The organism is Pseudomonas sp. SJZ078, from assembly GCF_007828255.1.
Classification (GTDB): domain Bacteria; phylum Pseudomonadota; class Gammaproteobacteria; order Pseudomonadales; family Pseudomonadaceae; genus Aquipseudomonas.
In genome coordinates this window covers 1-56,829 of the sequence record NZ_VIUG01000025.1, presented here as the reverse complement: position 1 = coordinate 56,829, position 56,829 = coordinate 1, and the positions used below count along the sequence as shown (strand labels likewise).

The 56,829-nt window shown below is 61.2% G+C and carries 52 protein-coding genes, 4 tRNA genes and 2 pseudogenes (1 of these 58 only partly in view); 23 read left to right on the top strand and 35 right to left on the bottom strand.

Features of this window, described 5'->3' with window-relative positions; translation table 11 throughout:
* The 3 genes from FBY02_RS20180 to FBY02_RS20170 form a co-directional block, all read left to right on the top strand.
* Positions 1-225, top strand: the 3' portion of a protein-coding gene (locus FBY02_RS20180) for a DUF1780 domain-containing protein (RefSeq protein WP_003185538.1). The gene continues 402 nt to the left of window position 1, outside the view; 225 of the gene's 627 nt are visible here — the last part of the coding sequence; its start codon lies off the left edge, out of view; the stop codon is at positions 223-225.
* Between the two features lie 101 nt (positions 226-326).
* On the top strand, positions 327-500 hold the full coding sequence (locus tag FBY02_RS20175) for a DUF3094 domain-containing protein (RefSeq protein ID WP_003185543.1): 174 nt from the start codon (positions 327-329) through the stop codon (positions 498-500).
* Between the two features lie 81 nt (positions 501-581).
* Complete coding sequence (locus tag FBY02_RS20170; RefSeq protein ID WP_144929960.1) at positions 582-1,880, top strand: NAD(P)/FAD-dependent oxidoreductase; 1,299 nt, start codon at positions 582-584, stop codon at positions 1,878-1,880.
* A 134-nt stretch (positions 1,881-2,014) separates the two neighbouring features.
* On the opposite strand, the gene FBY02_RS28840 is transcribed toward FBY02_RS20170, so the two are convergent.
* The 9 genes and pseudogenes from FBY02_RS28840 to rluD form a co-directional block, all read right to left on the bottom strand.
* Complete coding sequence (locus FBY02_RS28840; RefSeq protein ID WP_371921432.1) at positions 2,015-2,878, bottom strand: methyl-accepting chemotaxis protein; 864 nt, start codon at positions 2,876-2,878, stop codon at positions 2,015-2,017.
* A pseudogene (locus FBY02_RS28835) lies at positions 2,870-3,640 on the bottom strand (MCP four helix bundle domain-containing protein); the annotation flags it as partial. The pseudogene FBY02_RS28835 and the gene FBY02_RS28840, both read right to left, overlap by 9 nt.
* Positions 3,641-3,790: 150 nt before the next feature.
* Positions 3,791-3,867 (bottom strand) — tRNA-Pro (locus FBY02_RS20160).
* 94 nt (positions 3,868-3,961) lie between these two features.
* Positions 3,962-4,037 (bottom strand) — tRNA-Lys (locus FBY02_RS20155).
* Between the two features lie 5 nt (positions 4,038-4,042).
* A tRNA-Pro gene (locus FBY02_RS20150) sits at positions 4,043-4,119 on the bottom strand.
* Between the two features lie 7 nt (positions 4,120-4,126).
* Positions 4,127-4,202, bottom strand: a tRNA-Asn gene (locus FBY02_RS20145).
* A 310-nt stretch (positions 4,203-4,512) separates the two neighbouring features.
* The gene (gene clpB / locus FBY02_RS20140) at positions 4,513-7,077 is read right to left on the bottom strand and encodes an ATP-dependent chaperone ClpB (protein ID WP_144929958.1); all 2,565 of its coding nucleotides are present in this window, start codon (positions 7,075-7,077) and stop codon (positions 4,513-4,515) included.
* 130 nt (positions 7,078-7,207) lie between these two features.
* The gene (gene pgeF / locus FBY02_RS20135; protein ID WP_144929957.1) at positions 7,208-7,933 is read right to left on the bottom strand and encodes a peptidoglycan editing factor PgeF; all 726 of its coding nucleotides are present in this window, start codon (positions 7,931-7,933) and stop codon (positions 7,208-7,210) included.
* Positions 7,930-8,892, bottom strand: a complete 963-nt coding sequence (gene rluD / locus FBY02_RS20130; RefSeq protein ID WP_047698321.1) for a 23S rRNA pseudouridine(1911/1915/1917) synthase RluD — start codon at positions 8,890-8,892, stop codon at positions 7,930-7,932. The genes pgeF and rluD overlap by 4 nt, the downstream gene beginning before the upstream one ends.
* A gap of 150 nt (positions 8,893-9,042) precedes the next feature.
* Between rluD and FBY02_RS20125 the strand changes: the two genes are divergently transcribed.
* The 4 genes from FBY02_RS20125 (at position 9,043) to FBY02_RS20115 (ending at position 13,334) form a co-directional block, all read left to right on the top strand.
* Positions 9,043-10,056 (top strand): outer membrane protein assembly factor BamD, encoded by a 1,014-nt coding sequence (locus FBY02_RS20125; RefSeq protein ID WP_144929956.1) that lies wholly within the window; start codon positions 9,043-9,045, stop codon positions 10,054-10,056.
* Between the two features lie 125 nt (positions 10,057-10,181).
* The gene (locus tag FBY02_RS28465; RefSeq protein ID WP_081993193.1) at positions 10,182-10,415 is read left to right on the top strand and encodes a PP0621 family protein; all 234 of its coding nucleotides are present in this window, start codon (positions 10,182-10,184) and stop codon (positions 10,413-10,415) included.
* Positions 10,405-11,994: a nitrogen regulation protein NR(II) gene (locus FBY02_RS20120; RefSeq protein ID WP_178115384.1), complete on the top strand. Its 1,590-nt coding sequence runs from the start codon at positions 10,405-10,407 to the stop codon at positions 11,992-11,994. The genes FBY02_RS28465 and FBY02_RS20120 overlap by 11 nt, the downstream gene beginning before the upstream one ends.
* Positions 11,991-13,334, top strand: a complete 1,344-nt coding sequence (locus FBY02_RS20115) for a sigma-54 dependent transcriptional regulator (protein WP_144929954.1) — start codon at positions 11,991-11,993, stop codon at positions 13,332-13,334. Before FBY02_RS20120 ends, FBY02_RS20115 begins: the two co-directional genes overlap by 4 nt.
* Before the next feature lie 199 nt (positions 13,335-13,533).
* On the opposite strand, the pseudogene FBY02_RS28460 reads toward FBY02_RS20115, so the two are convergent.
* The 8 genes and pseudogenes from FBY02_RS28460 to FBY02_RS20070 form a co-directional block, all read right to left on the bottom strand.
* Positions 13,534-13,707, bottom strand: a pseudogene (locus FBY02_RS28460) (DUF6124 family protein); the annotation flags it as partial.
* Between the two features lie 487 nt (positions 13,708-14,194).
* Positions 14,195-15,295, bottom strand: coding sequence for a glycine oxidase ThiO (gene thiO / locus FBY02_RS20100; protein WP_144929952.1), 1,101 nt, complete (start codon positions 15,293-15,295; stop codon positions 14,195-14,197).
* 56 nt (positions 15,296-15,351) lie between these two features.
* Positions 15,352-15,753 carry a type IV pilin protein gene (locus FBY02_RS20095; protein ID WP_144929951.1) on the bottom strand — a complete coding sequence of 134 codons (402 nt, stop codon included), beginning with the start codon at positions 15,751-15,753 and terminating at the stop codon, positions 15,352-15,354.
* Positions 15,754-15,764: 11 nt separating this feature from the next.
* Positions 15,765-18,878: a pilus assembly protein gene (locus tag FBY02_RS20090; protein WP_144929950.1), complete on the bottom strand. Its 3,114-nt coding sequence runs from the start codon at positions 18,876-18,878 to the stop codon at positions 15,765-15,767.
* On the bottom strand, positions 18,865-19,344 hold the full coding sequence (locus tag FBY02_RS20085) for a PilX N-terminal domain-containing pilus assembly protein (protein ID WP_256662553.1): 480 nt from the start codon (positions 19,342-19,344) through the stop codon (positions 18,865-18,867). The genes FBY02_RS20090 and FBY02_RS20085 overlap by 14 nt, the downstream gene beginning before the upstream one ends.
* A 10-nt stretch (positions 19,345-19,354) precedes the next feature.
* Positions 19,355-20,068, bottom strand: a complete 714-nt coding sequence (locus FBY02_RS20080) for a PilW family protein (RefSeq protein WP_144929949.1) — start codon at positions 20,066-20,068, stop codon at positions 19,355-19,357.
* Positions 20,065-20,523, bottom strand: a complete 459-nt coding sequence (gene pilV, locus FBY02_RS20075; RefSeq protein ID WP_144929948.1) for a type IV pilus modification protein PilV — start codon at positions 20,521-20,523, stop codon at positions 20,065-20,067. Before pilV ends, FBY02_RS20080 begins: the two co-directional genes overlap by 4 nt.
* Positions 20,520-20,993, bottom strand: a complete 474-nt coding sequence (locus FBY02_RS20070) for a GspH/FimT family pseudopilin (RefSeq protein ID WP_144929947.1) — start codon at positions 20,991-20,993, stop codon at positions 20,520-20,522. The genes pilV and FBY02_RS20070 overlap by 4 nt, the downstream gene beginning before the upstream one ends.
* Positions 20,994-21,181: 188 nt before the next feature.
* Here FBY02_RS20070 and FBY02_RS20065 point away from each other — a divergent pair, with 188 nt between their 5' ends.
* Positions 21,182-21,697 carry a GspH/FimT family pseudopilin gene (locus FBY02_RS20065; protein ID WP_144929946.1) on the top strand — a complete coding sequence of 172 codons (516 nt, stop codon included), beginning with the start codon at positions 21,182-21,184 and terminating at the stop codon, positions 21,695-21,697.
* On the opposite strand, the gene ispH is transcribed toward FBY02_RS20065, so the two are convergent.
* The 6 genes from ispH to murJ form a co-directional block, all read right to left on the bottom strand.
* Entirely contained in the window at positions 21,674-22,621 is a 948-nt protein-coding gene (ispH, locus tag FBY02_RS20060; RefSeq protein WP_144929945.1) for a 4-hydroxy-3-methylbut-2-enyl diphosphate reductase, read from the bottom strand. The genes FBY02_RS20065 and ispH overlap by 24 nt on opposite strands.
* Positions 22,622-22,790: 169 nt before the next feature.
* Positions 22,791-23,228, bottom strand: coding sequence for an FKBP-type peptidyl-prolyl cis-trans isomerase (gene fkpB / locus FBY02_RS20055; protein ID WP_144929944.1), 438 nt, complete (start codon positions 23,226-23,228; stop codon positions 22,791-22,793).
* Positions 23,221-23,733 (bottom strand): signal peptidase II, encoded by a 513-nt coding sequence (lspA, locus tag FBY02_RS20050; protein WP_144929943.1) that lies wholly within the window; start codon positions 23,731-23,733, stop codon positions 23,221-23,223. Before lspA ends, fkpB begins: the two co-directional genes overlap by 8 nt.
* The gene (gene ileS / locus FBY02_RS20045) at positions 23,726-26,557 is read right to left on the bottom strand and encodes an isoleucine--tRNA ligase (RefSeq protein WP_144929942.1); all 2,832 of its coding nucleotides are present in this window, start codon (positions 26,555-26,557) and stop codon (positions 23,726-23,728) included. Before ileS ends, lspA begins: the two co-directional genes overlap by 8 nt.
* A gap of 13 nt (positions 26,558-26,570) precedes the next feature.
* Positions 26,571-27,509, bottom strand: a complete 939-nt coding sequence (ribF, locus tag FBY02_RS20040) for a bifunctional riboflavin kinase/FAD synthetase (RefSeq protein ID WP_178112061.1) — start codon at positions 27,507-27,509, stop codon at positions 26,571-26,573.
* 129 nt (positions 27,510-27,638) lie between these two features.
* Positions 27,639-29,177, bottom strand: coding sequence for a murein biosynthesis integral membrane protein MurJ (murJ, locus tag FBY02_RS20035; RefSeq protein ID WP_144929940.1), 1,539 nt, complete (start codon positions 29,175-29,177; stop codon positions 27,639-27,641).
* A 254-nt stretch (positions 29,178-29,431) separates the two neighbouring features.
* On the opposite strand from murJ, the gene rpsT reads away from it, so the two are divergent.
* Positions 29,432-29,710 (top strand): 30S ribosomal protein S20, encoded by a 279-nt coding sequence (rpsT, locus tag FBY02_RS20030; protein WP_144929939.1) that lies wholly within the window; start codon positions 29,432-29,434, stop codon positions 29,708-29,710.
* A 181-nt stretch (positions 29,711-29,891) separates the two neighbouring features.
* Here rpsT and FBY02_RS20025 read toward each other — a convergent pair whose 3' ends face one another.
* From FBY02_RS20025 to rplU, 5 genes are all read right to left on the bottom strand, one after another.
* On the bottom strand, positions 29,892-30,356 hold the full coding sequence (locus tag FBY02_RS20025) for a CreA family protein (RefSeq protein ID WP_030140286.1): 465 nt from the start codon (positions 30,354-30,356) through the stop codon (positions 29,892-29,894).
* A gap of 9 nt (positions 30,357-30,365) precedes the next feature.
* Positions 30,366-31,484, bottom strand: a complete 1,119-nt coding sequence (proB, locus tag FBY02_RS20020; protein WP_047702809.1) for a glutamate 5-kinase — start codon at positions 31,482-31,484, stop codon at positions 30,366-30,368.
* A 241-nt stretch (positions 31,485-31,725) separates the two neighbouring features.
* Positions 31,726-32,949, bottom strand: a complete 1,224-nt coding sequence (cgtA, locus tag FBY02_RS20015) for an Obg family GTPase CgtA (RefSeq protein ID WP_144929938.1) — start codon at positions 32,947-32,949, stop codon at positions 31,726-31,728.
* Between the two features lie 190 nt (positions 32,950-33,139).
* Positions 33,140-33,397, bottom strand: a complete 258-nt coding sequence (gene rpmA, locus FBY02_RS20010; RefSeq protein WP_007950960.1) for a 50S ribosomal protein L27 — start codon at positions 33,395-33,397, stop codon at positions 33,140-33,142.
* Positions 33,398-33,432: 35 nt separating this feature from the next.
* Positions 33,433-33,747: a 50S ribosomal protein L21 gene (rplU, locus tag FBY02_RS20005; protein WP_007950961.1), complete on the bottom strand. Its 315-nt coding sequence runs from the start codon at positions 33,745-33,747 to the stop codon at positions 33,433-33,435.
* A 239-nt stretch (positions 33,748-33,986) separates the two neighbouring features.
* On the opposite strand from rplU, the gene FBY02_RS20000 reads away from it, so the two are divergent.
* From FBY02_RS20000 to FBY02_RS19990, 3 genes are all read left to right on the top strand, one after another.
* Positions 33,987-34,955 (top strand): polyprenyl synthetase family protein, encoded by a 969-nt coding sequence (locus FBY02_RS20000; RefSeq protein ID WP_144929937.1) that lies wholly within the window; start codon positions 33,987-33,989, stop codon positions 34,953-34,955.
* Positions 34,956-35,088: 133 nt separating this feature from the next.
* On the top strand, positions 35,089-35,430 hold the full coding sequence (locus FBY02_RS19995; protein WP_055134792.1) for a zinc ribbon domain-containing protein YjdM: 342 nt from the start codon (positions 35,089-35,091) through the stop codon (positions 35,428-35,430).
* 203 nt (positions 35,431-35,633) lie between these two features.
* On the top strand, positions 35,634-35,891 hold the full coding sequence (locus FBY02_RS19990; RefSeq protein WP_072398589.1) for a hypothetical protein: 258 nt from the start codon (positions 35,634-35,636) through the stop codon (positions 35,889-35,891).
* 118 nt (positions 35,892-36,009) lie between these two features.
* Here FBY02_RS19990 and FBY02_RS19985 read toward each other — a convergent pair whose 3' ends face one another.
* The 3 genes from FBY02_RS19985 to FBY02_RS19975 form a co-directional block, all read right to left on the bottom strand.
* Entirely contained in the window at positions 36,010-36,627 is a 618-nt protein-coding gene (locus tag FBY02_RS19985) for an FKBP-type peptidyl-prolyl cis-trans isomerase (protein ID WP_041022757.1), read from the bottom strand.
* Between the two features lie 186 nt (positions 36,628-36,813).
* The gene (locus FBY02_RS19980; RefSeq protein WP_047702619.1) at positions 36,814-37,302 is read right to left on the bottom strand and encodes a TIGR00645 family protein; all 489 of its coding nucleotides are present in this window, start codon (positions 37,300-37,302) and stop codon (positions 36,814-36,816) included.
* Between the two features lie 124 nt (positions 37,303-37,426).
* Complete coding sequence (locus FBY02_RS19975) at positions 37,427-37,768, bottom strand: hypothetical protein (RefSeq protein WP_047702810.1); 342 nt, start codon at positions 37,766-37,768, stop codon at positions 37,427-37,429.
* Positions 37,769-37,822: 54 nt separating this feature from the next.
* On the opposite strand from FBY02_RS19975, the gene FBY02_RS28235 reads away from it, so the two are divergent.
* On the top strand, positions 37,823-38,026 hold the full coding sequence (locus FBY02_RS28235) for a hypothetical protein (RefSeq protein ID WP_178112063.1): 204 nt from the start codon (positions 37,823-37,825) through the stop codon (positions 38,024-38,026).
* 53 nt (positions 38,027-38,079) lie between these two features.
* Here FBY02_RS28235 and FBY02_RS19965 read toward each other — a convergent pair whose 3' ends face one another.
* Positions 38,080-40,518: a Lon protease family protein gene (locus FBY02_RS19965; protein WP_055128494.1), complete on the bottom strand. Its 2,439-nt coding sequence runs from the start codon at positions 40,516-40,518 to the stop codon at positions 38,080-38,082.
* Between the two features lie 294 nt (positions 40,519-40,812).
* Between FBY02_RS19965 and FBY02_RS19960 the strand changes: the two genes are divergently transcribed.
* The 4 genes from FBY02_RS19960 to FBY02_RS19945 all read left to right on the top strand — a co-directional run bounded on the left by FBY02_RS19960 (position 40,813) and on the right by FBY02_RS19945 (position 44,273).
* Positions 40,813-41,301: a DUF3015 domain-containing protein gene (locus FBY02_RS19960; RefSeq protein ID WP_024780764.1), complete on the top strand. Its 489-nt coding sequence runs from the start codon at positions 40,813-40,815 to the stop codon at positions 41,299-41,301.
* A gap of 87 nt (positions 41,302-41,388) precedes the next feature.
* On the top strand, positions 41,389-43,242 hold the full coding sequence (locus FBY02_RS19955; RefSeq protein ID WP_144929936.1) for a DUF4105 domain-containing protein: 1,854 nt from the start codon (positions 41,389-41,391) through the stop codon (positions 43,240-43,242).
* 112 nt (positions 43,243-43,354) lie between these two features.
* Positions 43,355-43,711 (top strand): hypothetical protein, encoded by a 357-nt coding sequence (locus FBY02_RS19950; RefSeq protein ID WP_144929935.1) that lies wholly within the window; start codon positions 43,355-43,357, stop codon positions 43,709-43,711.
* 70 nt (positions 43,712-43,781) lie between these two features.
* On the top strand, positions 43,782-44,273 hold the full coding sequence (locus tag FBY02_RS19945; protein WP_144929934.1) for a GreA/GreB family elongation factor: 492 nt from the start codon (positions 43,782-43,784) through the stop codon (positions 44,271-44,273).
* A 188-nt stretch (positions 44,274-44,461) separates the two neighbouring features.
* Here FBY02_RS19945 and ettA read toward each other — a convergent pair whose 3' ends face one another.
* Positions 44,462-46,126, bottom strand: coding sequence for an energy-dependent translational throttle protein EttA (gene ettA / locus FBY02_RS19940; RefSeq protein ID WP_144929933.1), 1,665 nt, complete (start codon positions 46,124-46,126; stop codon positions 44,462-44,464).
* Between the two features lie 272 nt (positions 46,127-46,398).
* Between ettA and FBY02_RS19935 the strand changes: the two genes are divergently transcribed.
* From FBY02_RS19935 to FBY02_RS19910, 6 genes are all read left to right on the top strand, one after another.
* A complete protein-coding gene (locus FBY02_RS19935; RefSeq protein WP_144929932.1) occupies positions 46,399-50,247 on the top strand; it encodes a bifunctional diguanylate cyclase/phosphodiesterase in 3,849 nt (1,282 codons plus the stop codon).
* 146 nt (positions 50,248-50,393) lie between these two features.
* Positions 50,394-51,647 carry a serine hydroxymethyltransferase gene (gene glyA, locus FBY02_RS19930; protein ID WP_144929931.1) on the top strand — a complete coding sequence of 418 codons (1,254 nt, stop codon included), beginning with the start codon at positions 50,394-50,396 and terminating at the stop codon, positions 51,645-51,647.
* A 232-nt stretch (positions 51,648-51,879) separates the two neighbouring features.
* The gene (locus FBY02_RS19925; protein WP_144929930.1) at positions 51,880-52,425 is read left to right on the top strand and encodes a hypothetical protein; all 546 of its coding nucleotides are present in this window, start codon (positions 51,880-51,882) and stop codon (positions 52,423-52,425) included.
* Positions 52,426-52,686: 261 nt separating this feature from the next.
* A complete protein-coding gene (locus FBY02_RS19920) occupies positions 52,687-54,000 on the top strand; it encodes a C4-dicarboxylate transporter DctA (RefSeq protein ID WP_144929929.1) in 1,314 nt (437 codons plus the stop codon).
* A 60-nt stretch (positions 54,001-54,060) separates the two neighbouring features.
* Complete coding sequence (locus tag FBY02_RS19915) at positions 54,061-54,762, top strand: FadR/GntR family transcriptional regulator (RefSeq protein ID WP_144929928.1); 702 nt, start codon at positions 54,061-54,063, stop codon at positions 54,760-54,762.
* A 22-nt stretch (positions 54,763-54,784) separates the two neighbouring features.
* Positions 54,785-55,495 carry a GntR family transcriptional regulator gene (locus FBY02_RS19910; RefSeq protein WP_144929927.1) on the top strand — a complete coding sequence of 237 codons (711 nt, stop codon included), beginning with the start codon at positions 54,785-54,787 and terminating at the stop codon, positions 55,493-55,495.
* Here the strand turns inward: FBY02_RS19910 and yjiA are convergent.
* Positions 55,487-56,455, bottom strand: coding sequence for a GTPase (yjiA, locus tag FBY02_RS19905; protein WP_144929926.1), 969 nt, complete (start codon positions 56,453-56,455; stop codon positions 55,487-55,489). The two genes, FBY02_RS19910 and yjiA, sit on opposite strands and share 9 nt — an antisense overlap.
* A 216-nt stretch (positions 56,456-56,671) precedes the next feature.
* Positions 56,672-56,829: YbdD/YjiX family protein (locus FBY02_RS19900; protein WP_144929925.1), on the bottom strand; the 158-nt coding region annotated here is incomplete at its 5' end.

Below are 56,829 nucleotides of genomic sequence, written 5' to 3'. Positions count from 1 at the left end.
CTGGGAGAGCTGGATATCATTGCCTTCGCCAGCCTGAAGCGCGAAGTGCTGGACCTCAACAGCCACTTCCCGCCGCCTACCGAATACTTGCGCCAGGGCTGGCGCTCGCTGTCGCTGGTGGGGCCGACCTTCGCCCGGGTGCTGTTCGCCCATCCCGATGCCCCGGACTTCCTGCGGGGCAACCTGGGGCGCAGCATCGTGTTCGATGTGGGGATCAGCCTGTGAATCGTCACCGCGTCCGACACCTGGCGGCTATGCTGTTCGCAGCCGCAGGCAATCCCCTGTAACGTACACACACTTCGCAACGTCTACCTGACGAGGCCTTTATGACCAGCCGCCTGAACCCTGACGACCAGAAGCATGTCGAAGAGTACCTGCAATTGTCCCAGCACCGAGTCGAGCGCCGGCCTTTCCGGCCGTGGATGCTCCTGGTGGTGGTGCTGGCCGTGACGATCGGCCTGGGCCTGTTGAGCCGACTGATCAGTTACCTGACGCTATGAGCTGCCTGCTATCGAGGGATACGACACTGGCGCTCGCGAGGGTAACGGCACCGATTTCCTTTAGCCTTGCGAGATATCCCCATGACTCATCGTATTGTCATCGTTGGCGGCGGCGCCGGCGGCCTGGAGTTGGCTACCCGTCTGGGTAAGACTCTGGGCAAGCGTGGCACGGCCAGTGTGATGCTGGTCGACGCGAACCTGACCCATATCTGGAAACCCCTGCTGCACGAAGTGGCGGCCGGCTCCCTGAACTCCTCCGAAGACGAACTCAACTACGTCGCCCAGGCGAAATGGAACCACTTCGAGTTCCAGCTCGGGCGCATGAGCGGCCTGGACCGCGAACGCAAAAGTATCCAGCTGGCTGCCACCTACGACGAAGCCGGCGTGGAACTGTTGCCGGCCCGCGTGCTGGGCTACGACACCCTGGTCATTGCCGTCGGCAGCACCACCAACGACTTCGGCACCGAGGGCGCGGCGCAGCATTGCCTGTTCCTCGATACCCGCAAACAGGCCGAGCGCTTCCACCAGCAACTGCTCAATCATTACCTGCGCGCCCACGCCGGCCAGGACGATGCCGTGGAGCGGATCAGCGTTGCCATCGTCGGTGCCGGTGCCACCGGCGTCGAACTGGCGGCCGAGCTGCATAACGCCGCCCATGAGCTGGCGGCCTATGGGCTGGACCGGATCAAGCCGGAAAACATGCACATCACCCTGATCGAAGCCGGGCCACGGGTGCTACCGGCCTTGCCGGAGCGTATCGGCGGGCCTGTGCACAAGACCCTGGAAAAACTCGGGGTCAATGTCATGACCAACGCCGCGGTCGGCCAGGTGACGGCCGACAGTCTGATCACCGTCGATGGCAAGGTGATCGATGCCAGCCTGAAAGTCTGGGCCGCCGGGATTCGCGCTCCGGACTTCCTCAAGGATATCGACGGGCTTGAAACCAACCGGATCAACCAGCTGCACGTATTGCCAACCCTGCAGACCACCCGCGACGAAAACATCTTCGCCTTCGGCGACTGCGCCGCCTGCCCGCAACCAGACAGCGACCGCAACGTACCGCCCCGCGCCCAGGCGGCGCACCAGCAGGCATCGCTGCTGGCCAAGTCCTTGAAGCTGCGGATCGAAGGCAAGGCGTTGCCGCATTACAAGTACACCGACTATGGCTCGCTGATCTCGCTGTCGAAGTTTTCTGCGGTGGGCAACCTGATGGGCAATCTCACCGGCAGCGTGATGCTCGAAGGCTGGCTGGCGCGAATGTTCTACGTATCGCTGTACCGCATGCACCAGATGGCGCTGTATGGGATGTTCCGTACGGCCATGTTGATGCTGGGCAGCAAGATCGGGCGCGGGACCGAGCCGCGGCTCAAGTTGCACTGAACCTGACACACCGCTATCGCGAGCAGGCTCGCTCCCACAGCGATCGCATTCCCCTGTGGATACTCAGTCCACAGGGGGAGCGAACCTGCTCGCGAAGACGGCAGTGCCATCAGCGCGGGTCTACAACCCCGCACTCAAACCTGAAACCGCTGCACCATCGTACGCAACGAGTTTGCCAGTTGCGACAGTTCATGGCTGGACGCACTGGTCTGGTCTGCGCCAGTGGCCGAGCGCACCGACAGATCACGGATGCTCACCAGGTTGCGATCAACCTCGCGGGCCACCTGGGCCTGCTCTTCGGCCGCGCTGGCGATCACCAGGTTGCGCTCGTGGATTTCACTGACCGACGCGGTGATGGTCTGCAACGCCTCCCCCGCCCGCTCGGCCATCGCCAGGGTGCTTGCGGCGCGCGTCGAGCTGGCCTGCATGGAATCCAGGGCCTGGGTGGCACCGTTGCGCATGCCCTGGACCATCTGTTCGATTTCCTGGGTCGATTGCTGCGTGCGATAAGCCAGCGCTCGCACCTCATCAGCCACCACTGCAAACCCTCGACCGCTTTCGCCGGCCCGGGCCGCTTCAATGGCCGCGTTGAGAGCCAGCAAATTGGTTTGCTCGGCAATGGCCCGGATCACGTCCAGGACCTTACCAATATCCTGCGACTGGTTGGCCAGGGACTGCACCAGCCCACCCGTCACCTGCACGTCGCTGGCGAGGGCGCCAATCGCCTCAACTGTGTCGCTGACCCGTTGTTGCCCAAGGGATGCCGACTCGCTGGACTGACGCGTGGCGTCGGAGGTGGAGACCGCGTTACGCGCCACTTCCTCCACGGCAGTGGTCATTTCGGTAACGGCCGTGGCGGCCTGTTCAATTTCGTTGTTCTGCTGCTGCAGGCTCTGGGTGCTGTCGAGGGTGACGGCGTTCAGCTCATCGGCTGCCGTTGCCAGCTGCGCCGCCGAACCGCTGATGCTCTGCAATGTATCGCGCAGGTTTTTCTGCATGGTCGCCAGGGCCTTGAGCAAACGGCTCACTTCGTCGTTACCATGGGTTTCGATTGGCCGGGTCAGGTCACCGTCAGCCACGCTTTCTGCGGCGCCCAGCGCCTCACCCAGGGGCTTGACGATACTGCGTGTCAGCAACATCGCCAGGGCCACCGTAGCCAGGGCGGCCAGCACGATGAAAAGACTGACGATCATGCGGGATTTGGCGTAGTGTTCCTGGGACTTCTGGCTCTCGATGGACACCTGTTTGGAAAACAGTTCTGCCAGATCGTTGAGCTGCTTGCCGGAGCCGTCCACGACGGTTTTCATATCCACCAGCAGCAGTTTGATCAACTCGTCGCGGCGCCCCTGTTCCGCGAGGATGAAGGATTGCGCGATACCCGCGCGGTAGGCAGCAAAAGTCTGCTTGAACTGATCGTAAAGCGCTTTGCCTTCAGGGGTCACGACAAGTTTTTCGTAACTGGCGATTTTTTCGCTCAGTTCCTTGTCACGGACGTCCATTTGCCCACGGTAGACCGAGGTGTTCTTAGGATCCTGGTCCAAGGCCATGCGCAGGGAAATGGTGCGAATGCGCAGCATCCATTCACGAATCTCGTCACCGCCACGAATGCTCGGTAGCCACTGGGTTTCCACCGCGACCTCACTGTCGCGAATGCTCGACATCTGCCCCAGCGCAAACATCCCGAGCAGTGCCACCAGCACGGCGATCAGGGCAAAACCCAGCGCCGCGCGAGGGGCGATATTCAGTTGACGAAGAAACATAACGGGCGCCCTTTCTTGTTATTGGCCTGAGATGGGGCCACGCCCCTGTCGGTGGGTTATCGGCAGGTTGTACGACAACTTAAGACTTACATCCGCTTTTCGCGCAGGCAAAAAAAATCCCCGTATCTTTCGATACGAGGACTCTTAATATGGTCGGGGTAAGGGGATTCGAACTCCTGACATCCTGCTCCCAAAGCAGGCGCGCTACCGGACTGCGCTATACCCCGGTAATAAAAAGGCGACCTTTTCAAGTCGCCTTCCTCGATCAGCGCTTTTGGCCTCTGATCTTAAGATTCGATTCCAGCGAACTGGTCTCAAAAATGGTGGGTCGTGTGGGATTCGAACCTACGACCAATTGGTTAAAAGCCAACTGCTCTACCAACTGAGCTAACGACCCAAATATGGTCGGGGTAAGGGGATTCGAACTCCTGACATCCTGCTCCCAAAGCAGGCGCGCTACCGGACTGCGCTATACCCCGATTGAAATGGCTCCGTGACCAGGACTCGAACCTGGGACCCAATGATTAACAGTCATTTGCTCTACCGACTGAGCTATCACGGAACTGATATTTCAAGTTGCAACCTTGAAGCTTGATTGAAGCCAGCTTCAACCTCTTCTACCCGTCAGCATCGCTGCGTTCGTGTGTCTGAGGCGCGCTATTCTACAATCTTAAAAACCTCTGTCAACCCCTTAAATTGCTTTCAAGACAATGATTTGCAACTTATTTTGGATTCCTTCTCAGGGAGAAGTGACCCTTGGGGGTGACTGACTGCGGGGCGCACTTTACAAGCCTTTTCCTTTGAGTTCAACGGCCTGATGAAAAAAATGGCCTCGCAATGCGAGGCCATTCGGTCAACGACGATGCAGCCTGTCAGTTGAAAACGATTTCGTCGTTCTCCACCGTTCCGGTTACGGTTTCACCCGGCATGAAGCGACCAGACAGGATCAACTGCGCCAACGGGTTTTCGATCCAGCGCTGGATCGCCCGTTTCAACGGCCGCGCCCCATAGACCGGGTCGTAACCCACGGCAATCAACTTATCCAGGGCCTCGTCGCTCAGTTGCAACTTCAACTCGCGCTCGGTAAGGCGGCTGCGCAGGCGCCCCAGCTGGATCTCGGTGATGCCGGCAATCTGATCGCGGGCCAGGGGCTCGAAGATCACCACTTCGTCGACCCGGTTGATGAACTCGGGCCGGAAATGGGTAGAGATCGCGTCCATCACCGCAGCCCGTTGCGCCTCGCGATCCCCCACCAGTTCCTGGATCTGCGCCGACCCCAGGTTAGAGGTCATCACGATCACGGTGTTGCGGAAATCCACCGTGCGCCCATGGCTGTCGGTCAGACGTCCATCTTCCAGCACCTGCAGCAGGATGTTGAACACATCCGGATGGGCCTTCTCGACCTCATCGAGCAGGATCACCGAGTATGGCTTGCGGCGCACGGCTTCGGTCAGGTAACCGCCCTCTTCATAGCCGACATAACCTGGCGGTGCGCCGATCAGCCGAGCCACGGAGTGCTTCTCCATGAACTCGGACATGTCGATGCGCACCATCGCCTCCTCGGTGTCGAAGAGGAACTCGGCCAGCGCCTTGCACAGCTCGGTTTTACCGACACCGGTCGGGCCGAGGAACATGAACGAACCACTCGGCCGGTTCGGGTCCGACAACCCGGCACGGGACCGACGCACCGCATTGGCGACCGCCACGACCGCTTCTTCCTGGCCGATCACACGCTGATGCAGCAGGCTTTCCATCTTCAGCAACTTGTCGCGTTCGCCTTCGAGCATCTTCGACACCGGAATACCGGTCCACTTGGAGACCACTTCAGCGATTTCTTCCTCAGTGACCTTGCTGCGCAGCAACTGGTTTTCACTCTTGCCGTGCTGGTCGACCATCTGCAGGCTGCGCTCCAGGTCCGGGATCACCCCATACTGCAGCTCGGCCATGCGGTTGAGGTCGCCCTTGCGCCGGGCCGCTTCCAGTTCCTGGCGAGACTGTTCGATCTTTTGCTGGATCTGCGCCGAACCCTGGACTTCGGCCTTTTCCGAATTCCAGATTTCCTCGAGATCGGAATACTCGCGCTCGTGACGAACGATTTCTTCCTGCAATTTCTCCAAGCGCTTCTTCGCCGCTTCGTCGCTTTCCTTCTTCAGGGCCTGGGATTCGACCTTGAGCTGGATCAGGCGCCGCTCCAGGCGATCCAGCACTTCCGGCTTGGAGTCGATTTCCATGCGGATGCGGCTGGCCGCCTCGTCGATCAGGTCGATGGCCTTGTCCGGCAACTGACGATCGGTGATATAGCGGTGGCTGAGCTTGGCTGCCGCGATGATCGCGCCGTCAGTGATCGCCACTTTGTGGTGGACTTCATAGCGTTCCTTGAGGCCACGCAGGATGGCGATGGTGTCCTCCTCGCTCGGCTCGTCGACCAGCACTTTCTGGAAGCGCCGCTCGAGGGCCGCGTCCTTTTCTATGTACTGGCGGTACTCGTTGAGCGTAGTCGCGCCGACGCAATGCAACTCGCCACGGGCCAGCGCGGGCTTGAGCATGTTGCCGGCGTCCATCGAGCCTTCGCCCTTGCCGGCACCGACCATGGTGTGCAATTCGTCGATGAACAGAATGATCTGCCCTTCCTGCTTCGACAGCTCATTGAGCAGAGCCTTGAGCCGCTCTTCGAATTCGCCTCGATACTTGGCACCGGCGATCAGCGCCCCCATGTCCAGAGACAACAAGCGCTTGCCCTTGAGGCCGTCCGGCACTTCACCGTTGATGATCCGTTGGGCTAGGCCCTCGGCGATGGCGGTCTTGCCCACGCCAGGCTCACCGATCAAAACCGGGTTGTTCTTGGTGCGACGTTGCAGCACCTGGATCGTGCGACGGATCTCGTCGTCGCGGCCAATCACCGGGTCGAGCTTGCCTTCCTCGGCACGCTTGGTCAGGTCAACGGTGTATTTGTCCAGCGCCTGACGGGATTCTTCGTGGTTGGCATCGTTGACGGCCTCGCCACCACGCAGGTTATTGATGGCATTCTCCAGGGCTTTTTTGCTCACGCCCTGGCCGAGCAGCAGCTTGCCCAGTTTGCTGTTCTCGTCCATGGCGGCGAGCAGCACCAGTTCGCTGGAAATGAACTGGTCGCCCTTCTGCTGGGCCAGGCGGTCGGCCTGGTTAAGCAGCCGCGCCAGATCCTGGGACATGTTCACGTCGCCAGTCGGGTTCTGGATCTTGGGCAACTGGTCGAGTTCTTTCGTCAGCTCTTTTCGCAAGCTGTTGACGTCGAAGCCCACCTGCATCAGCAGAGGCTTGATGGAGCCGCCCTGCTGTTCGAGCATGGCCTGCATCAGATGCGCCGGTTCGATACCCGGATGATCCAGGCCGACGGCCAGGGACTGGGCGTCGGACAGCGCCAATTGCAATTTGCTGGTTAAACGGTCAATACGCATAAGGTCACCTTCCTTTTGAGCAGGCCGGACCGAAAAACATCCTGAATGAAGAAACCTGCCAGATACCGTTATAGATGTGGACGATTCTGGAAGATTCAAGCAGTGCGCTATTGATGCAGATCAGACAAGTCTAGCGTTCGATCCAGACCAGGGAGGCGAAGCGACCGGTGCGCGGGCTGCGACGGTAGGAAAAGAAGCGAGGATCGGTCACGGTGCACAGCCCGCCGCCATAGACCGCCGAGACACCCCGCGCGGCCAGCCGCAGGCGCGCCAGCGCATAGATGTCGGCCAGGAACTTGCCGGCGTTGTGGCTCGGCACAAAGGCTTGTACCGCCTGGGGCAGGTGCGCGATGAATGCTTCACGCACTTCCGGCCCGACTTCGAAGGCCTGTGGGCCGATGGCCGGGCCGAGCCAGGCGAGAATCTCATCCGCGGGCGTTGCGAGGCTGTCGAGGGTGGCTTCCAGCACGCCGTTCGCCAGCCCGCGCCAGCCGGCATGGGCGGCCGCGACACGAGTACCGGCGCGATTACAGAACAGCACGGGCAGGCAGTCTGCCGTCATCGCCGTGCAGGCGATACCCGGCGTGGCGGTCCAGCTGGCATCGGCGGTCGCTACCTGGGTCGGGTCGGCCTCGACCACGGCAATCCCATGGACCTGCCGCAGCCAGGCCGGACGGATGGCGAATCGATCGGTGAGACGACGCCGATTTTCGGTGACGGCCCCTGGGTCGTCATCGACATGGTCGCCGAGGTTGAGGCTGTCGAACGGCTCCACGCTGACGCCGCCCGCACGGGTGGTGACGCAGGCCTTGACCCGGGCCGGCGCGGGCCAGTCGGGTATCAGCCAGTCACTCATCCGACGAACGCCTCGCGGTCCTGCTTGAGCAATGTCAGCAGCCAGACGAAGTCATCCGGCAACGGCGACTCCCAGCTCATGCGCTTACCGGTGGTCGGATGATCCAGTTCCAGGAAACGCGCATGCAGCGCCTGACGCGGGAAGTGTTTCAGGGATTCGACCATGGTCACGCTGGCGGCCGGCGGAATGCGGAAGCGACCGCCGTAGGCCGGATCGCCCACCAACGGGAAGTTGATGTGGGCCATGTGCACGCGGATCTGGTGGGTACGACCGGTTTCCAACTTGACCCGCACATGGGTATGGGAGCGGAAGCGTTCAAGCACGCGGTAGTGACTGACCGCAGGCTTACCGCCTTCCATCACCGCCATGCGCTGGCGTTGCTGACCGTGACGACCGATGGGCGCGTTGATCTTGCCGCCAGCGGTCACTACGCCGATCACGATGCATTCATAGATGCGGCTGACACTGCGGCTTTGCAGTTGTGCGACCAACTGGGTCTGCGCCTGGATGGTCTTGGCCACCACCATCAGACCGGTGGTGTCCTTGTCGAGACGGTGCACGATACCGGCCCGGGGCACATTGACGATATCCGGCACGTGGTGCAGCAGGGCATTGAGCAGGGTGCCGTCGGCGTGGCCGGCGGCTGGATGCACCACCAGGCCCGCCGGCTTGTTGATCACCAGAATGTCGTCATCTTCATAGACGATGTCCAGGGCAATGTCCTGGGCAACCCATTCGCCCTGGGCCTCCTGTTCGGCGGTCAGCTCGAGGATGGCACCGCCATGGACGATGTCGCGCGGACGGATGACCGCCCCATCCACCGTCAGGCGGCCGTCCTTGATCCAGGCGGAAAGGCGCGAGCGCGAATGCTCGGTGAAGAGTTGGGCGGCGACTTGATCGAGGCGTTGGCCGCCCAAATCGGACGGCACCTCTGCGCGAAGTTCTATTTTATCGGACATGCTCGGACTGGGCGTCGGCACAGCCTTTGGTTTCGGCTGCGCGCTTGTGGTTAAATACGGCGTCTTTTGCCCCGAGGCTTTCAACGGGGCGCTCATCATAACAGGACGGCCCCGCCCAAGACAGCGGCCGTCATAGGGACGCAAGCCGCCATGCAAGTGAAACACCTGCTGCTGATCGCCATCCTCGCATTGACTGCTGCTTGCTCGTCGAAGGAAGTCGTAGACGAAAACCTGAGCGAAGTCGAACTGTACCAACAGGCGCAGAAGGACTTGGACAACAACAGCTACACCAGCGCCACTGCCAAACTCAAGGCCCTGGAGTCGCGGTACCCGTTCGGTCGCTACGCCGATCAGGCCCAGCTGGAGCTGATCTACGCCAACTACAAGAACGCCGAGCCGGAAGCGGCGAAATCCGCTGCCGAACGCTTCATTCGCCTGCATCCACAGCATCCGAACGTCGATTACGCCTACTACCTCAAGGGCCTGACCTCCTTCGACCAGGACGTTGGCCTGCTGGCGCGCTTCCTGCCGCTGGACATGACCAAGCGTGACCCGGGCGCCGCGCGCGACTCCTACAACGAGTTCGCCCAGCTGACCAGCCGCTTCCCCAACAGCCGCTACTCGCCGGACGCCAAGCAGCGCATGATCTACCTGCGCAACCTGCTGGCCTCCTACGAAATCCACGTGGCCGACTATTACCTGACCCGCCAGGCCTACGTCGCCGCCGCCAACCGTGGCCGCTACGTGGTGGAAAACTTCCAGGAAACCCCTTCGGTGGGTGACGGCCTGGCGGTGATGACCGAGGCGTACCAACGCCTGCACCTGGACGAACTGGCGGCCAGCAGCCTGGAAACCCTGAAACTGAACTACCCGGACCACCCTACCCTGGTCGACGGCCAGTTCACCCCACGCGTGGCAGAAGCCGACAACCGTTCATGGCTGAGCAAGGCGACCCTGGGCCTGATCGAGTCCCGTCCACCGCTGCCGCCGGGTGAAACGCGCGCCAACCAGGACGTACAGCGTCAGTTCCAGGATACCAAGGAAGCCATTCCGAACGAGCTCAAGCCCAAGGATGAGAATGGCGATGTGATCGAAGAGCCGGAGTCCGAGAGCTCCAGCGACCGATCCTGGTTCAGCTACATGACCTTCGGCCTGTTCGACTGAGTACAGGGCCTCAAAAGAAAGGGAGACCCGACGGTCTCCCTTTTTCATGCCTGGATCCTATTGAACTGTGCGCCGCTCCAGTCCTTGGCTAAACTGGCTCATCTCTCGCCAGAAAGCCGCCCATCATGCTTCGTCTAATAATCTTGTTCGCTGTAGTTGCCTCCGCCATATGGATCTTTCGCAACGTGAAGCCCAAGGCGTCCGCGGCAAAGTCCTCCCGGGAACAGGATGCGCCGCCCATGGTGCGTTGCGCCCATTGTGGCGTGCACCTGCCGCGTGACCGGGCACTTCCCCTCCAACAACAGTGGTACTGCAGCCAGGCTCATCTCGAGCAAGGCCCGGGCCCTCGTGACCACTGAGACTTCAAGCCCCCGCGTCAGACAGACGCAGCGCCTGCTGCGTCTCTATCACCTGTACCGCTTGAGCATCGGCATCACCCTGGTGCTGCTGATTTCCAGCAACATGGACAATCGCCTGCTGGCCTTCGCCAACAACGACCTGCTGCGCAGTGGCAGCTGGTTGTACCTGGTATTGAACATCCTGCTGGTGGTGTTCCTGGAAAACACCCGCCGCCCGGCCCGGCTGTTCGGCCTGGCGCTCACCGATGTGCTGCTGCTGTCGTGGCTGTTCTTCGTCGCTGGGGGAGCCCCCAGTGCCATCGGCAACCTGCTCATCGTCTCGGTGGCCATCGGCAATACGCTGTTGCGCGGCCGGATCGGCCTGTTGATCGCCGCCGTCGCCACGATCGGCATCGTCGGCTCGAGTTTCTTCCTTGGCCTGAACGACTCGAACCTTCCCGGCAGCTATTTGCAGGCCGGTACCCTGGGCGCCCTGTGCTTTGCCGCCGCGCTGCTGGTGCAGGGGCTGACCCGACGACTGGAAGCCAGCGAAACCCTGGCCGAACGGCGGGCCAGCGAGGTGACCAGCCTGGAAACCCTCAATGCTCTGATCCTGCAACGCATGCGCACCGGCATCCTGGTGCTCGATCGTCAACGCCGGGTGCAACTGGCCAATGAAAGCGCCTTGAACCTGTTGGGCATGCACGACCTGGTCGGCCAGCCAATCGAAGACTACTCCACCGCCCTCGTCGACAGCCTGAAAGTATGGCTGAACAACCCCAGCCTGCGTCCACCTGGCCTGACCATTGCCGGTACGGGTCTGACCCTGCAACCGAGCTTCATCGCCCTTGGGCACAACGAACAGCATCAGACCCTGGTGTTCCTCGAAGACCTGGCCCAGGTGGCCCAACATGCCCAACAACTGAAACTCGCCTCGCTGGGACGCCTCACTGCCGGCATCGCCCATGAAATCCGCAACCCCCTGGGGGCAATCAGCCATGCGGCGCAATTACTGCGCGAGTCCGAGGAACTGAACAACGCCGACCGGCGTCTGACGCAGATTATTCAAGACCACTCCCAACGAATGAATCGCGTTATTGAAAACGTCCTGCAACTGTCCCGGCGCCAGCAAACCTCGCCTCAACGCCTGGATCTGCGGGCCTGGCTCGAGCAGTTCGCCCGACAGGCCCGCGAAAGCATGGCCGCGCACCAGCAATTGCATGTGAACATAGCCCCGGGCGACTACGCCACGCTCATGGACCCCGATCAATTGACCCAGGTGCTCGACAACCTGCTGCGCAATGCCTGGCGCCACAGTGCCCAGGCCCATGAACAGGCCGAGGCCTGGCTGGAACTGTTCGTCGATCCTTACAGCCGCTTGCCCACGCTGGACATCATCGACAACGGCGCCGGCGTGACACCGGATCAGCAGGCGCACCTGTTCGAACCATTCTTCACCACCAGCAACCAGGGCACCGGCCTTGGGCTCTATCTGTCCCGTGAGCTGTGCGAAAGCAACCAGGCCCGCCTAGACTTCAAACCACGCCAAGGCGGCGGCTGCTTTCGCATCACCTTTGCTCACGGACGGAAACAGATTTGAATACACGCTCACGGCAACGGATCCTGATCGTCGATGACGAACCAGACATTCGCGAACTCCTGGACATCACCCTGGGCAGGATGAAACTCGACACCCGCAGCGCCAGGAATCTTGCCGAGGCCCAGTCCCTACTGGCGGACGAAGCCTTCGACCTGTGCCTGACCGACATGCGCCTGCCCGACGGTACCGGCCTGGAACTGGTGCAACACATCCAGCAACGCTTCCCGCAACTGCCCGTAGCGATGATCACGGCCTATGGCAGCCTGGAAACCGCCATCGACGCCCTCAAGGCCGGGGCTTTTGACTTCCTGACCAAGCCGGTCGACCTGGGGCGACTGCGGGAACTGGTGACCAGCGCCCTGCGCTTGCAGACTGCCACCGTCCCGGCCACCATCGACCGCTGCCTGTTGGGCGACTCCCCGCCGATGCGCAGCGTGCGCAAACAGATCGAAAAACTGGCCCGCAGCCAGGCACCGGTGTACATCAGCGGGGAGTCCGGCTGTGGCAAGGAGCTGGTGGCACGGCTGATCCACGAACAAGGGCCCCGCTCCAGCCGGAGTTTTGTGCCGGTCAACTGCGGGGCGATTCCGACAGAACTGATGGAAAGCGAGTTTTTCGGCCATCGAAAAGGCAGCTTCAGCGGCGCCATCGAGGACAAGCCCGGCCTGTTCCAGGCCGCCAATGGTGGCACTCTGTTCCTCGATGAAGTGGCCGACCTGCCCCTGGCAATGCAGGTCAAACTGCTGCGGGCGATCCAGGAAAAAGCCGTGCGTGCCGTTGGCGGCCAGCAGGAGGAAGTGGTGGATGTCCGCATCCTCTGCGCCACCCATAAGGACCTGGACGCCGAAGTCGCCGCCGGACGCTTTCGCCAGGACCTGTACTATCGACTGAACGTCATCGAACTGCGCGTACCGCCCCTGCGCGAACGCCGCGAAGACATCGAACCGCTGGCCAACCACATGCTCCAGCGCCTGGCGGCCACCACCGGCAACCCTGCCGCCAGGCTCCACCCCCAAGCCCTCGAGGCCCTTCGAAACTACCGTTTCCCCGGCAACGTGCGCGAGCTGGAAAACATGCTCGAACGGGCCTACACCCTCTGCGAACACCAACAGATCGAAGCCGACGACCTGCGCCTGGCCGAAGGCAATGGAATCACCGACACCACCAACCCCGATTTGATGCGGGTCGACAACCTGGAAGACTATCTGGAAGACGTCGAACGCAAAGTCATCCTCCAGGCCCTGGAGGAAACCCGCTGGAACCGCACGGCGGCGGCACAGCGATTGAAACTGTCGTTTCGGTCGATGCGCTATCGGTTGAAGAAATTGGGGTTGGATTGATCAACCAAGAGCCATGCCGCCCCTGTGGCGAGGGGATTTATCCCCGCAGGGCTGCGAAGCGGCCCCAAGACAGTCAACACCATCTGCCTGACACACCGAGGTGTAAGGATTTAGGGCTGCTTCGCAACCCAGCGGGGATAAATCCCCTCGCCACAGATCTTGTGTTGCCTTGCAGCTCCACTGAGCTGCAACATCTCCTCTAATCCACTGCCACCGGCCCCCACTCATCCAACACTCGATTAGCCAGCAATTCGCTCAGTTCGATCAGCTGCTGCACACCCAGGGCAACATGCCGGCGCGAACCATCAAGCTCGAAAGCCAGGTCGCTGAGCGTCGCGTTGGCGGATGCCAGGGTTTCGCTTAGGTTGGAGATTGAGAATGCTCAGCCACCGCAAAACCCTGTGAGAGCGAGCCTGCTCGCGATGGCGGTGGAACGGTGTAGACCTTCAAGAGCCGTGTCGAACTATAAGCCGCGCCGCGGCTTTTGATCTTCCGCCCCTTCGGCAGGCTGAGTGGAGGCGTTCATCAGGGGGATGGCGCGCAGCGCCGTTCGACGCAGTCGAACCCATCGAGTGGAGGTCAAGCGCAGCGGACCGGAGCCGATGCCCCCCTGATGAATGCCGGAGCGAAGGAACCCCGAGCCTTGGCGAGGGGCCGGACGCTGGGGCGGAGCGTTCTTTGCCTATTTTCTTTCTGGGCCGGCATTCCGGGCGTTTGAAAGAAAGTAGGTCGCCGTCAGGGCGAAACCATAGGTGGCCGTTACCGAAGTAATGGATATACACCCGGCCAACAAAATCCCGGACACCGCCATCGCGAGCAGGCTCGCTCCCACAATGGGATCGCAGTACAGCCAAAAGCGCCTACAAGCGCCCGGCAGGCGCATACGGCGCAGGATCAATCACCGGCTCACGCCCCAACATCAAATCCACGAACAACTGACACGAAGCCGGCGCCAACACCAACCCATTGCGATAATGCCCACAGTTCAACCAAAGCCCCGCAAACCCCGGCACCTCGCCGATGTAAGGAATACCCGCCGGCGACCCAGGCCGCAGTCCGGCCCAGTGCCCGACCACCTCAGCCTCCGCCAGCGCCGGAATCAGTTGCTGCGCGGAAGCCTTCAGGCTCTCCAGCGCCGCATCGGTCGGAGTCTTGTCGAAGCCTTCGCGTTCCAGGGTACTGCCCACCAGGATATGCCCGTCACGCCGCGGAATCGCATAACGACCCTTGGCCAGGACCATGCTCGGCAGGAAATCCGAGGCGCACTTGTACAGGATCATCTGCCCCTTGACCGGCTCGACCGGCAACTTCAGGCCCAGGGTCTTGAGCAACTCCCCGCTCCAGGCCCCAGCAGCCAGCACCACCTGATCGCCATGAATCACCCCGGCCGAACTATCCACTCCCACGACACGCCCGCCGTCGAGAAGGAAGCCACTGACCTCGCATTGTTCATGCAGCGTGACCCCGGGCAGCGTCCCCAACGCAGCCTTGAGGGACTTTACCAACCGGGGATTGCGCACGTTCGCCACGCCAGCCATGTGGATCGCCCGGGAGAACCCGGCGCCCAACACCGGCACCGCATCGTGGACCGCCGAGATATCCACCGGCCGCAACGGTCGCCCTTCGCGCGCGGCCCAGGCCAGCGCTTCGTCCTGATCGTCCAGGTCCAGCCAATACAGCCCAGTGACATACACCTGCGGATCGATACCCGTGGCCGCGAACAAACGTTGGCCCAACTGTGGATAGAAATCCTGCGACCAATGCGCCAGCGCCGTGACCGCCGGGCTGTAGCGCCACGGGTACAACGGCGAAACGATGCCGCCACCGGCCCAGGACGACTCCTGACCGACACTGGATCGCTCCAGCAGCACCACACGTTGCCCTTCGGACGCCAGATTGAACGCTGTCAGCAGGCCAATGACTCCGCCGCCGACAATCACCACTTGCTGTTGCCTGGTCATGTATTGATTCGACTCATAAGACTGAAAGGCGCGACACAGCGCCCGGAAAAGAAGCCTCAGCGACCCCAGCAATCCTTGGTGGTCAGCCCGGAAGCGGCGTTGATCATGCTACGTACACCAGTGTTGTTGATGGTGAAATCACCGCACTTGTCCGTAGCCATGGATGAGCCACTTCTGCGTACCGCGGTCAGGGTAAAGCTCTGGTCCGCCAGCGTCCGGTTGATGGTATAGAAGTCGTTTCCATTGCTCAGCCCGGTCGCGTTGGTATAGACGTTGTTCTTCGAATAGTAACGTTCGAGGATCTGCGCCTGTTCCGACAGCAGCCCCGCAATTTCAGCACGTCGGCCTTTTTTTATGTATTCGGTCAGGCTCGGGTAGCCGACGGTGATCACAATACCGATGATCGCGATCACGATCATGATTTCGATCAAAGTGAAGCCCCGATTGGTTCTGCGCATGTCCTTGCCTCTCACTGTATTTGTCGCCACATGACGCGACGACTGCCGCCAACGGATTTGCTCAGCAGGTCGGTGATACCGCCACCGGAATCGTTCACGACCATGTTGGTGGCTCCGTTGGCACTGACGACGGCACTCAAAGTCGGGATACCGCCGGTGAACACCACCCCGGCGGAGATCGTATCGAAGCTGTTGAGCTTGCCGTCACCGTTGGTGTCGAGCACCGCATAGTTGAGCATCTTACCGCTGAACGCATCCACTTCGATCAGCTTGCCGGTCCCGAAGCTGGCGCAAGGGTCGGTAGTGTCCACGGCGGCCGTGGTAAAGACTACGCGCCCAAGCACCAGGTTGGCCGGGTTGATCACCCGCTCCCCGGTCAGTGCGTTGTTGTACACCAGGGGCAGGTACCAACCCTTTTTCGCCGGGTAAGTCACGTCGGTCTGGCTGGTGGTCACGAACTGCCCCGAGCTGCCGGAGAATACGCCGGTGATCGACTGGGCCTGCAGGCTCGACACCGTGATCTGTCCGCCGCCACCGGTGGCATCCCAGATCGAATAGAACCCCTGCAGGTCCTTGTTGAGCTTGTCCGTTGCCTCGTTGAATTTACCGGTACCGAAAAAGACCTGGACCCCACCCTGGGGGGTGTCCGCCAGCAACGGTTGAACGGTGATGGGCTGGGTCGCCCCGCCGGACGCGGTGAACAAGGGCTGGCCGGCAAACGCCAGGCCCCAGGTGGTCGGCGACGTGCCGCTGAGGTCGAACTTCCACATCCGTCCTTTCAAGTCGCCACCGTAGGCCGCTTGCACCACATTCTGGGAGTTGACCCGCAGCTTGACCGACGACAAGCCATTGTCGGTCTCGCTGCTGTTGATGACGATCTTGCGAATCAGCGAACCGTCTCGGATATCCACCACATACAACGCTGCCACGCCGCTGTTGCTGCCGTAGCCATTGGAGATGAACGCCGCCCAACGGCCGTCCGCCAACCGGGCGACTTCAGGGCGGGCATAGGCATAGCCCAGGTCATTGAAGGTATTGGCCGTGTTGGCAACGGTCGGCGCGCTGATTTCCCATAGTGCCCGAAGCGTATTGCCGGCCGCCGCATCGAACAGTTGCACCGCAAAGAAGGTCCTGCCCCCGGCCCCGGTCCCGCCCACCGCCACGGTTTTCCAGGCACTGCCCGATTGCGTATCGAATACACCGATCTGTCCATCCACCAGGAATTTGTGGCTCACCCCGTTGATGTAATTGGTACTCGCGATGTCATCCAGCCCTGGCAACACGCTCGAAGGCATATAGGCGTAACGCCGTGTGCCGTTGGCAGCGTTGATGACGCTGAAGAAGCCATCGTTGGCATTCACCAAGAGGCTGGTGTTCATGGCCGTCGCCTTGGTCACCAGGTACGTGCTGTAGCTGGTGTCGTTCAGCAGGTCCGCGGCAGTCTGGTCATTGGGCGACGCCAGCACCAGCGGCGAGTTGATGATGTCTCCCAGCAACACGCTGCGCACCTTCAAGCCGGTTTTGTTGGTGCCCTTGCTCCATTCCACCAGATCGTTACCGGTAATCCCTGTGGGCAGGTTCTGGCTCAGAGTGGTTTGCTGAGCCGTTGAAAAATTGCCGTAGGCCAGGGTCACCGGTGCATTGGTCGCGGTGTTCCACGATTGATAAAGCGGCGCCGTGGCGCCGGGGACAATGGCGGTGTCGGTGGTCCATTGCACTGCAGCCCTGTTGACCGTGCCTGCCGAGGTGAAGCCGAACGCCCGAATGGTGCCGCGCCAGTCCTTGGGGTCGTAGGTGGTCTGGTAGAAGCTGGACGTGCTGGACAGCGTCGCACCGTTGGTCGTGCCACCGCCCCCCGACCCGGCCTTGGAGGTGATGTCGCTCAGCGCGGATGTCAGGGCCGAGCTCAAGCCTTCGCTGTCGGTCGCCTGGTAATACTTGCCGGCGCCATAGCGGGCCGCATCGGACAGCATCTGGTTGGTCGCGGTGAAACCGACGGTGTAGGTATTGAGGTACTGCCGGGAGAAATCCGTGGTGTCCCAGCTCTTGCCGGTGACATCGGTGCCGGTGGAGCGCATGTCGATGTCGAAGGCGAACTTGGCGATGTCGTCCAGGTACAGCGTGTCACCTTCGCCGTCACCAGTGGGGTTGTCGCCGTCGTTGGCGCTGATGCCATCCCAGTTGGGTAAGCGAGGGCCGCCCGGCGCGATGGCCTGCGGATCGTTGGTGGGGAACGTCCGGTCAAAGGTGGGGAAGCCGTCGGTGATCACCACGCCAAAGTTTTTCTGACAGCGGTACTGGATCGGGCTGGTATAGGTACTGGGCGTGCCGTTGTAGTATGGCGCCATGCCCCGGAAGTAGCGGGTGACTTCGTAATAGCTCTCGGCCAGCGGTGTATTCGCGACGGCCCCCAGGGCGTTGATGGCGGTGATCAAGGCGCTGTAGTTGGCGTTGGCCTGGGTCTGGGTGACGCTGCCGCTGACGGGCGAAAGGTCGCTGATGGCCCGGGCGATGTAACCGCCTGGGCCTGAGTTGCTGCTGTTGGGTGGATTGAACGTGGCAAGGCCGATGCGCAAGGCGCGGTTATTGGCGACCAGGTCATTGGAAACGTCACGCGCCACGTTTATCCGGTAGTCGGTGGGAATCGTGCCCGTGGTGAAGTCCCGGCTCGAACCGTTGGCCAATGTCACGAGATAGGCCAAGTACCTGGCGGTGTAACGGGTATTACCACCGCCCACGGGATCTGGAAGACGAAGACAGACCCGGCCAATGCTCGAACGATAAAAACCGTACCAGCCAGATGAGCAACCACCGCGCAGTAGGCTCAATAACAGAATGTTCGAGTCGTCCAGGTCCAGTTCATACCTGTCGTTACAATTGCTACTGGAATTGCATGCAAACGTGCGCAATTGCGTCGCCGTCGGATCAAACCCGGCCGCCCAGATGATGTTATTCATACTTCCCGAATCATCGATCAACAACATCACGTTCGGCGTCACCGCAGCCGCACTCAACAACGGCGAATCCGACGGCGTGAAGCCATAGACCGGGGCCGTCAGATAAAGGCTGAGCAGCACTCCCCACAGTGCCTGCTTCCAGCCATGGCGAGCCTCAATATTTCGCATAGATGCTCTCCACCACGCTGCGCTGGTTGTTTCCCACCACCGCCACCGCCGTGATCCGGTACAGCGTCGCCGATGTCCCGTTCGGCACATTGACCGCCGCAAGCGTGGTGCCGATGTTCTGCACGCCATAAAACCCGCCAGCAGCGGCGACCCAGATGACCCCTGACGATGAGTTGCGCCCAGCCCCCGTCAGCGTGGCCGACTCCGCCGGCGGCGCGCATTGAATAGCAGTGGTGCAGACTGCCAGCGCATACGTCTCCACCTGCACGGCGTTCTCGCCCATCCGCAGTGCAGCCTCGGCCATCTGAAACGACTGGTTGCGCAGCATGACGCTGCTGGTCATTTTTTCCTGGAGGGTGGCGCTTTGCATCGACGACAGGCCGATCAGCGTGAGCAGCAGCAGGAAAACCAGGCTGACCAGCAATGCCATGCCGCGCTGACGCTGCCCGAAGGCTCTCGATCTCATCAGTCGCCCCTCACAAGAGCCGGTTGCGCAAGGCGGCAACCACGTTGAAGGTCTGGTCGCGTACGTTGTTCTTCGGATCGAAGAGCGTCAGGGTCAGGCGCACGCTGCGGATCAACGCCGGATCAGGCGGGTTGCTGCTGTAGCTTGAGGCCGCGATGTCCGTCGAGCTGCCGGCCACGCCGAAGGTCACGTTGAACGTGCGGACGTTGTCCACCAGCACCGCCAGGGTCGGATTGCCGGCCCCGGTGCCCATCGACAACTGGTTGTTGCTGAAGCTATAGATCAACCGGCGTACCGGAAACGCCAGCTGCCCGGCTGCGGGAGCCCGCGCACCGGTATAGGCCGTGGCCGTGGTACGGCAGTCGGACAGGACGGTCCAGGTCGGCACGCCGCCACTGTTGCCCACATCCGCCGTCACCAGGGTCATTTTCTGGTTGGCGTTGTCCCAGCGGATCGGCGTGATCTGACTGGCGTTGAAGTCCCCCGCCGAGGACGCGTCGGTGATGCTGCCCAGGCAACCGAACATCCCCACCATGCGAATCTCCTGGACCATCTTGCTCAAGGCAAAGCGTGCATCCTCCTGCATCACCGCCGCCGCACTCTGGCTGATGTAGGTGTTCTTGGCAGCGATGAAGATCTGCACCACACCCAGGACCACGATGAGACTGATGACCAGCGCGATCATCAACTCGATCAGGCCAAAGCCCCGGCAGCCCTTGTTCATGGCGTCCCCACCGGATCGACAGCGGCGCGGCTGGTCAGCACGAAACTACGCCGAGCATCGGTCGCATTGCTGGTGTTGGCAGCCCGGGCATCGTCCCAGGAAATGGTGATGGTGTAGACACGCTGGTTCAGCGCGATGGTCCCGGTGGCCGTGGCGCCGCCGAAGCTGGTGATGTTGGTCTTGAAATCGTAGAGGTCCTGGTCTCGGGTCACGTTGAGGTTGGGTGAGCTGGGTGGCGCCACGGTGTAGTCGGCGCCGGAGTTGGCGCGGATACGGTCCAGCATGTCGTAGGCGATGAAGCTGGCCTGGCTGGTCATGCGCGAGCTGTCGGTGTACTTCAAGGCATTGAGCTGGATCATCGCCGCCCCCAGCAGACCCACGCCGAGAATCAGCACAGCCACCAGCACTTCGATCAGTGTCATGCCCTCCTGTGGCCTTTTACTGCAACCCTTCATCCGCAACTTCCACCCAATACGATTCGTCCATTGAGGCAAACGCTCAGCGTCCGGCTCTGCGCGCCCCGCACATAATTGAAGCTCACCGGGGTGGCCGGTGCCGATAACCCACCCAGGTTATTGAAATCAATGTTGGTCACCTCTGAGGTTAGCGTCAGAGTCGCACCACTGCTCATCGCGGGAACAACCCGCAATACATTGGCCGGATTGCCAGTACTGTCATACACCGTCAATTCGCCGCTCCAGACGCTGCCCTGGGCGGTGGGGCGAATGCGCGTGGTGACACCCCGGTCGATCGCTTCCATGCGGGCAAAGTTCAAGGCCCGGCGCAGATCGCCGATCTCCGTATCCGCCTTGGTACTCTGCATCGAGCCGGTGAACGCCGGCACCGCCATCGTGATGAGGATCAGCAGTACGCCAAGGGCCACCAGCACCTCGATCAGCGTGAAACCTTTTGTACGAAGATCCATCGATGCCCTCCGTTGCCGTCGGCTATACCTGCTTCTGTAACGCTAGAACAAACCATTGGCGGGTGCTTGATGCAGTTCAGGCAATGTTGTGGCGAGGGAGCTTGCTCCCTCGCCACAACAAGCCCCCTGCCACAATGAGGTCCCCAAGTATTCAAGGACCTCCCCACACCCTCCAGGGAGGAGACACCATGCCCCAACAGGGTTTCAGCCTGATCGAACTGCTCATGGGACTGGCGATTGTCACAATTGTTCTGCCGTGGGCCAGCTCAAGCTTCAAGGCGCTGGTGGAATCCACTGAACGCCATGACACCGCGCAACGGTTAGCCAGCGGTTTGCGCAATGCCCGCAGCGAAGCCATCAGCCGCAATCGGACCGTGACCATTCAAGGGATAGACAACGATTGGAGCCAAGGGTGGCAGATCAGGTTGGACGACAATGGCCAGACATTGCTGGAACAGCGCAGCCATCGCACCCTGGTGGTGGGTAACTGGCCGGTGAAGCACAGGGTAACGTTCGCCGGCCATGGCGCGGCGCTATTGCCCAGCGGCGCCTTTCAGGCAGGTACCTTGCACATATGCGCCCGGCACCAGCCCATCAGCCATCACCAGGTGGTGCTGTCACCCACCGGCCGCGTCAGCCTGCGCAACGAGGAAAGTACGCAGGCCCTGTGCGAAAAGCGCTTAAAGCAGGGAGCGGACGCGTAGTTCCTTGGGCATGGAGAACGTGATGTTTTCCTCCCGGCCGGCCAGTTCATCGGCACCGATAGCACCCCAGGCCTGCAACTGCTGGATCACACCACGCACCAGGACTTCCGGCGCTGAAGCACCTGCGGTAATGCCGATGTGCTCGACGCCGTCGAACCAGCTGCGCTGCATGTCCTCGGCACCGTCGATCAGGTAGGCCGGCGTTCCCATGCGTTCGGCCAGTTCGCGCAGGCGATTGGAGTTGGAGCTGTTCGGGCTGCCGACCACCAACACGACATCGCACTCGTCAGCCAGTTGCTTGACTGCATCCTGGCGATTCTGGGTGGCGTAGCAGATGTCGTCCTTGCGCGGGCCGCCAATGGCTGGGAAGCGCGTACGCAACGCATCGATCACCCGGCTGGTGTCGTCCATGGACAGGGTGGTCTGGGTGACGAAGGCGAGTTTTTCCGGGTTACGCACCTGCAAGGCAGCCACGTCCTCCTCGTCCTCCACCAGGTAGATCGCGCCGCCATTGCTGGCGTCGTACTGGCCCATGGTGCCTTCGACTTCCGGGTGCCCTTCGTGGCCGATCAGGATGCATTCGCGACCGTCACGGCTGTAGCGCGCCACTTCGATGTGCACCTTGGTCACCAAGGGGCAGGTCGCGTCGAACACCTTCAGACCACGCCCTGCCGCTTCGGTACGCACCGCCTGGGAAACCCCGTGGGCACTGAAGATCACAATGACGTCGTCCGGCACCTGGTCCAGCTCCTCGACGAAAATGGCTCCGCGGCTGCGCAGGTCTTCGACGACGAACTTGTTGTGGACCACTTCGTGACGCACATAGATCGGCGGCCCGAAGACTTCCAGGGCGCGGTTGACGATTTCGATCGCCCGGTCCACACCGGCGCAGAAGCCACGGGGATTGGCGAGTTTGATTTGCATGCTGTGCCTCGTGTCTTGCCTGTTGATCGAACGAAGGGCTCGAACACAATGGAGATACCTTATGGGAGCGGGCTTGCTCGCGAAGAGGACCTTACATCCAACATTGATGTTGGCTGACACTCCGTCTTCGCAAGCAAGCCCGCTCCCACACTTGACCGCTTCCGGCCAATTACAAAGCCTTGACCTCAAGGATTTCCACTTCGAAGTTCAAGGTCTTGCCCGCCAAGGGGTGATTGAAGTCCACGGTCACCTGGGCGTCGTCAAAAGCCTTCACCACACCCGGCAACTCGGTATTGGCTGCGTCATTGAAGATCACCAGCAAGCCTTCGGACAGCTCCATGTCCTGGAACTGCGAGCGTGGCATGGTCTGCACGTTTTGCGGGTTGGGCTGACCAAAGGCGTTTTCCGGTGTCACAACCACGGTGCGCTTGTCGCCGGCCTTGAACCCGAAGATCGCCGCCTCGAAGCCTGGCAACAGGTTACCGTCGCCCACCTTGAACACGGCCGGGGCCTTGTCGAAGGTGCTGTCGACAGTGTCGCCGTTTTCCAGGTGCAGGGCGAAGTGCAGCTTCACTTCGGTGTTTTGAGCGATACGCTGCTCAGTCATGGACGGCTTCTCCGGTTTTCTTGCTCTTGAACATGTCCAGGGCCAGCATGATGGCGCCCACGGTAATGGCGCTGTCAGCGAAGTTGAACGCCGGGAAATACCAGCGGTTCTGCCAATGCACCAGGATGAAATCGATCACGTGGCCCAGGGCAATGCGGTCATAGAGATTGCCCAGGGCGCCGCCGAGCACCAGCGCCAGCGCCACGGCCAGCCAGGTTTCGTCGCGGCCCAGGCGCTTGAGCCAGACCACCAGCACCGCGCTGACCACCACGGCGATCAGGGCGAACAGCCAGCGCTGCCAGCCCGAACCGTCGGCCAGGAAGCTGAATGCCGCGCCGGTGTTGTAGGCCAGGGTCCAGCTGAAGTAGTCGGGGATGACCACGATCTGCTGGTACATGGTCAACGAGCCTTCGAAGTAGAACTTGCTGGCCTGGTCGATGACCAGAACCAGCACGCTCAACCAGAGCCAGCCCAGCCGTCCGAAACGGCCCGCTGCGTTAGGCATAGTGGCGAACCTCACCGGTACCGCTGATGTTATCGACACAACGCCCGCAGATTTCCGGATGCTCCGGGTTCACACCGACGTCCTCGCGGCAGTGCCAGCAACGGGCGCACTTGACGAAGCTCGACTTGACCACCTTGAGTTTCAGCCCCGCCACTTCGGTCACCACGGCATCGGCCGGGGCCTGCACCAACGGCGCGACACTGGCGGTGGAGGTGATCAGCACGAAGCGCAGTTCGTTGCCCAGCTTGGCCAGGTCGCCGCTCAGGGCCTCCTCGGCGTAGAGGGTCACTTCGGCCTGCAGGTTGCCACCGACGGCCTTGGCCGCGCGCTGGATCTCCATTTCCTTGTTGACCGCTGCCTTGACCGCCATGATCCGGTCCCAGTAGGCACGGTCCAGCTCGAAGCCTTGCGGCAATTCGGTCAGGCCTTCGTACCAAGTGTTGAGCATCACCGACTCGTTGCGCTCGCCCGGCAGGTACTCCCACAGCTCGTCGGCGGTGAACGCCAGGATCGGCGCGATCCAACGCACCAGCGCCTCGCTGATGTGGAACAGCGCGGTCTGGCACGAACGGCGTGCCTTGCTGTTGGCGCCGGTGGTGTACTGGCGATCCTTGATGATGTCGAGGTAGAAACCACCCAGCTCCTGCACGCAGAAGTTGTGTATCTTCGAGTAGACGTTCCAGAAGCGGTATTCGCCGTAGTGCTCCTGCAACTCGCGTTGCAACAGCAGGGTACGGTCCACGGCCCAGCGGTCCAGGGCCAGCATGTCTTCGGCCGGCAGCAGGTCAGTGGCCGGGTTGAAACCGGTCAGGTTCGACAGCAGGAAGCGCGCAGTATTACGGATGCGCCGGTAGGCGTCCGCGCTGCGCTGCAGGATCTGCTCGGAAACCGCCATCTCGCCGGAATAGTCGGTGGAGGCGACCCACAGGCGCATGATGTCGGCGCCCAGGGTGTCGTTGACTTTCTGCGGCGCGATCACGTTGCCCAGGGACTTGGACATCTTGCGGCCGGCCTCGTCGACGGTGAAACCGTGGGTCAGCAATTCGCGGTACGGCGCGTGGTTATCGATGGCGCATCCGGTCAGCAGCGACGAGTGGAACCAGCCGCGGTGCTGGTCCGAACCTTCCAGGTACAGGTCGGCGCGCGGGCCGCTCTCATGGCCCATCGGGTGCGAACCGCGCAGCACGTGCCAGTGGGTGGTGCCGGAGTCGAACCAGACGTCCAGGGTATCGCTGATCTTGTCGTACAGCGGCGCTTCGTCGCCCAACAGCTCGGCGGCGTCCATCTTGAACCAGGCTTCGATGCCTTCGACTTCGACGCGCTTGGCAACGGCTTCCATCAACTCGACGGTACGCGGGTGCAGCTCGCCGCTCTCTTTGTTCAGGAAGAACGGGATCGGCACGCCCCAGTTGCGCTGACGGGAGATACACCAGTCCGGACGGTTGGCGATCATCGAGTGCAGGCGCGCCTGGCCCCAGGCCGGGACGAATTGGGTGTCCTCGATGGCCTTGAGCGAACGCTGGCGCAGGGTGTCGCCGTTGGCAGGCTGCTTGTCCATGCCGATGAACCACTGCGCGGTGGCGCGGTAGATCAGCGGAGTCTTGTGGCGCCAGCAGTGCATGTAGCTGTGTTCGATGACAGTGGTGTGCAACAGCGCACCGACTTCGCTCAGCTTGTCGACGATGGCCGGGTTGGCTTTCCAGATGAACTGGCCGCCAAAGAACTCCAGGGACGGTACGTAGACGCCGTTGCTCTGGACCGGGTTGAGGATGTCATCGTTGACCATGCCGTATTTCTTGCAGGTCACGAAGTCGTCGACGCCATAGGCTGGCGCGGAGTGAACCACGCCAGTGCCTGCGCCCAGCTCCACGTAGTCGGCCAGGTACACCGGCGACAGACGGTCATAGAACGGGTGACGGAAGTTGATCAGCTCCAGCGCCGAACCCGGTGCAGTCGCCAGCACGGAGCCTTCGAGCCCGTAGCGGGACAGACAGGACTCGACCAGTTCTTCGGCCAGTACCAGCAGCTTGTCGCCGACGTCGACCAGGGCGTAGTTGAACTCCGGGTGGACGTTCAGCGCCTGGTTGGCCGGGATGGTCCACGGGGTGGTGGTCCAGATCACGATGGCGGCCGGCTTGGCCAGCTTGCCCAGGCCGAAAGCGGCGGCGAGCTTGTCTTCATCGGCGATCGGGAACGCCACGTCGATGGTCGACGACTTCTTGTTCTCGTATTCGACTTCCGCCTCGGCCAGGGCCGAACCGCAATCGAAGCACCAGTTCACCGGCTTGAGGCCCTTGAATACGAAGCCACCCTCGACGATTTTCGCCAAGGCACGGATTTCGCCGGCTTCGTTCTTGAAGTCCATGGTCTTGTAGGGATTGGCGAAGTCGCCCAGCACGCCGAGGCGGATGAATTCGGACTTCTGCCCTTCGATCTGCTCGGTGGCATAGGCACGGCACAGCTCGCGGGTCTTGTCCGCGCCCAGGTTCTTGCCGTGGGTCACTTCCACCTTGTGCTCGATCGGCAGGCCGTGGCAATCCCAGCCCGGGACATACGGCGCGTCAAAACCCGACAGGGTCTTGGAGCGGATGATCATGTCCTTGAGAATCTTGTTCAGCGCGTGACCGATGTGAATGGTGCCGTTGGCATAGGGAGGGCCGTCGTGCAGGACGAACTTCGGACGATCCTTGCCAATTTCGCGCAACTTTCCGTACAGGCCAATGCTGTCCCAACGCTGCAGAATCTGTGGTTCGCGCTGAGGCAGGCCGGCCTTCATCGGGAAGGCGGTGTCCGGAAGGTTTAGCGTGGCTTTATAGTCGGTCATTTAAGGCTCTTCATTAGCGATTGGCGCTGGTTGCGACAAGGGCACGGGCGGCGGCGATATCTGCATGGATCGCCGTCTTGAGCGCCTCCAGGGAGGCAAAACGCTGCTCTTCACGCAGCTTCTGGTGGAAAACCACCGTCAAACGCCGGTCATACAGATCGCCGGCAAAATCCAGAACATGTACTTCGAGATGGGCCTTGCCATCCCCCTGGACCGTGGGCCGTACACCGATATTGGCGACGCCGGGCCAGGCCTTTCCGTCGATCTCGACGCTCACCAGGAACACCCCGGTCAGCGGCACACGACGGCGCTTGAGTTGCACGTTGGCGGTCGGCGTACCCAATTGGCGCGCCAGCTTCTGTCCGTGCAGGATCCGCCCGGCGATCCGGTACGGACGGCCGAGCAAGCGCTCGGCCAATTCGAAGTCGGCAGCGGCCAGGGCATTGCGGACCTGGGTACTGCTCACACGCAAGCCATCCAGCTCGACGGTCTGCGCCGCTTCAACGGTAAAGCCACGGGCGAGGCCGGCCTGCTGCAGATAGGCGAAATCCCCTGCCCGGTCACAACCGAAACGGAAATCGTCGCCGACCTCCAGGTGCTTCACGTCGAGACCGCCCACCAGGATGGTCTCGACGAATTCGGCGGCGCTGAGCTTGCTCAGGCGCTCGTTGAAAGCCAGGCACAAGACCCGATCGACGCCTTCGGCGGCCAGCAGTTGCAGCTTGTCCCGCAGGCGGGCCAGACGGGCCGGCGCGGTCTCCGGGGCAAAGAATTCCCGGGGTTGCGGCTCGAAGATGACCACGCAACTGGGCAGCCCCAGCTCCAGCGCACGCTCGCGCAGCCGCGCCAGGATAGCCTGGTGGCCACGGTGGACACCGTCGAAGTTGCCAATGGTGGCGACACAGCCCCGATGCCGGGGACGCAGGTTGTGAAGGCCTCGAACCAGCTGCATAACGCGCTTCTTGCTCATAAAGTGGCCGATTATAACCACACCCGGCGGCCAACGACAGGCAACACCGTAACCCAAAGTGATCGAACCGACAAAACCGCTGCCCGACCGGCCCTTATCGACGCTAATCCCTCAGCTCAAGGCCTTGCGATTGAAGTCTCGCAGACGGAATCCCATCAGCAGCAACATGCCGAAATACGCACCCGCACCCACGACGACCAGCATCCCCAGGCGCAGGAAACGCTCGAGCATCTGCCCGCCACCCCAGGCTGGCATGAAGTGCATCGCCCCCAGCAGCACCGCCGACATTACCCCCACGGCCACCAACAGCTTGAGGCCGAACTTGCCCCAGCCCGGCTGCGGTTGATACATCTTCTGCTTGCGCAACTGGTGGAACAGCAGCCCGGCATTGAGGCAGGCGCCAATACTGATCGCCAGGGCCAGGCCGGCGTGGGCCAGGGGACCGATCAGCAAAAGGTTGAACAATTGCGTCATCACCAGGGTGAAAATGGCGATCTTTACCGGTGTGCGGATGTTCTGCTGCGCATAGAAACCTGGCGCCAGCACCTTGATCAGGATGATTCCCAACAACCCCACCGAGTAAGCGATCAGGGCCCGCTGAGTCATCAGGGCATCGAACGCCTTGAACTGGCCGTACTGGAACAGCGAGACGGTCAGCGGTTCCGCCAGGATCCCCAGGGCCACCGCGCAAGGCAGCACCAGCACGAAGCACAGGCGCAAGCCCCAGTCGAGAATGCGCGAGTACTCCTGGCGATCCCGGCTGGCATAGGTCTTGGCCAAGGTCGGCAACAGGATCGTGCCCAACGCCACGCCCAGCACGCCGGACGGCAATTCCATCAGACGGTCGGCGTAGTACATCCACGACACCGAGCCGGCCACCAGGAACGAGGCGAAAATAGTGTTGATGATCAGGGAAATCTGACTCACCGATACCCCGAGGATCGCCGGCAACATCTGCTTGAGCACCCGCCAGACGCCGCTGTCGCGCAGATTCAGGCGCGGCAGTACCAGCATGCCGATCTTCTTCAGGTAGGGCAGCTGGTACAGCAGCTGCGCCAGGCCGCCCACCAACACCGCCCAACCGAGAGCCATCACCGGAGGGTTGAAGTACGGCGTCAGAAACACCGCAAACACGATCATGCTGACGTTGAGCAGCGTCGGCACGAAGGCCGGCACTGAAAACCGATTCCAGGTATTGAGGATCGCCCCGGCCAGGGATGACAGGGAAATCAGCAATATATAAGGAAAGGTCACCCGCAAGAGATCGGTGGTGAGTTGGTACTTTTCCGGTGTATCGGTAAAACCCGGCGCCGTGGCCCAGATCACCCAAGGCGCGGCGAGCATGCCGGCCGTCGTGACGAGCGCCAGCACCAGCGTCAGCAAACCAGTGACGTAGGCAATGAACGTGCGGGTCGCCTCGTCGCCCTTCTGGCTTTTATATTCCGCCAGGATCGGCACGAAGGCTTGGGAAAATGCCCCTTCGGCGAATATCCGGCGCAGCAGGTTGGGCAGTTTGAAGGCGATGAAGAAGGCGTCGGTGGCCATTCCGGCGCCGAATATCCGAGCGATGAGCGTGTCGCGAACGAACCCCAGGATACGGGAAAGCATCGTGATAGAGCTGACGGCAGCCAACGATTTGAGCAGATTCATGAAAAGAGTTTTAGCCTGTCGATAAACAGCAGGCGAACAACGCGCCCACTTGTGCGATACTCCGCGCCGCTAAACAGCACAGCGCCAAAGCCCGCGAGTTTACAGGTCACACGCCGGAAAGAAATCATCCGGTGCGTTGTACCTGCCATTCAGCGGAACGCGTCACCCGCCCTTGACAAGACCTCAACTCATCGGCATGATTCGCGGCCTATTTTGTTTGCTATTTCCCAAAAAGTCTTTCGAGGAGCTCGACGGTGGCCAACTCACCTTCCGCCAAAAAACGTGCAAAACAGGCTGAGAAGCGTCGCAGCCACAACGCCAGCCTGCGTTCCATGGTCCGTACCTACATCAAAAACGTAGTTAAAGCCATCGACGCAAAAGACGCTGAAAAAGCTCAAGCTGCCTACGTTCTGGCTGTGCCTGTTATCGACCGCATGGCCGATAAAGGCATCATCCACAAGAACAAGGCTGCTCGTCATAAGAGCCGCCTGAATGGCCACCTAAAGGCCCTGAACGTTGCCGCTGCTGCCTAAGCGACGCGCTCGTTAAAAAACCGACCTCAGGGTCGGTTTTTTATTGCCTGCGATTCTGCAGACACATCGCAATATAAATGTGGGAGCGAGCCTGCTCGCGATAGCGGATTGCAAGACGACTTGCTGTCACTGTTACACCGCCATCGCGAGCAGGCTCTCTCCCACAGGGATTACGTGCTGATTATTGCGCGCGAGCCCACGGCAGGATCGGAATCGCCGTCACCGCATTCTGCGGACTGCCTTCGATCACGCGATCGCTGTAGACCAGGTACACCAGCGTATTGCGCTTCTTGTCGAGGAACCGCACCACCTGCATGGTCTTGAATACCAGCGAGGTGCGCTCACGGAATACTTCCTCGCCATCCTTGAGTTCACCCTTGAAGCTGATCGGCCCCACTTGGCGACAGGCAATGGACGCCTCGGCACGATCCTCAGCCAGACCCAGACCACCTTTCACACCACCGGTCTTGGCCCGGGACAGGTAGCAGGTCACGCCATCCACCTTGGGATCGTCGAACGCCTCGACCACGATCCGGTCGTTCGGCCCGACGAATTTGAATACCGTCGATACCTGGCCAATCTCCTCGGCCGAGGCCAGCAGCGGCACCGCCAGCAGCAGGCCGATCAATCCTTTTGCCAAACCCATGTAATTTCCTTAGACAAGAATCAGGTTGTCGCGGTGAACCAGCTCAGGCTCAGCCATGTAACCCAGCAGGCCGACAATCGCATCAGACGATTGCCCGATGATTTTCTGCGCTTCCAGCGCGCTGTAGTTAGCCAGGCCACGGGCGATCTCACGACCATCCGGCGCCACGCACACGACCATTTCGCCACGTCGGAAGCTACCCTGGACCAGCTTCACACCCACCGGCAGCAGGCTTTTGTTGCCCTGTGACAGCGCCGTCACGGCTCCCGCATCCAGCACCAGCGTGCCACGGGTCTGCAGATGCCCGGCCAACCACTGCTTGCGCGCCGCCAGCATGCCGCGCTCAGGCGAGAGCAACGTGCCGATGTGCTCGCCTGCTTTGAGACGATCCAACACCCGCTCCAGCCGACCACCGATGATGATGGTATGAGCACCGGAGCGTGCCGCCAGACGCGCAGCGCGCAGCTTGGTCTGCATGCCACCGCGCCCCAGCGCGCCGCCGGTGCCGCCCGCGACCGCATCCAGAGCCGGATCATCGGCACGGGCTTCGTAGATCAGCTTGGCATCGGGGTTGGTGCGCGGATCGGCGTCGAACATGCCGTCGCGATCCGTGAGAATCACCAGCAGATCGGCCTCCACCAGGTTTGCCACCAGCGCGGCCAGGGTGTCGTTGTCACCGAAGCGGATCTCATCGGTGACGACGGTATCGTTCTCGTTGATCACTGGGATGACTTTCAGCTCCACCAGCGCCCGCAAGGTGCTGCGGGCATTGAGGTAGCGCTTGCGGTCGGAGAGGTCATCGTGGGTCAGGAGAATCTGCGCCGTATGACGGCCATGCTCGGCAAAGCTGGATTCCCAGGCCTGCACAAGGCCCATCTGGCCAATGGCGGCGGCGGCCTGCAATTCGTGCATCGCGCTGGGTCGCGACGTCCAGCCCAGACGACTCATGCCGGCTGCCACAGCCCCCGAAGAGACCAGCACCAGCTCGACGCCAGCCTCATGCAAGGCCACCATCTGCTCGACCCACACCGCCATCGCCTTGCGATCCAGGCCCTTGCCATCCGCCGTCAGCAGTGCGCTGCCGATCTTCACGACCCAGCGCCGCGCACCCGTCACCTTGCTCCGCATCATCTTCAACCTTTGCCAGCGGACGACGCGACCCAGCGCCATCCATGGGATTATTCGTATTTGCGTTTTGCAGACACCAAAACGCCGCTCGATTGAGCGGCGCCTGGAAACCGGCTGGCTGCGATGATAACACCGCGCCCCGACAGATGAAGCATCGCAGACCGCCCCGACACTTGGTCAGCCAGAGACAAATCGATGTGGGAGCGAGCCTGCTCCCACAAGAGCCAAGCCCGCTGCGCGATCAGTCGCGAACGTAGATGATCTCCGGACCATCTTCGTCATCCACATCTTCCTCATCCCAGTCATCTTCGCCGATGTCATGGACCGACTTGACACCACTGCGACGCAGGGCACGCTGGTCATCCAGCGCCTGCAACTGCGCACGGGCTTCATCTTCGATGCGCTGATCGAGCTCGGCCAGCTCTTCCTTGTAGGCCGGGTCATTGGCCAGGCGATCGGCACGATCTTCCAGATAGCGCATGATGTCGTGGCACAGGCGCTCGGTACCTTCTTTGGCAATGGCGGAGATCACGTAGACCGGACCTTCCCAGCCCAGACGATCAACGATTTCCTTGACCCGCTCCTCATGCTCTTCTTCGAGGATCTGGTCGCACTTGTTCAGCACCAGCCAACGATCACGCTCGGCCAGGGCCGGGCTGAACTTGGTCAGCTCGCTGACAATGACTTCGGCGGCATCGGCAGCATTGCTTTCATCCAGCGGCGCCATGTCCACGAGATGCAGCAGCAGACGGGTGCGGGACAAGTGCTTGAGGAAGCGAATCCCCAGGCCGGCGCCATCGGACGCCCCTTCGATCAATCCCGGGATGTCCGCGACCACAAAGCTCTTCCAGCGGTCGACACTGACCACGCCCAGGTTCGGCACCAGGGTAGTGAACGGATAGTCCGCCACTTTCGGCTTGGCAGCCGACACCGAACGAATGAAGGTACTTTTACCGGCATTCGGCAAGCCCAGCAGGCCCACGTCGGCCAGCACCTTCATTTCCAGCTTCAGGTCACGCTGCTCGCCCGGCCTGCCTGGCGTGGTCTGGCGTGGCGCGCGGTTGGTACTGGACTTGAAGCGAGTGTTGCCCAGGCCGTGCCAACCACCATGAGCCACCAACAGACGCTGGCCCGGCTTGGTCAGGTCGCCAATGACCTCCTGGGTCGCGGAGTCGATTACCGTGGTACCGACCGGAACGCGCAGGACCAGGTCCTCGCCCTTCTTGCCGGTGCAATCGGTGCTGCCACCGTTGGAACCACGCTCGGCATCGAAGTGACGGGTGTAGCGGTAGTCCACCAGGGTATTGAGGTTTTCGTCGGCGAGCATGAAGATCGAGCCGCCGTCGCCGCCGTCACCGCCGTTCGGACCACCGTTTTCAATGAATTTTTCCCGACGAAAACTCATGCAGCCATTGCCGCCGTCGCCGGCTTTTACTCGAATCGATACTTCATCAACAAACTTCATGACACACGCCTCTCGCCATACGGACGAGTCGAAAAAAACAAGACATAAGACTCTTGCAAAAATGAACGCAGCGACCAGATCAAGCGCCCGATAGCAGCGCCGGCAGCCCATACAAACAGCTTTGCAAGAGACTCACCCCACAAACGAAAAAGCCCCGTCGCAAGACAGGGCTTCTCCAGCATCCTCGCGATTAAGCCGCGACAACGCTCACGTAACGGCGGTTGAACGCGCCCTTTACTTCGAACTTGATCACGCCTTCGATTTTAGCGAAGAGGGTGTGATCCTTACCCATGCCCACACCGTAACCGGCGTGGAATTGGGTGCCGCGCTGACGCACGATGATGTTGCCAGCCTTGATGACCTGGCCGCCATACATCTTCACGCCAAGGCGTTTGGCTTCTGAGTCGCGACCGTTACGGGTACTACCACCAGCTTTTTTGTGTGCCATGAGTTCAATTCTCCTAGTGAGGAATTAGGCTGAAATTAAGCCTGAATACCGGTGATTTTGATCTCGGTGTACCACTGGCGGTGGCCCATACGCTTCATGTGGTGCTTACGACGACGGAACTTGATGATGCGGACTTTATCGTGACGACCTTGGGAGATCACTTCAGCCACAACGGTAGCGCCAGCAACGACTGGAGCGCCGATATTCACGTCATCGCCATTGGCGACCAACAGAACGCGATCAAAAGTCACGGATTCGCCGGTAGCGACTTCCAGTTTTTCGATCTTCAGGTATTCACCTGGGGCGACCTTGTATTGCTTGCCACCAGTAACGATTACTGCATAAGACATGGTATTTCTCCGATAATCCTGCTCACCCAGCGCTTTAGAAGAAGAGGTATTGGCTGGCATGGCTGCATGGGCTGGAAGGCCCGGATGCAATTGCGTAAGGCAGGTGCTGCCCAGGAAGTTCAGGGTGCGCGATTGTACGCAAGCTGTCCTGGCGATGCAAGTAGCCGTCCATCGCGCCTTGACAGCCCCGGACGTGGGTCCTAGCATGCCGCGCAACCCTTCTGGAGCGCCTGTCGCTGATGCAACCCCAAGCTTTCTACCGCGCAGTGGCGGACGATTTTAGTGCCGTCGACGGCATCATCAAGAAGCAGCTGACTTCCCGAGTGCCGCTGGTGTCGAAAATCGGCGACTACATCACCTCGGCCGGCGGCAAGCGCCTGCGTCCTTTATTGGTGCTTCTGTGTGGCAAGGCCCTGGGCCGCGAAGGCGACGACCTGCGCCTGCTGGCTGCCACCATCGAATTCCTGCATACCGCCACCCTGCTGCATGACGACGTGGTCGACATGTCCGGCATGCGCCGTGGCCGCTCGACCGCCAATGCCATGTGGGGCAACGCCCCGAGTGTGCTGGTGGGCGACTTCCTGTATTCGCGCTCGTTCGAGATGATGGTCGAACTGGGCTCGATGCCTGTGATGAAGATCCTGTCCCAGGCCACGCGCATCATCGCCGAAGGCGAAGTGCTGCAACTGTCCAAGGTACGTGACGCCAGCACCACGGAAGAAACCTACATGGAGGTCATCCGCGGCAAGACCGCGATGCTCTTCGAAGCCTCGACCCACAGCGCCGCCGCACTGGCCGGTGCTTCCGCCGAGCAGAGCGAAGCACTGCGCACCTTCGGCGATCACCTGGGCGTGGCCTTCCAATTGGTGGACGACCTGCTCGACTACAAGGGCGATGCGGAGACCCTGGGCAAGAACGTCGGTGACGACCTCGCCGAAGGCAAACCGACCCTGCCGTTGATCTACACCATGCGCGAAGGTACGCCAGAACAGGCGGCCCTGGTACGCCAGGCCATTCAGAAAGGCGGGATCGAAGACCTGGAAAGCATTCGCGAAGCGGTCGAAGCTTCCGGCTCGCTGGACTACACGGCAAAACTGGCCCGGGACTACGTCGCCCGCGCAATCAAATGCCTCGACGCCCTGCCGGCCAGCGAATACCGCGATGCCCTGGTGGAATTGAGCGAGTTTGCAGTGGCGCGTACCCACTGATCGACCGGTTGTATGAAAAACCTGTGGGAGCGAGCCTGCTCGCTCCCACAGGTTAAATCAACGCCTGCCCTTCCCACTGTAAAACCTTATATAATGTGCGCCCTTTTGTCCTCCTGATACCCAAGGAACCTTAGTGAGCACGTTGCCACCCTGCCCGAAATGCAATTCCGAATACACCTACGAAGACGGCACCCAGCTGGTCTGCCCGGAGTGCGCCCACGAATGGTCTGCCGGCGGTGAAGTCGAAGCGGCGTCCGATGACACCGTGAAGAAAGACTCGGTCGGCAACGTCCTGCAGGACGGCGACACCATCACCGTGATCAAGGACCTCAAGGTCAAGGGCACGTCGCTGGTGGTCAAGGTGGGCACCAAGGTCAAGAACATCCGCCTGTGCGATGGCGATCATGACATCGACTGCAAGATCGATGGCATCGGCCCGATGAAACTCAAATCCGAGTTCGTCAGAAAAGTCTGAGTCCGCTGTCCCCATCCCGCGCTACGCGTGGGATGGTGCCTGGCCCTGCCCCGCTTCGACCCCGATTTGCGCCTGCAAGCCAAACGCCAGCCATTGTGAGCTGCGACACCCCATCGTCAGAAAAAAAAACCCAATACAAATTGAGTCTTGCTATTTAGATAATAAGAATTATTCTCATCAAACCCATCAAGGAGATGAGAACCATGACTTATTTGATCGATGCCTGGCTGGACCGTCCACATCCCTACCTCAGGATCCTGCATCGGGAAACCGGGGAAGTCTGCGCGGTGCTTGAAGAAGAAGCCTTGAGCGAACTACAGGATCAGGGAGACCTGGACCTCAACAGCCTGAACTCCAGCGAACCGCTGGTGCTCAAGGAACTGGTGCGAAACCTGTTCCTGTTCTGCTATGCCCGGGCGTTGCGCCCGACGGGTGATTTCAATGGCAGGCTTCACGGATGAGAACACGCAAAACCTGTGGGAGCGGGCTTGCTCGCGAAGGCGGTGTGTCAGTCAACAATAATGTCGACTGACATCTGCTTTCGCGAGCAAGCCCGCTCCCACAAAGGCTTGCTTTGCCTTACAGAACGTCCAGCAGCTCGACGTCGAACACCAGAACGCTGTGCGGCGGGATGCTGCCAACGCCCTGAGCACCGTAAGCCAGTTCGCTCGGCACGTACAGGCGCCATTTGCTGCCGGTATTCATCAGTTGCAGTGCTTCGGTCCAGCCCGGGATCACGCCGCCCACCGGGAATTCGGCTGGCTGGCCACGATCGTAGGAGCTGTCGAACACGGTGCCGTCGATCAGGGTGCCATGGTAGTGGGTACGTACCTGATCTTCGCGGGTTGGCTTGGCGCCTTCACCCTGGGTCAGCACTTCAAACTGCAGGCCCGATGCCAGGGTGGTGATGCCGTCGCGCTTGGCATTTTCAGCCAGGAACGCACGACCTTCGCCCGCAGCGGCTTCTGCCTTGGCGGCGGCTTCGGCCTGCATGATTTCGCGGATGACCTTGAAACTGGCGGACATTTCTTCCTGGCCCACACGGCTTGGCTTGCCGGCGAAAGCATCGGTCAGGCCGGCCAGGATCGCGTCCAGGCTGACGCCTGGTGGCGGGTTGTCGCGCAACTGGTCGCCCAGCTGACGACCAATGCCATAGCTGACGCGGGTTTCGTCGGTGGACAGGTTAACTTCGGACATGCTGCTGCTCCGCTGTGCGGACGGCTCGGGAATGGCCGTGCGTGACACAGGGCCTCCCGGAGCGCCCGGAACCAAAAGGGCGAGCAGACTAGCACAGATGCCATGACGGATGACGAGCACCGACGTCAAAGTGCCTCTCCGGAAACGACAACGCCCGCCTGCCTTTCGACAGACGGGCGCTACACCTCAGTGCTTGGTCAGCTTGTCCAGGTAGCCCATGGCGAACGCCGACACCACGAAGGTCATGTGGATGATCACGTACCACTTCAGGTGTTCGGGATCGACATTCTTGGCGTCCATGAAAATGCGCAGCAGGTGGATGGAGGAAATGGCCACGATGGAGGCGGCGACTTTCATCTTCAATGATGAAGAGTCCATGGTGCCCAGCCAGTTGAGCTTTTCCTTGTCGGAGTCGATGTCCAGTTGCGAAACGAAGTTCTCGTATCCGGAAATCATCACCATCACCAGCAGGCCACCCACCAGGGCCATATCGATCAGCGACAGCAACACCAGGATCAGGTCGGACTCGGCCATGGTGAACACGTTGGGGATGACGTGAAAGACTTCCTGGAAGAATTTCAACGCCAGGGCCAGCAGGCCCAGGGACAGGCCGAAGTAGATCGGCGCCAGCAGCCAACGGGAGGCGTACATTGCATTTTCGATAAAGCGTTCCATTGAATCTCACACCAGGGCCAGAAAATGGCGGCGAGTATATCAGCCACGACGAGCCCCACAAACGCCAGGGCCCGTCCCTGGCCTCAGCCACTGGTGTCAGGTTGCAAGTGCCGGGATCCGGCTCTCAATGGGGGGGACGGAACTCGAAGCCGCCGACATTGCGGCAACGACCGCCATTGATCTCGCGTAGCTGGGCTTGCATGTGCAGGCACCAGATCTGCGGGTCATCGGCCAGTTCATAACCATGCAGTGTCAGCGCCTGGACGATGGTGTCGAGGATCGATTCGGCGGCGTTCGGGCCGGGAAACGGGCCCTGGGCCTTGAGGGCGGAAGGTTGTTCGCCGGCCATTCCGGCGGCAAAAAGCAGGGTCCACATGCCGGTATCCCCCGCCAATGGACGGATGGCACATTCGATACGAGTGACAAGACCCAGGCATTGACGGGTGAGGCAAAGGTTGCGCGACATGGCGGCGCCCCTCAGTGATACGGTATTCAGCCCCGGGGAGGCTGTTTCGATCCGATGATGACTCTCGATATCCTTGAACTGAGAATAGAAGAAAAGTTCCGCTTGCAAGCCAAGCGAGACCGGAATGCGCCGAATGGTCATAGTGTGAATATTGACGCCAAGAGCGTGACATTCTTCATCAGAAATGACCGCAAAACCTATTGTGGGAGCGGGCTTGCTCGCGAAGACGGTGTGTCAGTTAACGGTCATGTCGACTGATATTCCGCCTTCGCGAGCAAGCCCGCTCCCACATGGAACCTATTCGATAAGAATCAAGCCGGCTTGGCCTCCGCCAAGGCTGCTTGCGCAAGCTCCTTTTCCGCTTCCTTGATGTCGTCCTCACTGATCATCTCCGCGATCACCCTCAGCCGCTCCACCACACGGGCGTTGACGCTGCCTTCGGGGAACTCGCCGTTCTCATCCGGCTCACCGGCGGGCTCCCCTACCAGCAGGCTCAGGGCCTCGTCGGCCTGACGCACGGCATAGACGTGGAACTGCCCCGCCCGGACGGCGGCCAGCACTTTCTCATCGAGCATCAGGGTGGCGACGTTGGCCTGGGGAATGATTGCCCCCTGCTCGCCGGTCAGCCCGCGGGCTTCACAAAGACGGAAGAAGCCTTCGATCTTCTCGTTGACCCCGCCCACCGCCTGAACTTCGCCAAACTGGTTGATCGAGCCGGTGATGGCGAAGCACTGCTTCAACGGCGTCTTCGACAACGCCGAAATAAGCGTGCAGGCCTCGCCCAGGGAGGCGCTGTCGCCGTCGACATAACCGTAGGATTGCTCAAGGGCGATACTGGCCGAAATCGCCAACGGGAATTCCTGGGCGTAGCGGCTGCCCAGGTAACCGGTCAGGATCATCACGCCCTTGGAGTGAATCGGCTGGCCGAGGTTGACCTCCCGCTCGATGTCGACGATACCGCTGCCGCCCGGGTACACCGTAGCGGAGATCCGCGCCGGTACACCGAACGCCGAGTCGCCCACTTCCAGCACCGTCAACCCGTTGCACTTGCCCACGGCCGCGCCATCGGTGTCGATCAGGATGATCCCCGCCAGCATGTCATCGAGGATCCGTGCCGAAACCCGTCCGGTGCGGGTGGCCTTGGCCTTGAGGGCGCGCTCGATGTGGCCGGCATCGGTCATCTCGTCACCGGCTAGCTGACGGATGAAATCCGCCTCGCTGACCAGTTGGAACAGATCGCCGATACGGGCCGACAAGCGCCCCTGGTGTTCGGCCAGGCGTGCACTGTAGGTGGCCAGGCGCGCCACCGCATCGGCGGTCAGCGGCGCCATGCCTTCTTCCGAAGTGCGGGTCTTGAGCAACTGGGCGAACTGCTCCAGGCTCTCGTCGCCCATCGGGATGTCTTCGTCGAAGTCCACCAGCACGCGAAACATTTCCTGGAAGTCCGAGTCCAGGTCCTGCAAGGCGTAGTAGAGCTGGCGAGCGCCGATGATCACGACCTTGACCTGCAACGGGATGTGCTGCGGCGTCAGGGTCACCGTGGCCAACCGGCCCAGCTCGCCCAACGGCGACTCCATCTTCAGCTTGCGCGATTGCAGGGCGCGCTTGAGCGCGTCCCATACGAACGGCTCGCCGAGCATCTTTTCCGCTTCGAGGATCAGGAAGCCGCCGTTGGCCCGATGCAAGGCACCGGGGCGCAGCTGCCGATACGTGGTGTAGAGCGCGCCCTGGTCAGTGCTGTATTCGATGCGCCCGAACAGGTTGTCGTAGGTCGGGTGCGGTTCGAACACCACCGGCGCGCCGCCGCTCGCCGGATGTCCCACCACCAAGCTCGGGGCATATTGCTCTTCCAGCATTTTGCGGGCGATGGCGTCGGTCTTACTGTCGTCCACCAGTTGCTCGACCACCGTGCGGAGCAGGTTGACCTGCATCGCCTGCAAGTAACCGCAGACCGCCGCGTTCTCCGCGTACTTTTCCGACAGCGGGGCCAACAGCGGTTGCAGGGCCAGGGTGATGGTTTCTTCGTTGAGCTGGCGCAACTGGTTGCTGGATTCACGCTTCCATTGCGGCAAGCTGGCGAGTTCTTCGTTCAGGCGTTCTTCCAGACCGGAAATGTCGTCATGGAAACGCTCGCGTTCGGATTCGGGCAACTGGGCGAATTCCGCTTCATCCAGGGCCTTGCCATCGCTCATCGGCGTGAAGGCGATATTGCTGCTGTCGCGGTACAGCGCGACGTCCTTCTCCAAAGCCAGGCGCTCGATGACATCCAGGGCACGGTCGTAGCGCTGGTTGAATGCCCGGTCGATGGCGCTTTTTTTCTGCTGGTAGGACGGGTGCTCGAAGACCGCCGGAAAGGTCGACAGCAGGTTGTCGATCAGACCATTGATATCGTTGATGAACGCACCGGCAGTGCCCGATGGCAGCTCCAGGGCCCGGGGTTCGCGAGGCTCGTCGAAATTGTTGACGTAGACCCAGTCCGCCGGGGTCTGCAGGCGCTTGCCTTCGGCCTTGAGGTAGCGTTTTACGAACGAAAACCGGCCGGTGCCGGGCTCGCCCATGACAAATACGTTGTAACCGGGGCGCGGCATGGCCACGCCGAACTGCAATGCTTCGACCGCACGCTCCTGGCCAAGCACACCGCGGAAGGGCTCCAGATCATTGGTGGTAGAGAAGCTGAACTGTTCAGCGGAAAACGGACGGGTCAGCGCTTCGGGCGCTAGACGCAAGCTGGCAGCAACAGGATCAGGCATCGGGCTTCCTTACATCAGGCGGGGCAGATAACGGCATTCTGGCGCCGCGCGTACCTGACTGGCAAGGAGCGCCTCAGGTCAAAGCATAGTCAACCGACCGGCCCCGAACCGAAGTCGAGATCGGTAACTTCATGACTTGCAGGATAGTTTTTGCAAAATGTCACGGAACCCTCGGATCGTGCCTAAACTCCAAACTGCGCGGCTGGAACAATAACCGGCCCACTGGCACGAGTGGTTGAAGCCACGAAGGCGCCAGACCCTGTCCATTGGTATGCACATAAAGAGAACATAGCTATGAAACGGATTCTTCTCGGTACTCTCTTCACCGCTGTATCCCTCAACGCCATGGCTCAGGCGCCGGGCGGGCCGGATTGCGGCTGGGGCAACATGCTGTTCGAAGGTCAGCGTGGCACCCCGGCTCACTTCCTCGCTTCCACCACCAACGGCACCTCCGGCAACGCCACCTTCGGCATGACCTCCGGCACCAACGGCTGCTCGACCAACGCGGCACTGACCTACGGTGGCAAGTCCTGGCTGGCCATGAATGGAATGATGAACGAGCTGTCCGAAGACATGGCCAAGGGGCAGGGCGAAGCGCTGACCACTTATGCCGTGGTACTGGGTGTGGCGCCGGAAGATCGCGCCCACTTCTCCGCTGTCACCCACGAGCACTTCCAGCAGATCTTCAGCAAGGCTGACGTGACCGCAGAAGACGTGCATACCAATACCCTGGCCGTACTGAAAAACGATCCTCGTCTGGCCAAGTACGCCACTCAAGCTTAAGCTCGACCCCACTCGCTCCCTCCGGGGAGCGGGTTTTCTTTTTGGACCCATCCGGTCTTTATTTTTCGACTTTCCAAGTAGCCGACTATGCTCAAACGCCTTGCCTGGCTGGCGCTCTGTGTGTGCGCCCCATTGTCCGCCGCACCTCATGTCGACCCTCAACGTTTGCAGCAATTGGCCAATGACCGCTTCTGGATTTCCCTGGGCCACTACGAAACCGCCAAGCTCGGTGGCTGGCGCAGCTACGTCAGCGACAGGAAATTCTTCCTGGCACCCGACGGCAACGAACACCCCGACCATGAACTGACCGCCACGCTGCAAGCCCTCTACGGCCCGGCCAGCGCCGGCCAACAACATGCCCAGTGCGTTTACCCGGCGCGCACACGCTGGCTCAAGGCACAGCTCAACCTGACCGATCTGCCGGTGGTCGACTGCAGCGAATTCACCCAATGGTTCAAGGACGTCGCCCCCCACAGCGCGGTGATGATTTTCCCGGCCGCCTACCTGAACAGCCCGTCGTCGATGTTCGGCCATACCCTGTTGCGCATCGACCAAGCCGACGTGCAGCGGGACAAGACCGCCCTGCTGAGCTACGCGATCAATTTCGGCGCCTACATCGAAGGGTCGGACAACAGCATCATCTATGCCTGGAAAGGCTTGATGGGCGGCTATCCCGGCCTGTTCGCCCTGGTGCCCTACCAAGAGAAACTGTCCGAGTACCGTAGCCTGGAGAACCGCGACCTGTGGGAATACCGCCTCAACCTGAGCCAGGTGGAAACCGAGCGCATGGTCGAGCACGTCTGGGAACTCAAGCAGATCCGGTTCGATTATTTTTTCTTCGACGAAAACTGCTCCTATCGCTTGTTGGAATTGCTGCAAGTGGCCCGTCCCAGCCTGCGCCTGACCGAACAATTCCCGCTGACGGCGATCCCCACCGACACTGTCAAGGCCGTGAAGGAAGCCGGGTTGGTGGAGAGTATCGAGTATCGACCGTCCCGCGAGCGGGAACTGCTCAGCCGCGCCGAGCCGCTCAGCGCCGACGAACAGCAATGGGTCCTGCAGGTCAGCGCCGACCAAAAGCGAATGCAGGCCGCCGAATTCAAAGCACTGCCCCGTGAACGCCAGGCGCTGATCGTCGATGCGGCCTATCGCCTGGAGCGTTACCGCGCCAACGGCCAGGAGCGCGATCCGCAACGTGCCCAACGCAGCTTCGAACTGTTGCGGGCAATCAACCAGAACCCCGCGCCAGAACTCGACATTTCCCAACCGGGCCTGCCCGAGGACGGCCATGAATCGCGCACCTGGCAGGCCGGCCTCGGCACCCGGGGTGATCGGGCGTTCGGCGAATACGGCTTGCGCATGGCTTATCACGACCTCAACGACAACGCCGAAAGCTTCCCGCTGGGGGCGCAGATTGAGATCCTGCAATTGAAGCTGCGCCAGTACGAAGGCAATGACTGGCAGGTGCAGCGCCTGGACCTGGCGACCATCCGCTCCCTGACGCCGCGCAATGAGTTGCTGCAACCGCTGTCCTGGCAAGTCACCGGGGGCCTGGAACGGGTGCCGGGCAAGCACGACGATGAAACCCTGGTCAGCCATGTCAACGGTGGTGCCGGCGGTACCTGGGCGCTGGGCGAGGATGTGTTGGGGTTTGCCTTGGGCACGGTGCGGGTGGAACACAACAACGACTTCGCTCAATTCATCGCCCCGGCCACCGGTTTCAACAGTGGCGTGCTATGGAAAAACCCGCTGGGCAACCTGAGCCTGGAAGCCAAGGGTGACTATTTCGTCAACGGCGAGGTACGCCGGCGCCTGAGCCTGAATCAACAGTGGGAACTGTCCCGCAACCTTGGCCTGCGCCTGAGCGCCCAGCGGGAATTCAGCCACCTGGCTTCGCCGGAGAACGAGGTGATGCTCGAGGTGAAGTGGTATCACTACTGATCAGGCAAAGCCCAATGCCACCCCACAACTGATTTTCACAGCGCTTTCACGCTTACCTGACGAATCCGCTTCTAGACTTGTTCTATGAGTGGTGATGGCAGGAATGTGGAAAATGAGGCGCGTGGCAGTAGTACTGGCGGTATTGATGTTGCTTGGCGGCTGTGAGACCACCCATGAAGACCTGATCGCCCGAGGCTATCCACCGGCATTCGCCGACGGCTTCGATGACGGTTGCAGCAGCGGCCGGCAAGCCGCCGGCGCGATCACCGGCCAGTTCAGGAAAGACGTGCCGCGCTATCTCAAGGACGCACGCTACGCCGAAGGCTGGAGCGACGGTTTCCGGCAGTGCCAGGCCATGCGCGAAAGTGAGGATCGGGACGCCTACCGCGATCGTCACTGGGATGAGCGCGAACGTGCCTGGCAACAGGAAAAGGATCGTGACGCCGCCCGGGCCTATCGCTCGCAGTGAGTCGCGTACAGATATCCGTCGAAACCAAAAGCCTGCGACCATGGCCCAAACTCCAAAAGAGGAGAACAGCATGAGTCGTGCTTTCGTCAACGAAGACAGCGCCGCGGCCCAGGCCGATCAACCGGTCGAACGCCAGGTCAGCGCGCAACCCAACTACGTCACACCCGCCGGGTTCGCCCAGTTGCAGGCCCGGGTCGCTGAGCTGCAGGCGCTGCACAGCCAGCAGGCAGCCCGCAAAGAGCTGGCGGACAAGCAGCGCATCGCGGACCTGGAACGGGATCTGCGCTATTTCAACCAGCGCCTGCAAAGCGCGCAAGTTGTCACAGCCACCTCATTGGACCAGGTGCGGATCGGACATTGGGTGACCTTTGTCGATGAGCAGGACCAAGAGCAGCGCGTGCAACTGGTCGGTGAAGACCAGGCCGATGCGGCCAGTGGGCTGATCAATTGGGGTTCGCCGCTGGGGCGCGCGTTGCTGGGGAGCAAGGTCGGGGATGAGGTGGTCTGGAAGCGACCGGTCGGGGATATGGCGATTGAGGTGGTGGCGATAGAGCTGGGGTGACCCGGATGGCCTCATCGCGAGCAGGCTCGCTCCCACAGGAACCGAGCCAACCCGCCATTTCTCGGCGTAACTAGACCCCCTTGTGGGAGCGGGCTTGCTCGCGAAAGCGGTGTATCAGTCACATGATTGTCGACTGGCATACCGTCTTCGCGAGCAAGCCCGCTCCCACATGCAGGCTTTATCGCTGATCAGGCCAGTTTCTTGTGCCGTACCCGATGTGGCTGGGCAGCGGCTTCGCCGAGGCGCTTCTTGCGATCGGCTTCGTACTCGGTGTAGTTGCCTTCGAAGAATACCGCCTGGGAATCGTCTTCGTACGCCAGAATGTGGGTCGCCACGCGGTCGAGGAACCACCGATCGTGGGAGATCACAATGGCGGCGCCCGGGAAGTCCAGCAGGGCTTCTTCCAGCGAACGCAGGGTTTCGACGTCGAGGTCGTTGGACGGTTCGTCGAGCAGCAGGACGTTGCCACCCTCCTTCAAGGTCAGCGCCAGATGCAGGCGACCGCGCTCACCACCGGACAGGTCCTTGACGAACTTCTGCTGGTCGCCGCCCTTGAAGTTGAAGCGGCCCACGTAGGTGCGCGACGGGATTTCGTAGTTGCCGATGCGGATCTGATCGGAACCGTCGGAGATCTGCTGGAACACCGTCTTGCTGCCGTCCAGGTCTTCGCGGCTCTGGTCGACGCAGGCCAGTTGCACGGTTTCGCCAATTTCGATGGTGCCCGAATCCGGGGTTTCCTTGCCCATCAGCATGCGGAACAGCGTGGATTTACCCGCACCGTTACCACCGATCACACCGACGATGGCGCCTTTGGGCATGGAGAACGACAGGTTGTCGATCAACACGCGATCGCCGTAGCCCTTGGTGACGTTCTTGAATTCGATGACCTTGTCACCCAGGCGCGGACCGGCCGGGATGTAGATCTCGTTGGTTTCGCTGCGCTTCTGGAATTCCTGGGACTGCATTTCCTCGAAGCGTTGCAGACGGGCCTTGGATTTGGACTGGCGGGCCTTGGCGCCTTTGCGCACCCACTCCAGTTCTTCCTTCATGGCTTTTTCATGGGCCGACTGCTGCTTGGATTCCTGAGCCAGACGCTCGGACTTGGCTTCCAGCCAGCCCGAATAGTTGCCCTCGTATGGAATGCCCGCGCCGCGGTCGAGTTCCAGGATCCAGCCGGCGACGTTATCCAGGAAGTACCGGTCGTGGGTAATCGCTACCACGGTGCCCGGGAAATCGTGCAGGAAGTGTTCGAGCCAGGCGACGGAATCGGCGTCCAGGTGGTTGGTCGGTTCGTCGAGCAGCAGCATGTCCGGGGCGGACAGCAACAGGCGGCACAGGGCCACACGGCGTTTTTCACCACCGGACAGGTGTTCGACCTTCGCTTCCCAGGCCGGCAGGCGCAGGGCGTCGGCGGCGACTTCCAGCTGGCGCTCCAGGTTATGGCCATCGCTGGCCTGCAGGATCGCTTCGAGCTTGGCCTGTTCGGCCGCCAGCTTGTCGAAGTCGGCATCCGGATCAGCGTAGGCGGCGTAGACCTCGTCCAGGCGCGCCTGGGCATCCTTGATCACGCTGACCGCTTCCTCGACCACTTCACGCACGGTCTTGGTCGGGTCCAGTTGAGGCTCCTGGGGCAGGTAGCCGATGTTCAGGTCCGGCATCGGGCGGGCTTCGCCGTCGAATTCGGTATCGACGCCGGCCATGATCTTCAGCAACGTGGATTTACCCGAACCGTTGAGGCCCAGCACGCCGATCTTGGCGCCGGGGAAGAAAGAGAGCGAAATGTTTTTCAGGATTTCCCGCTTCGGCGGAACAACTTTGCTCAGCCGATGCATGGTGAAGACGTATTGAGCCATGGTGAACCTAGCGTCTGTGACAGGTGAAAAGAACGAACCAGGCCATGCACGGCGCCGGCAGTTGACGGTCATCAATGCCAGCGGGGCAGCTAAAGCCTGGGGATCTGGAGCTGGAACGCTCTTGTTTGACCGGCAAAGCTACCTCAACCGTCCGTCAAGGTCCAGCCACTAGGGGCTGGCACTTTGCCACAAGGCAAGGCATGCTAGCCGCCCTTCGGGCGTCCGGCTTATAGTGCGTGTCGCGCCAGTCCAGCAAACCGCAGGATTACAGCTTGTCCAACGTCACGCCGACCCTGTCCCCACGCGCACCGGATACCGTGCCCGGCTCGCCCCTGCGCGGGACATTGAAGGGCGCCCTGGCCACGCTGGTACTGCTGTTGCTCGGATTGCTCTTCTGGCAGTTGCTCGACCAACTGCGCGTCACCCAGCAGCAACAGCGCCAGTACACCATCGACTACACCGCCGACCTGGCTGCGCAAGTCAGCCTGAACATGGCCCTGAACGCGCAAATCGCCCTCAATCTGCTACCGATCGTCGAACAACCGCAGACAGCCGACGAACAGCAGGCCCTGCTGCACAAACTTCAGCAATCGCTACCCCAGTTACGCAGCCTGGCATTGCTGAGTCCGTCCGGCATGGTGCTCAGCGACACCGACCCCGACAGCCACGATGCCGGCTATCTCAGTGAGCTGGTGCACCGCAGTCACAACCAGGCGCATTACTTCAGTAACGCCGACAACGGCTCCGTGGTGCATCTGTTGTTGTACCAGGCCAGCGGCAATACCCACGGTTACTGGGCCTTGCGCTTGACCCCGAATTTCTTCTCCACGCTGATCAAACAGGCCGATACCGGGTTGCGCCCACTGTGGCTGGTGGAAAACCGTCTCAACCAACAAATTGTCAGCCGTGACGAGAGCCTGCCATCGATCACCCCCTCGCACTTGTCGCCGGACGATCTGGATAACACTGTGTTGACCGTGCCGCTGAGCAGCAGCGATTGGCAACTGCGGGGGCTGTTCGACCGCCGCCAGGTGCTCGAACAACTGTTACCGGCCTTCATCGGCAAATGCCTGCTGGGCCTGGCGTTTTCGATGTTGCCGGTCATCGCCCTGCTGAACATGCGCCGCCGCCAGCGGCAACTGCACGAAGGTCGCCGGCGCTACCAGGACATTTTCGAAGGCACCGGCGTGGCCCTGTGCGTGCTCGACCTCTCCAGCCTCAAGTCATTCTTCGTCCGGGCCGGCCTGCACAATGGCGATCAACTGCGGGCGTGGATGAAAGTCCCGCACCAGCTCGAGCAGCTGCAACAGGAAGTGCGCATCACCGAAGTCAACCAGATGGCGTTGCGGCTGCTCAACGTCGACTCCTGTGAACAGGCCTGGCAGTTGCTGGTGGGCAAGGGTCCGCAGGACAACAATCCGGTCGGTCCGCAATTGCTCGAAACCCTGCTCGATCAGCACAAGCAGTTGGAACTGGAGATCAAACTCCGGGACGCCCACGGCCGTGACCAGCATCTCTGGCTGGTACTGCGCCTGCCGGAAAAGCAGGACGACTACAACGCCGTTATCCTGAGCATCAACGACATCACCAGCCGCAAGCTGATCGAACTCTCGTTGCTCGAGCGCGAAGGCTTCTGGTCCGACGTGGTGCGTACCGTGCCGGATCATCTCTACGTGCAGGATGTCATCAGCCAGCGGATGATCTTCAGCAACCACCACCTGGGCCAGACCCTGGGGTATGACCGCACCGAACTGCACCAGATGGGCGAGTACTTCTGGGAAATCCTGCTGCACAGCGACGATGCCGACCATTACCATACGTTGCGCCAGGAACAGCGGCGCGGCGGCTATGCGCATCTGTTGCAATGCCAACTGCGCTTCCGCCATCGCGATGGCAAATGGCGACGCTTCGACATCCGCGAACAAGCCCTGGCCCGGGACCGGCATGACCAGGTAACGCGGATCATTGGTGTGGCGAAGGACGTCACCGAGCAGATCGAGGCCAGCGAGTCGCTGCGTGACAGCGAACAGCGCTACCGGATGCTCGCCGAGAGCATCAGCGATGTGATTTTCTCCACCGACAGCAAGCTTTCGCTCAATTACGTCAGCCCGTCGGTGCAAGCGGTGCTGGGCTACAACGCCGACTGGATCTTCCAGAACGGCTGGCAGTCGACCATTGCCAATCCGCAGCAACTGACCGGCATCTATACCCTGATGGACCGGGTCAGCAAGGCGCTCGACAAGCCCGCGCAACTGGCCGAGCTGCGCAATCAGATGCAGACCCAGCTGTTCCTGTTCGACTGCCTGCGTGCCGACGGACGCAAGATCCCCATCGAACTGCGGCTGGTGCTGGTCTGGGACGATGCCGGTGGATTCGAAGGCGTGCTTGGCGTCGGTCGCGACATCAGCCAGCAACGGCGCGCCGAAAAAGACCTGCGCATGGCCGCCACGGTATTCGAGCATTCGACCTCGGCGATCCTGATCACCGATCCGGCCGGTTACATTGTCCAGGCCAACGAGGCCTTCAGCCGGGTCAGTGGCTACGCGGTGTCCCAGGTGTTGGACCAGTTGCCGAGCATGCTGACCGTGGACGATCAGCAGGAGGCCCACCTGCGCTACGTGCTCAAGCAGCTGCAACAGCACAGCTCCTGGGAAGGCGAGGTCTGGCTCAAGCGCCGTAACGGCGAACATTACCCGGCCTGGGTCGGCATCACGGCGGTGCTGGATGATGAAGGCGACCTGGCCAGCTACGTGTGCTTCTTCAGCGACATCAGCGAACGCAAGGCCAGCGAACAGCGCATCCATCGCCTGGCCTATTACGACGCCCTCACCCACCTGCCCAACCGCACGCTGTTCCAGGACCGCCTGCACACCGCGCTGCAATCGGCCGAGCGGCAGAAGAACTGGGTCGTGCTGATGTTCCTCGACCTGGACCGGTTCAAACCGATCAACGACTCCCTGGGGCATGCCGCCGGCGACCGGATGCTCAAGGACATGGCGACACGGCTGCTCGGCTGCGTCGCCGACGACGACACCGTGGCGCGCATGGGCGGCGACGAGTTCACCCTGTTGCTGGAGCCGCGCTCCAGCCGGGAAACGGCGCTGAACCGAGCCATCAACGTGGCGGAGCAGATCCTCGCCAGCCTGGTCCGGCCATTCGTGCTCGAAGGCCGGGAGTTCTTCGTCACGGCCAGTATCGGTATCGCCTTGAGTCCCCAGGACGGCAACGAACTGAGCCAGTTGATGAAGAACGCCGACACGGCGATGTATCACGCCAAGGAGCGCGGCAAGAACAACTTCCAGTTCTATCAGGCCGACATGAACGCCAGTGCCCTGGAACGCCTGGAACTGGAAAGCGACCTGCGCCACGCCCTCGAGCAGAATGAATTCGTGCTGTACTACCAGCCGCAGTTCAGTGGCGACGGCAAACGCTTGACCGGCGCCGAGGCCCTGCTGCGCTGGCGTCATCCGCGACGCGGGCTGGTGCCGCCAGGGGACTTCATCCCGGTGCTGGAAGAACTCGGGTTGGTGGTGGACGTCGGCGACTGGGTCATCGACGAGGCCTGCCGACAGCTCAAGACCTGGCACCAGGCCAAGGTCCGGGTGCCGAAAGTCTCGGTCAACATCTCGGCCCGACAGTTCTCCGATGGCCAATTGGGTACGCGAATCGCCAATATCCTGCGCAGCACAGGCCTGTCACCGGCCTGCCTGGAGCTGGAGCTGACGGAAAGCATCCTGATGCGCGAAGTCAGCGAGGCGATGCAGATCCTGGCCGGGTTGAAAAACCTCGGCCTGAGCATCGCCGTGGATGACTTCGGCACCGGTTATTCGTCGCTCAACTACCTCAAGCAGTTCCCTATCGACGTGCTGAAGATCGATCGCACCTTCGTCGACGGCCTGCCATCCGGCGAACAGGACGCGCAGATCGCCCGGGCGATCATCGCCATGGCCCACAGCCTCAACCTGGCGGTGATCGCCGAAGGCGTCGAGACCCACGAACAACTGGACTTCCTGCGCGAGCACGGCTGCGACGAAGTCCAAGGCTACCTGTTCGGTCGCCCGATGCCTGCCCACCGGTTCGAAGCGCAGTTCAGCAATGATGCGCTGTTCATGCTCGATTAAAGCAGCGGCAAGCTGGAGCAAAGCCAGCCCGCATTTAGCTTGCAGCTTGTCGCTTGCATCTTGAAGCTGAATTCCTTTCATACCCCTTCCAAAAGCGGTTGGGTTAGAATGCCTCCCTTTTCTGCCCCCGATCCTTGAGGACCGCCATGTTCAGCCGTGATTTGACTATTGCCAAGTACGACGCCGATCTCTTTGCCGCCATGGAGCAAGAAGCTCAGCGCCAGGAAGAGCACATTGAGCTGATCGCTTCGGAAAACTACACCAGCCCCGCGGTGATGGAAGCTCAAGGCTCGGTATTGACCAACAAATACGCCGAAGGCTACCCGGGCAAGCGCTACTACGGTGGTTGCGAATACGTCGACGTGGTCGAGCAACTGGCCATCGACCGCGCCAAGGAGCTGTTCGGCGCCGATTACGCCAACGTCCAGCCCCACGCCGGTTCCCAGGCCAACGCTGCCGTTTATCTGGCGCTGCTGTCGGCTGGCGATACCATTCTGGGCATGAGCCTGGCCCACGGCGGTCACCTGACCCACGGTGCCAGCGTTTCGTCCTCCGGCAAGCTGTACAACGCCGTCCAGTACGGCATCGACGGCAACGGCCTGATCGACTACGACGAAGTCGAGCGCCTGGCCCTCGAACACAAGCCGAAAATGATCGTGGCCGGTTTCTCCGCCTACTCCCAGGTCCTTGACTTCCCGCGTTTCCGCGCCATCGCCGACAAGGTCGGTGCCTACCTGTTCGTGGACATGGCCCACGTCGCCGGCCTGGTCGCCGCTGGCGTCTACCCGAACCCGGTGCCATTCGCCGACGTGGTCACCACCACCACCCACAAGACCCTGCGCGGTCCACGTGGCGGCCTGATCCTGGCTCGTGCCAACGCCGACATCGAGAAGAAGCTGAACTCCGCCGTGTTCCCGGGCGCCCAGGGTGGCCCGCTGGAGCACGTCATCGCCGCCAAGGCCATCTGCTTCAAGGAAGCCCTGCAACCTGAGTTCAAGGCTTACCAGCAGCAGGTCGTGAAAAACGCCAAGGCCATGGCCGGCGTGTTCATCGAGCGTGGCTTCGACGTGGTGTCCGGCGGTACCGAGAACCACCTGTTCCTGTTGTCGCTGATCAAGCAGGACATCTCCGGCAAAGACGCCGACGCGGCGCTGGGCAAGGCGTTCATCACCGTTAACAAGAACTCGGTGCCAAACGACCCACGTTCTCCGTTCGTCACCTCCGGCCTGCGCTTCGGCACACCGGCCGTGACCACTCGCGGCTTCAAGGAAGCCGAGTGCAAGGAACTGGCCGGCTGGATCTGCGACATCCTCGCCGACCTGAACAACGAAGCGGTGATTGACGCCGTTCGCGAAAAGGTCAAGGCGATCTGCAAGAAGCTACCGGTGTACGGCGCTTAATCAGCCCGGCCAACCGCCATGAAAAAAGGCCCGCATCGGAAGATGCGGGCCTTTTTTCATCTAATTTCAACAAGAGCCGCGCCAGCCAACTCCAAGTCTTTTCCTAACTTCAACGGCGTTCCACTTAACGCCTTGCAATACTCACGCGGCATCACCAGCCGAGAATTCCATTACTATCGAATCCGTTTAAACAGCGCAACTTATCAGACTCAATAAAGGATTCGAATACTACATGGACAGTACACACTCTTTCGAGGCAACACTCAGCCTGCCCGATACGCATGTCAACTTACTGGAAATGTTGCACGGCAAACCCGCACTGGCCACGGTCAGTTCATTCAGCGGCGGTTTCTTTACCGGCAGGCCGCAGACCCTTGACCACTCGCACCTGCTGGGAATGCGCTCCCATGGCGAGGGGGCCGTCGCACAGCCGCTGAGGCTCGACTTCCGCGCCACGCAAGAGGGCTACAGGTTATGCATCAAAAACCCTGGCGAGCATTACAACAAGTTGATCGGCAAACGTTGGTTGGAAGTATTTGGTGTCACCCATTCGCCTATCGACACCCCCACTGCAGTTACTTTGATCGATCGCCATGACAATGTGATTACTCGGGCCGATATCAAGGCACGGCATACGCCTGTTTCACTCATGACCACCAATAATAAATATATCGGCGGACTAAAAGTTCGAGGATCACCCTATCTTTATCTCGCCGAAACGGAACAAAAGTCTCGGATAACTTTCATTCTGAGCATTCTTGAGGCAAGGCACGCCTGATCCAGGTCCGGGCCAGTTGAGGACACGTCACCGGCTCAACGGTGGTGAATTTTCCTCGCCACCTCCAACGACCCAAGTACGCCGGTTTCGAACCATCTGGTAAGACCGGTCATGCCAAATTCAGAAAATCAGCTTGCGGAATTCAAAAAACAGGGCCTAGACTGCCACTGCACTGGACAAACCGGTAAGACCACAATAATGAAGTCCTGACGCCCACCGCCTCGTGTTGGCGATAAGGACACCGACCCAGGAATTCCTCCCATGCTCAAATGGTGCTCGCGTTCGATCTTCCTTCAAGTTGTCCTCGGATTGGTGCTCGGCATTGTCTGCGGGCTTACCCTCCCAGAATATTCCGCACAGCTCAAACCCCTCGGCGATGGCTTCATCAAGTTGATCAAGATGCTCATCGGCCTGATCGTATTCTGCGTCGTGGTCAGTGGCATTTCCGGCGCCGGCGACCTCAAGAAGGTCGGGCGCATCGGCCTCAAGTCAGTCATCTACTTTGAAGTGCTGACCACCATCGCCCTGGTGATTGGCCTGGTACTGGCCTTCAGTACCGGCATCGGCAGTGGCGCGAACATTCATCTGGAGCAGTTTTCCAGTGCAGACGTGAGTGACATCGCCCAGCGCGGCCAGCACATGGTGACCACCACGCAATTCCTGATGAACCTGATCCCGACCTCGGTGCTCGGTGCCTTCGCAGAGAACAACATCCTGCAAGTGCTGCTGTTCTCGGTATTGTTCGGCAGTGCGCTGAACCTGGTGGGTGACGCAGCTTCGGGCATCTCCCGGCTGATCAACGAACTCAGCCACGTGATCTTCCGCATCATGGGTATGATCGTGCGTCTGGCCCCCATCGGCGTCTTCGGCGCCATCGCCTTCACCACCAGCAAATATGGGCTGGACTCGCTGCAGCACCTGGGCAGCCTGGTCGGCCTGTTCTACCTGACCTGCATTGCCTTCGTCGCCCTGATCCTGGGCCTGGTGATGCGCGCGTCGGGCCTGCCGATGTTGCCGTTCTTCAAGTACCTGCGCGAAGAATTGCTCATCGTGCTCGGCACCGCCTCTTCGGACGCCGTGCTGCCACAAGTCATGCGCAAGCTCGAGCACCTCGGGATCGGCAGTTCTACCGTGGGGCTGGTCATCCCGACCGGTTACTCGTTCAACCTGGACGGTTTCTCGATCTACCTGACCCTGGCCATCGTCTTCATCGCCAATGCCACCGGTACGCCCCTGGCGCTGACCGACCTGCTGACCATCCTGCTGGTGTCGCTGATCACATCCAAGGGAGCCCACGGGATTCCCGGCTCGGCACTGGTAATCCTGGCGGCCACGCTGACGGCGATCCCGGCGATTCCGGTGGTCGGCCTGGTGCTGGTGCTGGCGGTCGACTGGTTCATGGGCATCGGTCGCGCCCTGACCAACCTGATCGGCAATTGCGTGGCCACGGTGGCAATTGCCCGCTGGGAAAAAGACATCGATGTCCCGCGTGCGCGCAAGGTACTGTCCGGCCAACAGGGCTATACCTTCCAACCGAGAAAACCGGCGGGCAGCGCCCATCAGCAGCAATTCTGAAAGACCGCGATACCGACTCCCGAGCCGGCATCGCCTGATTGATTTTTGAAGGAGCATCGCGTGATCAGTTCATCAACCGTCGTCAACTCCGTGGTGGAAAAACTACGCGCCGCCCTGGCCCGGGGCCAGTGGCGCTCGGGCGACATGCTGCCGGGCCAGCGGGAGTTGGCCGAACAGCTGGGCATCAGTCGGCCAAGCCTGCGCGAAGCGGTCATCGTGCTGGAAACCCTCGGGCTTGTGCGCTCGATGCCCGGCAAAGGCGTGGTGGTGCTGGAAGCCAGCGCCGGCGATATCCATGAAAGCAGCACAGTAGCCGGTGCGAGCCTGGAAGACGTGCTGCAACTGCGCTACACCCTGGAACCCTTCATCGTCGGCCTGGTCGCCCAGTCCATCAGCAGCAAGGAAGTCGGACAGTTGCGCCTGACCCTCATGGACATGCGCGAAGCCCTGGAAGCCAATGATAACGATGCCTGCGCCAGCGCCTACATCGCGTTCCACGAGGAGCTGTTTGCCCTGACGTCCAACCCGATCTTCCACAGTGTGGTGCAGCAGACCAGCAATGCCCTCAAGCAAAGCGCCGATGTATTGCGCAATTCGCCCGAGCACCTGGCCGAACGGCTGGAAGAGAACGAAGCCGTGGTACGCGCCATTCGTAGCAAGAACAGCGCCCAGGCCAGTGCGGAAATGCGCCGGCATATCCTCAGGGAAGGCCAGCGCATGGGCATCGAACTGAATATTCCAGACGACAACCTCGCTACCTGAGCCACGCCTCGCGGAGACCGTCATGAACAACATCACGTCCCATCAACAACGCGATGTGCTTGCCGCCCTGCCACTGCCCGGCGCTGTCGGCAAGCCGTCGGTGGACGATATCTACCCGCGGATCTTCGACGCCATCCTCGAACAACGCATTGCGCCCGCCAGCCGTTTCACCGAGGAAGGCCTCGGGGATGTGTTCGGCGTCAGCCGCAGCATCATTCGTCGGGTATTGGCGCGCCTGTCCCACCAGCAAGTGGTGATCCTGCGTCCTAACCATCGGCCGCAAGTCGCGGCTCCGGACCTGGAACAGACCCGACAGATCCTGCATGCCCGCCGGCTGACCGAACGGACATTGGTGCACCTGGCCTGCAAGGCTCCGCAACCGAAGGATCTGCAGCATCTACGGGAGTTGGTGGCGAGGGAGCAACAATGCCTAAAACGTGGCGAGCGCGGCCCGGCGATACGTCTTTCCGGCGAGTTTCACCTGCACCTCGCTTCCATGGCCGGCAACGCACCGTTGGCGCAGTTCCTCGGCAGCCTGGTGCCCTTGACCTCGCTGGCCTTGGCACGGCACGAGATCAAATCCCGCCGGCATTGCGCCTGGCAGGAACATCTGGCGATCGTGGACGCCGTGGAACACCGCAATGGAGATGAAGCCGCGCGCCTGATGGATGAGCACCTGGACCATCTTGAGCAACGGCTGCTAATGGTTGCAGGCACGCCATCGTCAAGCTAAAGCGGCCTCGAATCCCGCGCGGATCTTCTCCTCGGGCAACTCGTCGGCGATAAACACGATCACGCTTTCCCGGGCCTCATCGATGGCCCATTCGGTGTCCCAATCGAAGCCATACAACTTGAGCACCCCCTGGAATACCAATCGCCGCGGTTCGCCGGCGATGTTCAGCACACCCTTGTAGCGCAACAATTGTTTGCCGTGGTCTTCCAGCAACTGGTTCATGAACTCGCTGAGCTTGTCGATATCCAGCGGCTTGTCGGTACGCAGCACAAGGCTGCTGATGCGGTCGCCCGGGGCGGCCTTGACGACCGGGCGCAGGCTGAACCCCGCGCCCAGGTCCGCATTGAGGTTGAAACCGCGGATATCGAGCAGTTCGGCCAGGTCGATCTGGCCATGTTTCACGATCCGGATGGGGGCCCTTCGATTGATGCGGGTCAGGCGCTCGCCGAGGGCCTCGACCTGGGCCGCGTTCACCAGGTCGGTCTTGCTGACCAGAAGGCGATCGGCGAATCCGACCTGGGCCTGGGCAATGGCTTGGGTCAGGTGGACCTCGGCGTGGGCGGCATCCACCAAGGTCAGGATTCCGTCGAGGATGTAGCGCTCGCGCAGTTCCTCGTCGATGAAAAAGGTCTGGGCCACCGGGGCCGGATCGGCGAGGCCGGTACACTCGATCACCAGGCGATCGAAGGCGATCTCACCGCTGTCCAGCCGTTCGAGCAGCAGGTACAGGGCCTTGGTCAGGTCGGTGTGGATAGTGCAGCACACGCAGCCGTTGGCAAGGGTCATGACCTGCACCGGTTCGTCGCCCAGCAATTGAGTGTCGATACCTGCATCACTGAATTCGTTCTCGATCACGGCGATTTTCAGGCCGTGCTCGGCCTTGAGCAGATGGCGCAGCAGCGTGGTCTTGCCGGCACCGAGGAAGCCGCTGAGGATCGTCACGGGAATGGGAGCGGACAAACAGAATCTCCTTGATGCAGATTTTGTGGGAGCGAGCTTGCTCGCGATAGCAGTGGTTCAGCCACTATCGATGTCGGCTGATAGTACGCCATCGTCGGATCGCCGCCCGGAGCAGGCGCGCTCCCACAGGGAATCGATGACGGACGCAAAAACCTGAAGCAGCCCAAAAACAACTGTGGGAGCGAGCCTGCTCCCACAGAGGGTGTTACAAGGCCTTCAGCAGCACTTCGGCCCACCCTTGCCACCGTAGCGGGCCTCCTGGCGTTCGCGGAAGAACGCCTCGTAGTCCATCAGCGGTTTGTCCGGGTGCTTGGTTTGCATGTGCTCGACGTAGTTGTCGTAGTCGGGCATGCCGACCATCAGGCGGGCGGCCT

Excerpts from the sequence above, each read along its gene's own strand:
- FBY02_RS20175 (WP_003185543.1), top strand. The coding sequence starts at position 327 with ATGACCAGCCGCCTGAACCCTGACGACCAGAAGCATGTCGAAGAGTAC.
- FBY02_RS20170 (WP_144929960.1), top strand. The coding sequence starts at position 582 with ATGACTCATCGTATTGTCATCGTTGGCGGCGGCGCCGGCGGCCTGGAG.
- FBY02_RS28840 (WP_371921432.1), bottom strand. The coding sequence starts at position 2,878 with ATGCAGAAAAACCTGCGCGATACATTGCAGAGCATCAGCGGTTCGGCG.
- clpB (WP_144929958.1), bottom strand. The coding sequence starts at position 7,077 with ATGCGTATTGACCGTTTAACCAGCAAATTGCAATTGGCGCTGTCCGAC.
- pgeF (WP_144929957.1), bottom strand. The coding sequence starts at position 7,933 with ATGAGTGACTGGCTGATACCCGACTGGCCCGCGCCGGCCCGGGTCAAG.
- rluD (WP_047698321.1), bottom strand. The coding sequence starts at position 8,892 with ATGTCCGATAAAATAGAACTTCGCGCAGAGGTGCCGTCCGATTTGGGC.
- FBY02_RS20125 (WP_144929956.1), top strand. The coding sequence starts at position 9,043 with ATGCAAGTGAAACACCTGCTGCTGATCGCCATCCTCGCATTGACTGCT.
- FBY02_RS28465 (WP_081993193.1), top strand. The coding sequence starts at position 10,182 with ATGCTTCGTCTAATAATCTTGTTCGCTGTAGTTGCCTCCGCCATATGG.
- thiO (WP_144929952.1), bottom strand. The coding sequence starts at position 15,295 with ATGACCAGGCAACAGCAAGTGGTGATTGTCGGCGGCGGAGTCATTGGC.
- FBY02_RS20095 (WP_144929951.1), bottom strand. The coding sequence starts at position 15,753 with ATGCGCAGAACCAATCGGGGCTTCACTTTGATCGAAATCATGATCGTG.
- FBY02_RS20090 (WP_144929950.1), bottom strand. The coding sequence starts at position 18,878 with ATGCGAAATATTGAGGCTCGCCATGGCTGGAAGCAGGCACTGTGGGGA.
- FBY02_RS20085 (WP_256662553.1), bottom strand. The coding sequence starts at position 19,344 with ATGAGATCGAGAGCCTTCGGGCAGCGTCAGCGCGGCATGGCATTGCTG.
- FBY02_RS20080 (WP_144929949.1), bottom strand. The coding sequence starts at position 20,068 with ATGAACAAGGGCTGCCGGGGCTTTGGCCTGATCGAGTTGATGATCGCG.
- pilV (WP_144929948.1), bottom strand. The coding sequence starts at position 20,523 with ATGAAGGGTTGCAGTAAAAGGCCACAGGAGGGCATGACACTGATCGAA.
- FBY02_RS20070 (WP_144929947.1), bottom strand. The coding sequence starts at position 20,993 with ATGGATCTTCGTACAAAAGGTTTCACGCTGATCGAGGTGCTGGTGGCC.
- FBY02_RS20065 (WP_144929946.1), top strand. The coding sequence starts at position 21,182 with ATGCCCCAACAGGGTTTCAGCCTGATCGAACTGCTCATGGGACTGGCG.
- ispH (WP_144929945.1), bottom strand. The coding sequence starts at position 22,621 with ATGCAAATCAAACTCGCCAATCCCCGTGGCTTCTGCGCCGGTGTGGAC.
- fkpB (WP_144929944.1), bottom strand. The coding sequence starts at position 23,228 with ATGACTGAGCAGCGTATCGCTCAAAACACCGAAGTGAAGCTGCACTTC.
- lspA (WP_144929943.1), bottom strand. The coding sequence starts at position 23,733 with ATGCCTAACGCAGCGGGCCGTTTCGGACGGCTGGGCTGGCTCTGGTTG.
- ileS (WP_144929942.1), bottom strand. The coding sequence starts at position 26,557 with ATGACCGACTATAAAGCCACGCTAAACCTTCCGGACACCGCCTTCCCG.
- ribF (WP_178112061.1), bottom strand. The coding sequence starts at position 27,509 with ATGCAGCTGGTTCGAGGCCTTCACAACCTGCGTCCCCGGCATCGGGGC.
- murJ (WP_144929940.1), bottom strand. The coding sequence starts at position 29,177 with ATGAATCTGCTCAAATCGTTGGCTGCCGTCAGCTCTATCACGATGCTT.
- FBY02_RS20025 (WP_030140286.1), bottom strand. The coding sequence starts at position 30,356 with ATGGGTTTGGCAAAAGGATTGATCGGCCTGCTGCTGGCGGTGCCGCTG.
- proB (WP_047702809.1), bottom strand. The coding sequence starts at position 31,484 with ATGCGGAGCAAGGTGACGGGTGCGCGGCGCTGGGTCGTGAAGATCGGC.
- cgtA (WP_144929938.1), bottom strand. The coding sequence starts at position 32,949 with ATGAAGTTTGTTGATGAAGTATCGATTCGAGTAAAAGCCGGCGACGGC.
- rpmA (WP_007950960.1), bottom strand. The coding sequence starts at position 33,397 with ATGGCACACAAAAAAGCTGGTGGTAGTACCCGTAACGGTCGCGACTCA.
- rplU (WP_007950961.1), bottom strand. The coding sequence starts at position 33,747 with ATGTCTTATGCAGTAATCGTTACTGGTGGCAAGCAATACAAGGTCGCC.
- FBY02_RS20000 (WP_144929937.1), top strand. The coding sequence starts at position 33,987 with ATGCAACCCCAAGCTTTCTACCGCGCAGTGGCGGACGATTTTAGTGCC.
- FBY02_RS19990 (WP_072398589.1), top strand. The coding sequence starts at position 35,634 with ATGACTTATTTGATCGATGCCTGGCTGGACCGTCCACATCCCTACCTC.
- FBY02_RS19985 (WP_041022757.1), bottom strand. The coding sequence starts at position 36,627 with ATGTCCGAAGTTAACCTGTCCACCGACGAAACCCGCGTCAGCTATGGC.
- FBY02_RS19980 (WP_047702619.1), bottom strand. The coding sequence starts at position 37,302 with ATGGAACGCTTTATCGAAAATGCAATGTACGCCTCCCGTTGGCTGCTG.
- FBY02_RS19975 (WP_047702810.1), bottom strand. The coding sequence starts at position 37,768 with ATGTCGCGCAACCTTTGCCTCACCCGTCAATGCCTGGGTCTTGTCACT.
- FBY02_RS28235 (WP_178112063.1), top strand. The coding sequence starts at position 37,823 with ATGATGACTCTCGATATCCTTGAACTGAGAATAGAAGAAAAGTTCCGC.
- FBY02_RS19965 (WP_055128494.1), bottom strand. The coding sequence starts at position 40,518 with ATGCCTGATCCTGTTGCTGCCAGCTTGCGTCTAGCGCCCGAAGCGCTG.
- FBY02_RS19960 (WP_024780764.1), top strand. The coding sequence starts at position 40,813 with ATGAAACGGATTCTTCTCGGTACTCTCTTCACCGCTGTATCCCTCAAC.
- FBY02_RS19955 (WP_144929936.1), top strand. The coding sequence starts at position 41,389 with ATGCTCAAACGCCTTGCCTGGCTGGCGCTCTGTGTGTGCGCCCCATTG.
- FBY02_RS19950 (WP_144929935.1), top strand. The coding sequence starts at position 43,355 with ATGAGGCGCGTGGCAGTAGTACTGGCGGTATTGATGTTGCTTGGCGGC.
- FBY02_RS19945 (WP_144929934.1), top strand. The coding sequence starts at position 43,782 with ATGAGTCGTGCTTTCGTCAACGAAGACAGCGCCGCGGCCCAGGCCGAT.
- ettA (WP_144929933.1), bottom strand. The coding sequence starts at position 46,126 with ATGGCTCAATACGTCTTCACCATGCATCGGCTGAGCAAAGTTGTTCCG.
- glyA (WP_144929931.1), top strand. The coding sequence starts at position 50,394 with ATGTTCAGCCGTGATTTGACTATTGCCAAGTACGACGCCGATCTCTTT.
- FBY02_RS19925 (WP_144929930.1), top strand. The coding sequence starts at position 51,880 with ATGGACAGTACACACTCTTTCGAGGCAACACTCAGCCTGCCCGATACG.
- FBY02_RS19920 (WP_144929929.1), top strand. The coding sequence starts at position 52,687 with ATGCTCAAATGGTGCTCGCGTTCGATCTTCCTTCAAGTTGTCCTCGGA.
- FBY02_RS19910 (WP_144929927.1), top strand. The coding sequence starts at position 54,785 with ATGAACAACATCACGTCCCATCAACAACGCGATGTGCTTGCCGCCCTG.